Raw genomic sequence first — 52229 nt, 5'->3', positions numbered from 1 at the left:
GTCAGCTGTGCTGGTGAGCCGGCTAGGGGTATTACCCAAACAAATTTCCTGGTCAGCGGCGATAGCGCCCGCTTTCAGTGCCGGAAGAACGTTAATAAAGACGGGCTCTGTGGGGGTATCCGGACCACAGAAACCTGACGTTACCAAACGCCTGAAGTAGGTTGGGGTAAACAGCGGCCCCGGCGCAAAATCCAAGGTGCCGCTGCCCGGGATGTTGGTCCAGGTGGAGGAGGGGGTATTATCCGGCGACGATTGCCATTGGTAGGTATATTGCCCAGTGCCAGCCCCAGCCGAAGCCGTGCTGGTGATCGGCGCCGGCGCGGAGCCGGCGCAAATCGTCTGATTAGCGGCAATGCTGCCCGGCGTAGGCGCACCAGGTACTGGAACCAGAAGTTGGACTTCACGGCAAAAGCAAAAATTGGTGATGCGTAGCGTAACTACGTAGTTACCGGGCGACGTGAAAACGTGCTTAGGAATGGAGTCCGATGAGGTGTTGTTAGTGGAGGTAGGGTCACCAAAGTTCCAAGCGTAAGATTGCGGTTTGCGAACGGGAGAGAAAGCAGTAAACGTTATTTCCTGGCAACCCGTGGACTGCCCTCCAAAGCCAGCTCGCAGCAACGAGCTTTGGTTGAAGTTGGGCAAACCTAGGCCACTGCGGCGGCCACCCAGTGCTAAGCTGTCGTCGGCGTAGCCTACGCTGGCGCCCAACGAGTCGGGGTAGGGAATGAAGCCTAGGGCCGGCTGGTTTTCGCGGGCCACGTAAATCTTGCCGTCGGGGGCGGCCTGTAGGGAGCCTAGGTTGACGGGAGTAGTTTGCTTGAGCAGAATAAGCAACTTACTCGGCGTAGCGGCCGTCAAATCATACTGTAGTAGTTGAGGCTGAGGTGCTAGAGGGGGCTGGCTTAGCACGGTAGCATAGAGCCGACTGCGACTAGGCGAAAACTCAACGCCGTAGTACCCACCGTCTCCGCTGTCGATAGTCCGAGCGCCACTAACCACGCCCGTACCGGCATTGAAAGCAAACAGCTCGACGCTGCTGCTGTTGTCGCCCACGGTTTCGCTGAAGCGGGCCACGGCCAACTGCTCACCGTTGGGCGATACTTTCATTTGACCGCGGTAGCCCTGGGCCGCCACGCTCGGCGCGTGCAAAGACCCAACGGCCGAAATCACGGGGTTGGCCACAACGCCGTTTTCCGTCACGTGGTACGCCAGAAAAGCGTCGCCTCGGTTGTCATTGCCCGAGGTCGCAGCACCCCAGCCGTGCACGATAACCCAAATGTCGCAGCCGTTTTTGTCAAACACAGCCGTCATCTTCTCCGTGGTGCCGCGGGCGAGGGGAACATTCTTGGTAATGATCGTGCCGGCCCCCCCACCAGTGGGAATCTCAATGACGGAGTAGCTCAAGCCTTTGGGGCCGCCCTGCGCATCCTGCGTAAAAAGAATGTAGCGAGTCGGTCCGCCAGTAGGCGTTGAAAGCGGCGTCGGCTGCTTAACGGCCAAGGGGCCATCGGTGGCAAGGCGATTACCACCTAGGCCAGTGCCGTTGGCCATGATGGTGTGGTCCCGGTTCCAGATGGTATCGCCGTTGCTGTAGAAGAGCAGGTTACCCGTGCCATCCGACATTATCCCGGAGCCGGCGGGTGCCGACATCCTGCTATCGGGCAGTACCGCGGGCGGAATGGAATCGGTGGCTTGGCTGAAATTTAATCCCGCCTTGTAGCCGAAATACCAGGTGTTGATGAACTTCTCATCCTGGCTACAGTCGGGCGGTGCCGTTTGCGCGAGGACCTGCGTGATGCTGCTGTTCAGCAGCAAGAGGAGCACCAGCAACCAGCCAGTGGCCGGTCGTGCCCATCTAGCTAAATACCAGTTGCTAGGAGGCGGGCTAGGCTTCGCAATAGGTTGGGAGAGAATAGAGGTAATAAATAGGGTAGAATGGGGTAGCGCTGGGGGCATAGTGGAGCGGGTAAGTGGGCAAGCAGTAAACGAATGCTCAGGAGGAAAAGTACTTTCGCTGCCCTTAAAGAAAGGAGTATAATGGCTAGCTTTTGCTGAAAAGCGCTACCAGCCAGTTTTAGTAAATCTACACACTGCCAGCCAGGTTTATGCAAGGCCAAGGCCGAATAGTAGTGAAAGTCGCCGCTCAGCACTCACCTAGCGCTAGGCTGCTCAAACCCGCGGCCTGCGTGATGCTTTGTGCCACGCAGATCTACGCAAGCGCTTTACAGCCATCTGGGGCATCTCCCTAGCTTAGCCAAGGTTTTCAAGGTGGGGCTGATAATCATTCAGTGAACCTTGTTTGCTCAACTATTCCCAAGTAAGAACGGCCCCGAAAACATCGTTCTCGGGGCCGTTCTTACTTGGGAATAGTTGAGCAAATCAAGCGTTGTTATACCGGCTCATTCACATTCAGGCCTAGCACCTCGCTGGTGTTGTTGCGAATCTGCTCGCACAGCTGCGGGTTATCGTTTAGCTTCTGCCCAAATGACGGAATCATCTGCTTGAACTTGGCTTGCCACTCGGGTGAAGTAGCCCGGTCTTTGAAGCAGCGCTGGATCAGGCTAACCATGATACTCACGGCTGTGGAAGCGCCCGGTGAGGCACCTAGCAAGGCTGCAATAGAACCGTCGGAGGCGCTCACCACCTCGGTGCCAAACTCTAGCACACCGCCCTGCACGGGGTCCTTTTTGATTACCTGCACGCGCTGGCCGGCAACTTCCAGCTCCCAGTCTTTTCCGTTGGCATTGGGCATGTACTCACGCAACGCGGCTAGGCGGTCGGCGGGTGACTGCCGTACTTGGTTGATCAGGTAGCGCGTCAGCGGGATGTTCTTGATGCCCGCAATAAGCATGGGCCGCAAGTTGCCCGTTTTGATCGAAGAAGGTAGGTCTAGGAAAGAGCCTTGCTTCAGGAACTTGGTGCTGAAGCCCGCGTAGGGCCCGAACAGCAGCTCGCGCTTGCCGTTGATCATGCGCGTATCCAAGTGGGGCACCGACATGGGCGGCGAGCCTACGCTAGCCTTGCCATACACCTTGGCTTGGTGCCGCTCAATAACGTCGGGGTTAGTACATTTCAGCCACTGCCCGCTCACGGGGAAGCCGCCGAAGCCTTTGCCCTCCGGAATATCCGACTTGATGAGCAAGGGCAGTGAACCGCCCCCGGCCCCGATGAAAACAAACTTGCTGTGCACCCGAACCTTCTCGCCGGTACCTAGGTCTTTGGCTTTCACGTACCAAGCACCATCTGGGTCGCGGCGCAGCTTGGTTACCTCGTGGTTGAAATGGAAGCTTACCCCGGGTTGCTCCTTGAGCATGTTGAACAAGCCACGGGTAAGGGCACCGAAGTTTACGTCGGTACCAATTTCCATACGCGTGGCGGCTACGCTCTCGGCTGGGTTACGGCCTTCCATTACCAGCGGCATCCACTGCTGTAGCAACTGGTGGTCTTCGCTGTACTCCATCCCCTTGAATAGGGGCGACTTCACTAGCGCCTCACGACGCTTCTTGAGGTAGTTCACGTTGGCATCGCCCCACACAAAGCTCATGTGCGGAATGCTGTTGATGAAGTTCTGCGGGGTTTTGAAGTCGATCTTCTGGACCAGGTAAGACCAGAATTGCTTCGATACTTCAAAGGATTCGGCGATGCCGATGGCTTTCGAAATATCGATGGAGCCATCGGCCTTTTCCGGGGTATAGTTCAGCTCGCAAAAAGCTGAGTGACCGGTGCCGGCGTTGTTCCAAGCGTCGGAGCTTTCGGCGGCGGCTACGTCGAGCCGCTCGAAAACGGCGATGGTTAACTCAGGTTGTAACTCCTTGAGCATAACGCCCAAGGTAGCACTCATAATGCCCGCCCCGATCAGGACTACATCAGGACGTGAAGTGGAAGAATTATCGCTGGTGCTCATGCGCTTTAGTGTGACTCCAAATAAGTACGTTGAACATCAAAAAGGAGAATCTTGTTCGGAAAAAACGTACGCAAATACAGGCTTCGTCCTAGGCTGGTCAGAACGGTGGAAGCTAACAGATGGCCTTTCAACCTGCCAAACTACGTTGCAATCTTCAATGTGCATCTATCTAAAAGCAAAGTTTCTTGCATAATTGCTAATTGCCAGGTGGTTATCTTGTGAGATAAGTTGGTTTTACGTGCTTTTATTGAATACAGCTTACTTAAAAGCTGAAAAGGCTGGCTTGCAGATTTTCGGCGTAAAAGGAAACAAACTCGGCGGTTTGGGGTACACGTAAATTGCCTGGGTAGTTTGCGGATGTGTTTGCGCGCAGATTATAACTAACCCGTCTGTTCGCATGCTTCCTGTTTCTAAAAATGACGGTACATCAGATTCTGTATACAAGCTTGGCAACTAGTGCCATGAGCGATGAACAGTTGAAAAGCATCTTGCTACAAGCCCGCGCAACGAACCATGACCTTCGAATAACGGGCATCCTGCTCTACAGCGAGGGGATGATTTTGCAGGTGCTGGAAGGGGAGGAGGGTGCCGTCCGGGATCTATACGAAAAAATCCGGCGGGACCCTAGGCACACGGCCGTTGCCACGCTGGTAGATGGGGCCGTGGAGCGCCGCGTGTTCCCAGACTGGAGCATGGGCTTCGTGCCCGTGAGTATGTCGGAGTTCGTGTACATCGCGGGCTATGTTGACCCTAGCAAGCGAAATTTTCTGCTGCCGCGGGCTCACAATGCATCCGACGAGCTGCGGTCGTTGCTACAGCAGTTTGTGGCCGACCAGGAGGCAAAAGTCCGGACCTAGGCTAGCACGGCGTTGCACCTAGCTTTCATCCGAAGCTAGGTTGGCGAGCGTGAACGGCTGATCGGCGGCGGCCACCAGGGAGCGAGTTTTGGGCAAGCTTTCGGGGTAATGCTGCTGAATAAAGGCTACCAACTTCTCGCGCACGATGCAGCGCAAGTCGAACGTACGACTGGAGTCGGAAGCGCTGACGAGCGCGCGCAGCTCCATGGTCCGTTCCTTCGAGTCCGTTACTTGTAGCACGCACACGCGCCGGTCCCATAACGGTTCTTGCTCCACAAGGCGCTTGAGTTCCGCGCGCACTGCTTCCACCGGCAGCGTGTAGTCAGTGTACAGAAATACCGTGCCCAGCAGCTGCGACGTAGTGCGCGTCCAGTTCTGGAAAGGCTTCTCAATGAAATAGTTGAGTGGTAGCACCAAGCGCCGTTCGTCCCAGATGCGCACGACCACGTAGGTTAGCGTGATTTCTTCTACTCGGCCCCACTCGCCTTCCACAACCAGCACGTCATCTAGCCGGATGGGCTGCGTAAAAGCAATTTGAAAGCCGGCCAGTAAGTTGCTCAAAGAACGCTGGGCTGCAAAACCAATGATAACGCTGGCAATACCCGCCGATGTGAGCAAGCCCGTCCCGATGCGGCGCACCGTCGCGAAGCTCATCAGGATAAGCCCCACCGCCAGAATGGCAATCAGCGTGACAGCTAGCTTCTTCACGAACTGTAACTGCGTGAATAGCTTACGTACCCGCAGGTTGTTGCCTTCGGCCAGTTGATAATGCTGCCGTACTAAGGCCTCAATGACATCGACGGCGCGAATCAGTACCCAAGCAAACGTGGCAATGAGGGTTGTTTCTACGAAACGGCGTAACACTTCGAGGGGCTTTGGCTCCAACGGCACCAGTGGCAGCACAAACGACAGCACCAAAACGGGAAGGAAAAAGGCGCTGGGACGGCTCAAGTGGTGTGCGAAGGAGTGGGTCGCCAGGGGCGCATCGGTGCGCCGGTTATAAGCGCGTAGCGCCGCAAACACTATCCATTTGAGCACCAAACCACCTAGCAAACCACTGACTAAGGTGCCTGATACGTACAGGCCTTGCTCAAGTGGCACTGGTAAGTCCAAAAGGTCGGGAAGCATATGTAGAAAGTAATCTTGGGAGTAGAAAGCCCCGCCCAACCTAGCCTTCAGCGCCAGCACTACTGCCTGTGCTGAGGACGCTTAGCTGGTAGGTTGAGCTTCGGCGGTGAAGGCAAACGTGCGGAGCCATTCCCAGGGGCCACCCCGGTACGCCCATAGTTGCAAGCCCGTACCGACCGCCTCGAAGGGTACAAATTCCGCCGTAAGCTGCTCGTGCAGAGCGCGGGCCGCATCGGGCCGTACTTTGTTTTGCACCGTTACGTGCGGCCGGCGCCGTTGCCGGTCCTGGGGCGTTAGGTCGGGAAGCCACAAGGCTTGCAGCTCCCGGTGCAGGGCTTCTAGCTCAGGGCTTTGCACCGAGTAGGCCACGCCTTGGCCCAGAAACTGCACGCCAGCTACGTGCAGCTGCAAGGGAGACTGTACGTGGCTGCGCGCCGTAAGTTGTTGCGCTAGTTCCTCGAAGCGGGCACCGGGTAAGTGGTGAAATAGCGTCAGGTGGGCATCCAGGTAGTTGCGGTTGGCCGGGAAGTGCTGCCGGCGCAAGTCGTTGAAAAAGGTTGTGGCTTGCTCGTCGAGAGCTAGGGTGAGAATCAGCGGTACCTGTGGGTCGAGCATAATGGCGAGGGGCAAAAAAGAAAGCTAGGCTCCTAGCACTGCGTTGCTTTGCACCACGTGGCCACCTAGGTGGTGCAAGTCTTGCTTGGCCTGCTCGAAACCTTCCGGCGAAATCGGACGACTAGCATCTTCGATCAAAAAGGTATCGAAGCCGGCCTGCACGGCATCTTTGGCGGAAAAGTACACGCAGTAGTCGCCAGCTAGGCCGGCCACATACACCTGCGTCACACCTTTGCCGCGCAAGTAGTCTATTAAGCCGGTAGATTTTTGGTGGCCGTTGTCGTAGAAGCCGCTGTAGCTGTCGATTTCGGGGTTGGTACCTTTGCGGAAGATGGCCTCGACGCGGCTGGTATCTAGGGCAGGGTGCAGCTCGGCGCCGGACGTGCCTTGCACGCAATGGTTGGGCCACAGCACCTGCTCCAGACCGTGCAGCTCAATCTTATTGAATACTTGCTGGCCCTCGTGATTGGAAGCAAAGCTTTTGTGCGCTTGTGGGTGCCAGTCCTGGGTTGCTACCACCAAGTCGAAGCTAGGTTGTAGCTGGTTAAGCAGCGGAATGATTTGATCGCCTTCGGGCACGGCTAGGGCGCCACCGGGCACGAAATCATTCTGAACGTCGATGAGAAGGAGAGCTTTCATGAAAAGAAGAACGGTAGAGTACACACGAGGCTAGGTACCCCGCTCAGCCGTAAGCGTAAGGCGGTTGTGAAAACAGCTCTACGCGAAAAGCAAGCTGCACGGGTGTCCGCAAGATAATTGCGTGGCGTGGAGTACCGCCCAGAAGCGGAAGTAAATAGGTAAAAGCTACTCCTAAATAGGTGTGTTATGTAGCTGCTCAAGCTAGCCTTTTAACGCATAAATCAAAACAGCTACCTAGGTCTTATGCACGAATATGCAAGAGCGTAAGTGATTGATAATGAACAAGAATAAATGGTATAAAATACCGCAAAAGTCGCTCGCAAAGGACCTATTCGTGCACCCGCTGTGTTACCTATACACAGCCGAAAAACGCCTTCCGATGCTCCAAACATCCCTTTTTGAAGAGTTACCTGTTCTGACTCCTAGCCCCGCCGTGGCCCCCGCGCCGCAGCCGCTAACTCACTCCGCACGGGTGTGGTTGCCGAAGCGTGTGCTGTTCACCCCCGACGCGCTGACCGAGGAGTTTGGCCAGCAGATGTACGAGCGGATCACGGCTCAGGGCTTGCCAGTAGAGGTGCTGAAGAGCAACCGTATTACCGGTTTGCGTGGCGCCGATGAGCGCGAAACTTACCGTAACGCCAAGAACACACTTGCGGTGGTAAAAGCGCCGCCGAGCAACTTCCGCCTGCAGCCCACACCGCCCTCCGCCGACTGGCAGATGAACCTAGCTGAGGGCTGCCCTGCGCACTGCCAATACTGTTACCTAGCGGGTAGCCTGCAAGGGCCGCCGGTAGTGCGGGCTTATGCTAACCTGCCCGAGCTGCTGCGCAATACAGCCCAGTATGAGCAGCCCGGCCGCGTGACGAGCTTCGAGGTGAGCTGCTACACCGACGTGCTCGGCATTGAGCACCTGACGGGTAGCTTAGAGGAGTGTATTCGCTACTACGGCACGCGCGAAGGTGCTCAGCTGCGCTTTGTGAGCAAGTATAACCAAGTAGATTCGCTGCTCGACCTGCCGCACCATGGCCGCACCCGCGCCCGTATCAGCCTGAACGCCGAGCAGATTGCCCGGCGCATGGAAGGCGGCACGGCATCGGTAGAAGCACGGTTGCAGGCGTTGCGCAAGTTGGCGCTGCCGCATGAGCTAGGGGGTGGCGGCTACCCCGTAGGTATCATCCTGGCTCCCATCATGCAGATTCCGAACTGGCGCGAGCATTACCTAGCGCTGCTCGACCGCATTGCCGAGGTCATCGACTTCCCGTGCGACCTGACGGTGGAGTTCATCACGCACCGCTTCACGCCGGGCTCCAAAGATGTGCTGATGGAGTGGTACCCCAATACCAGCCTCGACTTCGACGAGGCCAAGCGCGCGGTGAAGCGCAATAAGTTTGGTGGCACCAAGTTCGTGTACCAACCCGAAGACATGCGCTCCATGAAGCAGTTCTTCTACGAGGAGTGGCAGCGGCGCTTCCCCCAGGCACCTATTCAGTACTGGACCTAGGTTTTCTTAACCAAGAGCCGCTTCCCCGAAGCGGCTCTTGGTTTTTACAGGGCTTTGATAGCTGCCACTGCTGTTGCTTCACTCACGGCTGAGATATTTGGATTAAAAACCTGATTAGCGCCGATTGAAGCAGTTTGCTGACCTAGGTAGTACGTTCCGTTTACGTTGCGGAGCACGACGGCAGTGGCTTGTAATCCTTCCGGAACGTTGGGGGCTGCAAAGGTATTATCGCCCAGGGCGTAGGCGCGCACTACTGAATTTAGGGTTTTAAAGACCAGGAATACCATTGTGTTCGTGTCTTGCACCTCTTCACCCGTCACGGCTATTTTCACCGTTGTTTGAGGCGTGCGAGTAATCACGCGTCCGCAATTTACCCACCCTAGGCTGTCATTATTCAGGCGAATGTGGTAGGAGCGCGGCCGGCCAGGTACACTGTCTTGGCTTACCGTTGAAGCGAAATCGGCGTTGGACTGGGGCAACCAGTTAAACAGCGTTTTGATGGTAGTGCCGTAGAATAGTCGCAGCGTAGAGCCGCCCGAAAGCCGTGGATTTTGGAAAGACAAGCGAAGTTGGGCGGCCGGATTGAGATGCAGCACGGTGGTGCCTTGTTTGGCCTTCAAGTAAAATTCGCCGGCCGATTCTAGCAGCTGTTCGCCCGCCGTAGTAGGCAGCGCGCTTAGCACCATATCCGATTTGCTGGTAATTTCTCGGTACTCAATGCTGATGGGAGTCGTGCTGGGGCGCATGCCGCTGGGAAGCACAAAGGCATTGGCCGGCAAGGCCAGCGTATTGCCTTGCACCGTTTTGAACTGAAAGCTATCGGCCGCAGCAGTGAGCGTGAAGAGCTGCTTCGGCGCCCCGTGCACCGCCACGAATGTAGCTAGGGTATTTTGGTCTGTTAGCCTAGAACCAACGACGAGTAGGTCCGAATCCTTTTTGCAAGCTGCGAGCAGCAGCAATCCGCCTACCATGCGAGAGGGCCAATGCAAGTACTGCTTCATGGGGAGAGAAAAAGGCAAGGCGAATAGGGTGGGAATAAGTTTACCGCAGATCAAACGATACTCCGGTGCGCATACCTGCCGAGAGCAAGTGGCGCGCCGAACGGGTTTGATCCTGGGCAAGTGGGGTGAGTAAGTAGTTGAAGGTCGGTTGCAAATTCAGGCGCCAGCGTTCGGCCAAACGATAGCTGATCGTGGTGCCCGCTGTAAGCCCTACGCTGACCAAGCGGAAAGGGCTGCCGCTAGAGTGCCAGTTGTCTTGCTCGCAGCCACAGCCGCTTGCTTGGGTGGTGCGCCCACCTAGGTACAGATTGGCCGACGCCCCAAGTAGCAGGCCGTAACCAAAGCGCCCCGCCGTGCCCAGCTGATATTGTACCTGCACCGGCACAGATACGAAGCGGTAAACGTCGCGGTGACGTACGTGCTGCTCCGCTTCAGTGTCACCACTAGCAACCGAATCAGGCACATAGAGCGTGTTGAAGCTGCCATTGGTATACTGAAACACAGGCCGTTGGAAGCTAGCGTATACTACCACCGGTTGCTTCACGGTAAGATCGAGGCGCGTGGCATATTCCGTGTACCCTAGGCCAGTGAGCAAGGTGAGGCGTGGCGTAAGGGTATACGTCACCCCTAGCTCCGCCGAATAGCTTTCAGCCGGCCGCTCCAGCTTTTCTACTGCGTTGGTAAGTGTATCGCTGCCCGGCCGACCTAGGTACCGGTACGATAGCGCCGGCCCGGCCAGCAACTGCACGGCCAAACGGGAACCTACGGGCGCAGGTGGTGGGGGCAAAGTGGGCGGGCTCGGCACCGGCATCACGAGGGGCGTTTGTACCGCCGGCAACGCCAACGACACGGCCAGCGACTGAAGCAGTGCAAGTTCTGACTCCGAAGCACCCACTTGGGCATTTGCTGTTCGGTCGGGAAGCAAAGGGGCTGACGACGTTGTGCGGGCAGCTTCGCCCGAACGCTCAAGCGCCGGCGTCTGGCTGGCATCAGCCACTGAACTACGCAGCTGCGCGGCTGTTTCTGAAGAACTTGTTTGTTTGCCAGAAGCAGCTCTAGCTGCCTGCTTTTGCTTTGATTTTGCCAGCGCTACGCCCGGCGCAGTTGCATCGAGTGCCCGCCTTGTTGGCTGCGCAGTACCTAGGTCTTGGCTGGCTCGAAGATCACTGTGGGGTTCTGGGTTGGTCTGTGAGCTATTCTGGAGCGCCGCCGAGCTAGCTTCGCGCTGAGGTGAGCCATTCCTTTGCACGTTCAAGGCAATGGCTCGATCGGCAGGCGGTGTAGTGGCTACCGGAGCTGCGCCGCCCGGCAGTGCCGCCGACGGCCGTGGTACTTTCGAACCACGTGTAGTTGTCGCCATTGGGCCCTGTGCAGTAGGGGATAGGTCCTGAGTAAACCACTTGACCTGGTAATAATAGCGGGCTACCAACACCCCACTGAGTAGCAGAAAAAGCAAGCTGGCTGCTACCGTCCTCCGTCGCACCCGGCGCCGTACCTGCAGCGCCGGCGTGGGTGCTGCGGGCACCCGTTGCCGAATGGCCGCCCACACCTCTTCCGAGGGCTGGCTGCCGTAGTCGGCTAGCTTGCGCCGCAGCTCTTCGTAGAGTTCGTCGGAGTTGGGGTCCATCATTTCAGTTCAAACTTGTCGTTAGCCAAGAGTCGTTCTTCCAGCAAACGCCGGGCCCGCGACAACTGCGATTTGGAAGTGCCTTCCGAAATGCCAAGCAACTCCCCAATTTCGGCGTGGGTGTAGCCTTCGATGGCGTAAAGGTTGAGCACGGTGCGGTAGCCAAGGGGTAAGGAATGCAGCAGGCGCAACACATCGTCAGCGGCGAGTTGGTCCAAGGATGAGCCTTCCGTGTCGGGCACTTCCAAGGCTTCGTCGCACTCTACTTGCAGGCCACGCTGCCGGGATTGGTGGTAGGTAGTCAGGGCGGTATTGACGGCGACGCGCCGGGCCCAGGCCTCAAACGGGCCTTGGCCTCGGTATTGGTCGAGGTGGGTAAAAAGCTTCACGAAAGTATTTTGCAACGCATCTTCCGCTTCTACCCGCGAGGGACAGTAGCGCAAACACACCCCCATGAGCCGGTAAGCCAGCGCGTCGTATAGGGCGCGTTGGGCCGCCGGCTCACCCCGTCGGCAACCTTCCAGAATAGCGTCGAGTGCTGGCGGCATCAGGCAACGGAAGCGACGGAAGTAGGAGTTAGGAGCAAAAGCCTTCCGCACCCATGACCAAGCTACGCTGGAAGGGGTTGCGCCGGGCCGCAAATAATTATTTCGCTTCGCGACGAATATAAGCAGAATGCCTTTTGTAATGCCGTCCGTACTTTCGGCCAGGCGCCCGGCCGATGCTCCTATCCCCTAGGTATGTGCCAACCGGTGCTGTATCGTCACGTTTTCCACCCTACTAATCTTAGTTTATGTTTCTTCCACTCTATCAAGTAGATGCCTTCACCGACCGGGTTTTTGCCGGTAATCCGGCGGCGGTGTGCCCCCTCACCGAGTGGCTGCCCGCCGAAACGATGCAGGCCATTGCCGCCGAAAACAACCTTGCCGAAACAGCCTTTTTCGTGCCCCGCGGGGGCAACGAGTACGACTTGCGGTGGTTTACGCCCGCCGTTGAGGTCGAGCTGTGCGGACATGCCACACTGGCATCGGCGCACGTGCTGTTGCGGCACCTCAATTTTAAGGGCGAAGAGATTGTATTTCACTCGAAAAGTGGCCCCTTGCGTGTGCGGCAGGCCGATGGCCGCCTGACGTTGAACTTCCCAAGCCGCCCCCCGAAGCCGCTCACGGAGCATCCCGAAGGCTTGCTCGATGGCCTAGGTGCTATCCCCGTTTCCCTATTGGCTGGGCCCGATTTGGTAGCCGTGTTTAACACCGAAGAAGAAGTGCGCGCTATCCAACCCAACCAGCTGCACTTGGTGAAGGTAGAATACCGAGCCGTGATTGTGACGGCGCCCGGCAGCAACGGGGTAGATTTTGTATCGCGCTTTTTCGGGCCGCGCGTAGGTGTGCCCGAAGACCCAGTGACGGGTTCTGCGCATACTACCCTCATTCCGTATTGGGCCGAGCGGCTCGGCAAAACAGAACTCTTCGCCCGGCAGGTGTCGTCCCGTGGCGGCGACCTGTGGTGCGAGCTGCGCGGCGACCGGGTACTGATCAGTGGCCACGCCGTGACGTACTTGAAAGGAGAAATCGAGTTAAATGATTAGCAAATAAAAAGCTAGCCTCTCCCACGGGAGAGGCTAGCTTTTCTGCGACCAAGGTTAGCGCAAGGCGACCCCAACCTTCACGCCACCTGGAAAATACCAGCCCCGGTGAGCATAATCGGAGCGGCCGGTGCGGTACTGGCTATCCGTCTTGGAGTCGTGGCTATTGCTCTGGCGTAGCCCCACCCCCGCGTAGAAATCCAGGGAGACACGCCCCGGTACTAAAGGGGCTTGATAGCCCACTTGCACGCTTGCCCCGTAGCGGCTGATAGTCGCGCTGTGCTTTTTTAATACGTATTCTTGGTACGTGAGGCCGTTAGGCTTCTGTACTTCGTGCCACTCCCGCTTGTCATAAACGATTTGAAAAATCTGAAGGTGAGGCCCATAACTCACGTACAGACCCGAGGGGTAAGACGCTTTCTGAGAAGGGTTTAGGTAAAAACGGTGCTGACCTTGCAAGCCAAATCCGCGTACTTTTTCGTTTTCCCGCGGCGCTTCTATTGAGGGCCAATAGGTAACAGCATAGTAGCGCGGCCTATCGGGGTGGCCAAGAGGCCCTAGGTACAGCTGAGGCGTGAGCGTGAAGCTTTGCCGTGGATGCTGGTTGCGGCGTTGCTCAACTTCCACCCAGTAGCCGCTCATCACTAGATGTTGCGGCACTACTTTGATAACCAGAGAGTTGCTAGGAACTAGGCTTTGGCTTTTGGCCAGCCAGCTTACGCCTAGCAATAAAGGCAACAGCCGCGCGCCCCGGCGTGCCGAAGCCTTTCGTTGGCTGCTACTCATTAGTCGGCGCGTGAGATAGATAGCTTGCTCAGTTGCTTAAGCTCGGTGCCGGTATAGCTGTATTGGTACAAGCCATCGGCGCCAATCGCCATCAGAACCCCTTGGTTTGGAATTACATCCACGACGTTGACTGAAAACTGCTGCTTCTGAGTGAGCATGGGAGACTGGCTAGTATCAAAGATTTTCAACCCGTCGGAGTCGCATACAAATAGCAGGTTGTTGTCGACGCCGAGACCTTGCGGGCCCGTCATGGGGTAGGTGCGGGCGATACGCGGTTGGCTTAGGTTGGCAAGATCAATTACTTGCAGCTCGTTGATGGTGGCCCCGCCGCAGGCCCGCCCGCTTCGTAGCGTCACGTAAGCGTAGCGGTCGTCGACTACTACCGGGTCACAGCTCATGAAGTGCTGAATGTATGAGAGTTGCTTGGGCGCCTGGGGCGTGGCAACATCGAAGATGTACATGCCACGCTGGCTACCTAGGAACAGATAGTGATCTTTGGGGTAGATCGTTTCAACGCCAAACGACAACGGGATTTTTACTCCGGCAGCCGGGTGAGCGGGGTCGGTCAAGTCAAACAGGCGCAGGCTGTTGTTGTCGACGGTATAGAGACTCTGGCCTAGCACCGCAAAACGCGCCATCGAACCGCCTTTACCTGTTGGGTTGGGCGCCGAATTATAAGCTGCGCCAGAGGCTGAATTTAAGGTGAAGATGTTTCTGGAATCGAATAACCAGATTGGGCCAGAACTCGCCGTTGAGGCGTTGTTTTTGATTTTCTGCCAGCCTACAACAATCGTATTCGCCGGGCGGTTGTACTCTGCGCAAGCTGAATTGAGGTAATAGTCCGCGGGCATGGGCAGCTCCGGAAATGCATTGCGCACGCGGCTTGCCAGGCGCACGTCCTGCGGGTTGCTAATGTCGATGGTAACTAAGTCAGGCCCGTTGTCGGCGTAGAGCAAATTGCCCTTGACCGCCATATCGATGTTACCGGGAATACGCAAGAAGCTAATAGCTCTTGGGTGTTTGGGGTCCTGATTATCAATAACGTGAATCCCCTCGTAGCGCTCATTGATAAATAAATAGTTGCCCAGCAGATAGATCTTACCCGTGTTGTGCATCGCACGGGCTGGTATCGAAGCAACTGATTGTTCTAATGTCGTGCGCGATACCAGCGATGGGCAGTAGCTATACTCCCCGTAGTAAGAGCTCCGGACAAAGCTGGGGCTAGGGTTGGGCTCGGATTCGTCCGACTCGGCACAGGCCGTCATGCCCAGCAGCAAAGCCCAACCAAACAGATACGTAACGACTCTTTTCATAGGACAACTAGCATAAGGTGGAGGGAGATAAAGACGCGCTGCGTAGGGTGCTACACACAACGCGTCTCTACCTCAGAGCCCGCTAATCGGCAGAAAGTTGCAAGTCGATAGAGGAATTTTTGAAGTGCAGTAATACTCCCTGCATTACCGCACTTGCTCGCGTTCGTAGTTGTTCTTTTCCAGTACTTGCTCCACGAAAAGCGCCTTGCCAGGCAGCGCTACTAACGCTTGGTACACGGGCTCCGCAACGCCCACATAGCGGATCAGGCGGCCGTTGCGGTATTCGATTTCTAGTAATTGGGCCGTGGCATCGTAGCCAACAGCTTTGAGGGAGGTAGAACGGACGAGTTGGCGTTTCATAAAAAGCTAGGTTCGACTTACAAAAACTGTAAGTCGGTGAAACGGCTACCACGCAATAGTCCAACCAGTTTTGCACTTTGCGTGCTCAAGTGGTCAATGCAATGGCTGGGAGAACCTAGCTTTTAGATTATTTTGCCTTTGTCGGCTTTTTGGCAGTGGTGGCGCTGGCCAGGCGTTCGGGGTTGTCGGCCAGAAACTTGCCCCAACTCTTACCGCCGGCCTTGAGGTTGTTGCCTTTCTGATAGTGGTGACACAGGGCAACGGCTAGGGCATCGGTAGCATCCAGAAACTTGGGTGCTTCTTCGAGCGGCGGCAGCTTCAGCGTCTGGCGTAGCATGTGTGCAACCTGCTCTTTACTAGCAGACCCCGAGCCTGTTACGGATTGCTTTACTTTGGTGGGGGCGTATTCTACGTACGGAATCTGGCGGGAAAGGCAAGCCGCAATGGCCACCCCCTGCGCCCGACCTAGCTTGAGCATACTCTGCACGTTAGTACCGTAGAAAGGCGCTTCGATGGCGAGCTCATCGGGCAGAAACTCCTCGATTAGCTCAATCATCCGATCGAAGATCTTCTTTAGCTTTACGGCGTGATTTGTGCCCAGCGCCTTCATGTTAATCACGTCGTAGCGCAGCACTTCGACCTTGGAGCCGGTGACCTCGATAATGGCGTAGCCCATTATTTGAGTGCCGGGGTCGACACCCATAATGAGTTTTGGAAGGTCAAGCGGAGACGCGGGATAAACAGCCATTTACTACAAATCTACACACGAAACTTGGAACTGACCTCGCGCCGGCGGCTGCTTGTGGTGGCGGGCAAGCTGCTCGTGACGGGGCTCACGCTCGGGCTGCTCTACCACTCCGTGTTTGCCGCCCCCGATACGGCCGCCGCTTGGCGGGCGCTGTTGGCCTCTGCCCTGAGCGGCGCGGGTCGTGGCCCCGTGCTGCTGGCCTTGGCGCTGGTGCCCGTCAACTGGGGCCTGGAGGCGTGGAAGTGGTGGCGTCTGGCGCGGCACCTAGAGCCGGTTTCGTTTCAGCGGAGCTTTCGGGCCGTGCTCGTTGGGCTAACCCTTGGGTTTATAACCCCCAACCGCGTGGGTGATTATGCCGGGCGTATTATCGAGCTGAAAAGTCGTCGGCTTGATGCCCTAGGTGCCGTTTTCTTGGGGCGCTACTGCCAACTGGTCGTAACGGTACTGGCGGGCTCTTGGGGGTTGCTGTACTTCTTGCTGACCTTTTACTTGCGGGGTTACCCGGCTTCGGGGCTAGGTGTGACGGTGGCCGCGCTGGCGCTCAACGCGGCCGTGTTGTTGCCGCTCTACCGGAGCCAGCTGCTGCTCGCCGTTCTGACGTTGGTGCGGCCTCTGCGCCGTTTCCGGTCTTACCTAGCCGTGATGCCGACGTATTCGGCGCGGGCGCTGCACGCGGTGCTGCTGTTGTCGGCGTTGCGCTACGCGGTATTCGGGGGGCAGTTTGGGCTGTTGCTGCTCGCTTATGGAGCACAGGCACCGGTTGGACCGGGCGCCGCGGCTATTGCTGGCACCTTTTTGCTGAAATCGTTGGTGCCCTCACTCAATGCTTTGGCCGACGTAGGTGTGCGAGAACTGTCGGCTACGCACTTATTTGGCTTACTTGGACAATCGGCGCTGCCTGTGTTGAGTGCTAGCTTAAGCTTGTGGGTGCTGAATATTGCGCTGCCAAGTGCAGCGGGGTTGCTGTTTGTTTTGCGTTTAAAAATATTTCGCAAGAAAAAAGCGGCGAAGCCACGCATGGTAGCATGAGCGTGGCACTTGCACTTTTGGGTGCCGCAGTGCTAGGGCCGGCGGCGGTGTATGCAGCTGCCATGGTGCGGTTCTGCCGGGCCTGGCAACAGCTCCCGGCGCTACAGCCAGCCCCGGCAAGGCAGGTGCATAAGTCGGATGGCTTTGCGCTGACCGTGATTGTTGCCGCCCGCAACGAGGCCGCCAACCTGCCGTGCCTGCTCGCCGACCTAAGTCAGCAAACCTACCTAATGGATGGAGGCAGCGCGGAGGTGATCATTGTAGACGACCATTCTACGGACGCTACGCCAGCTATCGTACAACAAGCTGCGTTGGCTAGCCCTTTTGCTCTTCGCTTGGTGCAGCTAGCTAGTTTGCCGCAACAACCAACCGGCAAAAAAGCGGCCGTACAAGCCGCCGTGGCGGCTGCCCGGGCGCCCTGGGTAGTCCTCACCGACGCCGATTGCCGGGTTGCGCCGGGGTGGCTGGAAGCGCATGCCGCCGTAGCAGCCGACCATACGGCGCAGTTTGCCAGCGGGCCGGTGCTGCTCACTGGGCAGGGGATGCTGGCGGCACTACAAGGCGTCGAGCTGGCGGCGCTGGTCGGGGTTGGGGCAGCTGGTATCGGGCTAGGTCGGCCCACCATGTGCAACGGCGCCAACCTGAGCTACCGCCGAGCGGCCTTCTACACCGTGCACGGCTTTGCTGGCAATGCCCACGTGCCCAGCGGCGATGATGAGTTTCTGCTGCACAAGCTGCACGCGGCGTATCCGACCGGGATTCACTTCTTGAAAGAAGCTGCGGCCATTGTGCGCACGAGTGCCCAGCCTACGCTCCGGGCGTTGCTTAGGCAGCGGGTGCGCTGGGCCAGCAAGTGGCAACACTACGAGCAAGCTGCGCCGCGCCGCTTAGCTGTGCTGGTACTACTGGCTAATGTCGGGCTGTTTGCGGGGCTGGTTAGCTTGTTTTGGTTACCGCACGGTTGGCCGCTTGTCCTAGCGGCGTGGGGTGTGAAGCTAGGTGCCGACGTATGGTTTCTGCTGCCCGTACTAGGATTCTTCCGGCGACAGCCGTGGCTGCGCTGGCTGCCCGTGTTGCAGCTAGCCTACGCGCCATACGCGTTGGCGACTGGGCTATTAGGGTTGCGTGGGGGCTACGAGTGGAAGGGAAGAAGGGTAAAATAAATTCGTGCAGATCGTTGAGCTTGTGATGGGCGGTTGGTACTTTTCTGGTATCAGCCCACACACCCAAACCTCCTACTGCTATGTCAAAATTTGCCCTCGGAATGCTGTCCTTTTTGCTTGTATTACTGGTCTGTTTAGTAGGGGTGGTGGTGCTGGCGGGTACGGGGTTGCTCGACACGCAGGAAACCCCGTTTAGTGAGGCGGTAGTACTCGATACCACGGCAATGGCAAACGACTCGCTGTCTCAGCAAGCTCACGTGGTTGCGGTGTCGGATACCTTATCGCAAGAAGACCTAGCTGCGGTAACGGCCGGAAACGCACTATTCAAAGGCAACTGCGCCCAATGCCACGCGGTAAACGACGTAGTAGTAGGGCCTGCTCTGCACGATATCACCAAGCGTCGTCCCGTCGCCTGGCTTGTTCCGTGGGTAAAGAACTCCAGCAAAGTGGTAGCCAGCGGTGATGAATACGCCGTAAAGCTGTTCAATCAATACCAACAGCAACAAATGCCTAGCTTTCAGCTTTCAGATGCAGAAATCAAAAACATCCTGAAGTATCTGGAAGTGGAAAGCCGCACGTCTGTCTCCGTTGCTACGACTGGCGTTATCGCTTACTAACGGTTGCCTGCGACGCTCCTGTTCGTAAATCCCGCCGCCCCGCGCTACATTTGTCTAGTTCCGCCGACTACCTACCACCGTGACCGACCCCGAATTCGATATTCTTGATGAATTATACTTTGTCACTCCGTTTCGTGACCTAGTTCAGCGTACCAAGCTCTCACCAACCGCTTTAGAACAGCATCTGCGCGAGCTGCTAGAGCAAGGCTATGTGAAGTGCTTCTACCCCGATCCGGATACCGAGCAAGCGTACGAATCGACCTCTTTCGGTGCCATCGTCCGCGACTGCTACTTTTTGGCAACGAAGGCCGGCTTGCTAGAGCACAACTCTCGCTAGCTATGAGCACCGTCGTTTCTGCTCCTAGGCCGGCGGCCGCGCCCGTGCTGCCGCCGGCCCGGCCGCCGAGCTATTACATCCGGCAACGGCTACTGCAGAACCGGCCCGCGATGGCCGGGCTGGCGTTTATTGTATTGTGTACGCTAGTCGCGCTAGCCGGCTACTGGATTCTGCCCGATAACTCGCCGGAAGCCAACAACGGCATAGTGCAGCTGCAAAAGCAGGCGCCGGGCTTTACGGCTACAATCCTGCGGCTGCCGCTGGCCGACTCCACGCGCACAGCCACCGCCGACAACCCGTTCGTTATCTGGTGGCGCGGCCGCGAGTCGCGCTTCCAAGAGCTGCCCATTAGCAGCTACCAGTTTCGCGGCGATTCGGTGGAGGTGGCGCCTTATCGAAATCATAGCGCATTGGCTGATCAGCCCCGAAAGTATGCGTTGGCGCAGCTCGTCGGCCATGCCGGACCGCGGGCCGCGCTGATGCGCACCATTGCGGAGGAGCGCATCAGCAAGCGCACCTACTGGCTCGGTACCGACAAAGCGGGCCGCGATGAGCTGAGCCGTTTGCTGTTAGGAACTCGAATTTCCTTGGGAATTGGCCTAGTGGCGGTGCTGATTTCCGTGGTGCTAGGCATGGCCGTGGGGGCACTGGCGGGCTACGTGGGTGGGTGGGTCGATAGCTTGCTGCTTGGGGTGATGACGGTGGTGTGGAGCATTCCGGGCATCATGCTGGTTATTGCCATTTCGCTGGCGCTGGACAGCAAAGGCGTCTGGACTTCTTTCGTGGCCGTGGGCCTCACCATGTGGGTCGATGTGGCGCGTGTGGTACGGGGGCAGATGTTGAGTTTGCGTGCGGCGACCTTTGTTGAAGCTGGACGTGTGCTTGGCTTATCGCAAACGCGGCTTATTGTTCGGCACTTATTGCCCAACATGACGGGCCCGCTCATCGTAATTGCAACCAGCAACTTTGCGGCGGCCATTTTGTTAGAAGCAGGCTTGAGCTTCCTAGGCCTCGGCGTGCAGCCACCCGCGCCCTCTTGGGGACTGATGGTCAACGAAGGGTTTCAGCTGCTCGGGACGGAAGCCGGCTTGTGGCTTACGCTGCTGCCAGGGCTTGCTATCAGCCTGCTGGTGTTGAGCTTCAATCTGCTCGGCAATGGATTGCGGGATGCGTATGATCCGAAAACCCTGCTCAGCGAGTAAACGCCGCCTGCCCGCAAGCGTTAACTAGCTTGCTAACTTGCCGCACGTAGGCACGCATCACCCAGCAGGATTGTTCTTTATCGTTTAAAAAGTTGGTTATTGGATAGCAGATCTAGCTATTCCCTAACGCTACGGCCGATTCTCCCTATGTCTACTCCGCACGCTGTGTCACCCGAAAAGAGGCTGTTCTTAAAAGAAAGAGAGTTGAATGCTTTGTTGGAAATCACCCAAGCCATCAACCTCGATCCGACCGAGGATTCGCTGTATAAAATCTTTCAATTCACCTTGCTAGGGCAGCTCAATATTCGCCGGTTGGTGCTGTACGTGAAAGAGGAAAACAACTGGCATTGCGTGGTTTCGTTTGGGGCTGGGCTGCCGGATTTTCGGCGCATCCCGTTACCAGAAGTAGTAGAGCAAAGCTGTACCGGCAGTCCGTGCGCGGTAGCTAGCCTGAAGTTGAGCCGGGAATGGGAGAAGCTGGAAATGGTGATTCCGGTGGTAACCAATGGGGAAGTGCTTGCCTACGTACTCATTGGCAATGTGCACGAGGACTACGTGAACGAGGAAGCAACCAAGTTCCTGGAAACGCTCAGCAACATCCTGATCGGGGCCATTGAGAACCGGCGCTTGGCCCGGCAACGGGTAGAAGCAGCGGCCATTCGGAAGGAAATTGAAATTGCGCAGGAAGTGCAGACCATGCTCTTCCCTCGCAACTTGCCCAATGACAGCCACGTGGCCGTGCATGCCAGCTACGTGCCGCACACCGCCATCGGGGGCGACTACTACGACGTGGTTCCTATTGATGCCCAACGGTTTCTGTTTTGCGTCGCCGACGTATCTGGCAAGGGCGTTCCAGCTTCTTTGCTGATGTCGAACTTCCAGGCCGGACTGCGCACCTTGCTGCGGCAGCAAGCTGAGCTAGGTACGGTGGTGAGTGAGCTGAACAACCTGATTTACCGCAACGCCGTGTCGGAGAAGTTTATCACCGCTTTCTTCGGGGTGTACAACCGCGCCACGCGCGAGCTAGAGTATGTGAATGCAGGCCACAATTCTGCCATCCTGCTCTCCGACGATAATGAGCACCAGCTGCTGTCGGAAGGCACCACTATGCTCGGTATTTTTGAAGAGTTGCCCTTCCTGCACACGCACCGGGTGCAGGTGCCCCTGCGCTCATTACTGCTTACCTACACCGATGGCCTAACAGAAGTATTCGATGAAGCGGAAGGCGAGTTTGGCGAAGAAGGTGTGCTAGCTTTTCTGCGGCAGAACAAGTACTTGCCGTTGCCCGTCCTGCACCGCGAGCTGCTAAACGCAATCAAAGAGTTTAACACGAAAGGCGCCAGTTTCTCCGACGACATTACGATCCTGAGCTGCCGGTTTAAATAGGAGCGTAGCGCCTAGGTCATGGGTGAGTTATCCGATGCGCACCGAATCGTTAGGAGCTAATGACTCAGCCTCATGTTCAATCCATTCTTCGGCGCGCATCAGGATGGCGAGGCCGATGAAGAAGAACGAGCCGATCTTGTCCACTTCAATAACCTCGTTCAGCAGCAGGTGAAAGATGATGATAAACAGCGACAGACCTGCTGCTAGCACCACGCGCCGGTTTTCGAGCGAGTGACTGCGGTGATACAGGCGTTGTACCATCAGCAAGGCGGTGCACATCAGCGTGGCAAAGAGCAGAAAACCCGGTAGCCCTTGCTCTGCTAGCTGCAGCAAGAAGTAATTGTGCGTCGTGGAGTGCTCTGGGTTGTCGCTGACGTAAGTACGGAAGCTCTTTACCGTATAGCGTTTATACTCAGGGTAGAAGGTAGCCGGGCCACTGCCGGTAATGGGCTTTTCACTGATCATACGCGCGGCCGCCACCCAGCGGTAGAGGCGCTCCATGCCGGAAAGGTCTTCGAGCTTATAAGTAGCCTCTAAGTGCTTCTCAAAGTCTTTCCCGTAGAAGACCGTCTTCTCATAGTCGGGCGCGTACAGCATGTAGTTGTTTTGGTGCACGAAGTAGAGCGCGCCACTGATCGCCGCCACCGCCGCCCCGATCAGCACGAACGCCGTCAGCCGCCACCGAATAGCTAGGTAGAAAAAGCCCGCCAGCGGCACGGCCATAATAGAGGCGCGCGTGTAGGAGAGCAGCACCCCAAACAACAACAGCCACTGCGCTGCTTTCCAAACGGTGCGTTTTAGAGCGGATGGCGTGGAGCGAGCCGCATAGAACGTGTACGGAAGCAGCAGCGCCAGCACCGCCGCGTAGATTACGTGGTTGAGGTAGAAGGGTTGAATAGAAGGGTTGATGGCATCGAAGGCAAAACCGTGGCCAGCATGGCGGATGGCGGTGTATACTACTGTAAAGCAGGCACCAACCACGTAAAAGGCCACTAAGCGCCACACGTCAGCCGGGCGGCGCACGATGTTCAAGGTAACAAACACGAACGGGCCGATGTACCACGTCTTAGCCAGCAGGTATTTGATGGATTTGGTAGAATCGACCGACGAAAATGCCGACACGCTGGCCCACAGCAGCATCAAGCCCAGGATGATGACCAGCGGATGCGCCCAATAGCGAGCCGCAATGCCGCTGCGTCCTAGCAGAACATTCACGCCGAAGCAGCCAAGTAGAATAAGCATGAGCGGCTCGGACGGCACGTCCATGCTCAAGCCGCCGGGTAGCGAAATCTCGCGCGTGAAAGCTAGGGTCAGCAGGAGTAGATAATACACCCAGCGCCAGTCGGCTAGCAGCACAATAATGCCGAGCAGGACCGCGGGCACACCTAGCCACGCCAGGGAGTTGGTAAGGATGACTCCAGCGCCACTCACCATTAACACCCCAATAAACACCATGAACAAGCGCTGGGCGTTGTTGCGGGGGTGCAGACTAGCTAAAAACGTTGCTGCTCTATTTGGCGTGATTTCCATTACACGTTGCTGCCTTTTACCGCACGACTGGCCACAAAAAAGGTGGCAGCCGCTGCGCTTCTACCTCACCTGTCTACTCCACTCGGCGCAGGCTGCTCAAACCTAGGTTGCCGCGATATAGCTCTAGCAGCGTGATAAAGATGATGGACAATACCAGCGTAATCAATACCGAAGAAATGACAATCAGCGAGCGAACGGGCTTCGCCTTTTTCGTAGCCGGGAAGGCTTTCTGAACAACGTAGATCGATGAAATACGGCTGCTAATGGTTAAGCGGGCCGTCTCGTAGGCGCCGCGGGCCTCTTGCAGGCGCGTTTGTACGTCGTTGAAACGGCTGTATAAGCCAGTGATAAGGTCGAGCCCTTTGGTATAGCTTTCCAGGTTGTAAACGTTGCCGCCATCCGCTTGCGTGAGTCCTTTCAAAGCGCGCCGCAGCCCAGCGGCTTTGCCGCTGTTGCCTTCGCCTTCAGCCCGGCGCAAGGCAGATTCGGTCTCGATGATTTCCTTGGCGATGTAGCGCGATTCGCGGTCCATGCCGTAGACGCCGTACCGGCGCCGCGCTGCCAGCAAGCTGTCGTGGGCCTGCACGAATTCTTTCTCCAGGAAAGAGGCTCGATCCCGGTACAACTCGATAATGCTACGGCGGTTTTCGAAGGTAAGCTGCTGGTTGATAGAGTCGATGACCTGTACCAAGGTGTTGGCCATACGGGCAGCTAGTACCTTGTCATTATCCTCAACGGTTAGCTCAATAGCATCACGGTCGTTGTGAACGATGTTGAGTTTTTTGTCGAAGGCTTCGAGGGCATCTTGTTCGGCTTTCTCGTCGCCGGGCGAGCCAACGTTATAATGCTTGTAGAGGTCGAAGCGCTTGATCATCAGCTCGGCTACCGGCTGCGATTCGCCGATGGTGATGACGCGGTCTAGGTCTTCGGCCCGGCCTCCTAGCTGTAACTTACCGCCCTCGCTCACGATACGGTCGGGGTCAGTAGTTTCAGGGTTGGTAGGGTAAAATACCGCGGTAGACTGGTATATATTAGGTAGCAGAAAGGCGACGAGCAAGCTCAGGAGAAAGGCTAATCCAACCGCCGCGAGCACTAAGTTTTTCCACCGATTAATAATGGGCAGAAGCCCCATGAGAGAATAGGTTCGCGATGACATGCAGGAAAAAATAACCAACTTCCGCAGACGCAGCCGAACCCCGGCGGTCTGCATATCGGGCAAAGCTAGTTGATTTTCGCCGTATTACGACGGTTGAGCTTATGCTCAGCACGATCAGGGGCTGCGTGGTTCTCGCGCTAGCTTTTATCTTGCTCCCATGAATTCAACCCTACGCTTCCGCTACTTGCTGTTGCCTCTGCTCGCATGCCAGATGAGCTGCCAATCAACTTCTTCCGACTCGGCTGATGTGGTGGTGTACAATGCCACCGTTTACACCGTCGATTCTACTTTCACGCAGGCCCAAGCTTTTGCTATCAAAGATGGCAAGTTTGTGGCGGTGGGCAGCACAGACGATATCCGCCGCCGCTACAAAGGCACGCAGGAGATAGATGGGCAGGGAAAGTTTATTTACCCGGGCTTCTACGATGCGCACTGCCACTTCTATCGGTACGCCCTAGGGTTGCGTGATGCCAACTTGGTAGGTACTGCCTCGTGGCCCGAAGTAGTAGCTAAGCTCACGGCGCAGCGCCAGCAGTACCCGCAAGCCGCGTGGGTTACGGGCCGCGGCTGGGATCAGAACGACTGGCCCACCAAGCAGTTTCCAACCAAAGACACCTTAGATAAGCTCTTCCCCGACGTACCCGTGCTGATAGCCCGCGTGGATGGCCACGCTGCTTTGGCAAATCAGAAAGCCCTGGACCTAGCTGGCGTGACAGCCGCTACGCCCATCAACGGCGGCACCATCACCCGCAATGCGCAAGGCAAGCTTACGGGGCTCTTGGTCGATAATGCGGTGAGGCTGGTTTCCAGTAAAATTCCAGAGCCCACACCTGCCGAAGCAGAGGCTGCACTCCTGCAAGGGCAGCAAAACTGTGTGGCCGTGGGTCTTACCAGCCTCGCCGACGCCGGCCTAAACAAAGCCGATGTCGACCAAATGGAGCGTTTGCAAAAGCAAGGCAAGCTGAAGCTGCGTCTCTATACGATGCTCAATCCGACGAAGGAAAACAAAGCCTACTACCTGCCGAAAGGTCCCGTGTTCAACGACCGACTCACGGTGGCTTCCTTTAAGGTATACGCCGATGGGGCCCTAGGCTCGCGCGGCGCGTGCCTAGTAGAGCCGTACGCCGATCGGCCGAAGGAAACGGGGTTCTTGCTTTCAACCGAGAAAGAATACCGCGCTTTGGCCAAGGAGCTAGCGGCTAGTAAGTTCCAGATGAATACGCACGCCATTGGTGACTCAGCCAACCGGATTATCCTGAACATCTACGGCGAAGCGCTGAAAGGGCAGAAGGACCGGCGCTGGCGCATTGAGCACGCGCAGGTTATCACGCCGGCCGACATGCCCAAGTTCGGGCAGTTCGGCGTTGTGCCCTCGGTGCAGCCCACGCACGCCACCTCCGATATGTACTGGGCTGGCGAGCGGCTAGGAGCGAAGCGTCTCAAAACGGCGTATGCGTACGAGGAACTGCGCAAGCAGTACGGCCAAGTAGCCCTAGGGAGCGACTTTCCCGTGGAAGATATCAACCCGCTCTATGGTTTCCATAGCGCCGTGGCTCGCCAAGATGCCAAAAATTACCCCGCAGGCGGCTTCCAACCCGAAAATGCCCTTTCGCGCCCCGACGCGCTTCGGGGCATGACTACCTGGGCCGCACACGCGGCTTTCGAGGAAAAGCAGAAAGGCCGCATTCAGCCCGGTATGGCCGCCGACTTTGTGCTGCTCGACAAAGACCTACTGAAAGCACCCGCTCCCGAGCTGCGCGGCGCGAAAGTGCTGCAAACCTGGATTGCGGGGGAGAAAGTGTATCCTAGCAAGTAGAACAGCGCCAGTAGATAAACACCTGTCATCCTGACGAAAGAAGGACCTTACTCCGTTAGAACGAATCATTGTTCTGGTGGAATAAGGTCCTTCTTTCGTCAGGATGACAGGTGTTTGTTTGTCTTAAAAGACGCTCAATCAGCCTTTCTCGTCGGCGCTAGGGCCGTAAAGGCCGGGAATTGGGATGTCGAGGAGGCGCAAGTAAACCGTGAGCTGGCCGCGGTGATGAATGCTGTGGTTGAGGCCCATGATGCGGATGGCCGTGCCTTTGGGGCGTTCGAAAATGACCTGCTCGCCGCGGTGAAGCTTGAAATTGTGGGTCAACTGTTCGTCGTCCGAGGCCTGAAGCGCTTGCTTAAGAGTGGCGCTGTATTGGTCGAAGCGGGCGAGCAGCCCCTCCTTACTGGTGGGCTTGGGGCCGGGCTTAGGCGCGTTCGGGTCGAGAAAGTCGCGGGCGTCCGCCTGCAGGAAGAGTGTTTTGAAAGCCAGCAAGTCTACTACGTGCGTTGCTAATTGCCACAGGGTCATGCTTTTGGGGTGCGGCTTGTAGTCGGCCTGCTCGAAGGGCGCTCGTTCGAGCACCCTGCGCGTATTGGCTAGCTCGACGTGGAGTTCGGCCAGGAAGTTCTGCTGAAGCGAGGAAGTGTACATAGCGTAAGGGGAAACTTAGGGTAGAAACGCGCGCAAAGTAAGCCTTTGGCGCGCACCAGCCGCTTACCGAAGCTGCGGGCGACCTAGCTCAGCGGGGGCGGAGGCCGGCGGCGGGGGTAAGAAAGTATCGTCCCTGGAGTCTTCGCGTAGCTTCTTGCCGCGCAAGGTTAGCAGAAAAATCAGACCTAGGATAAAGAATACAATGAGGGCTAGGATGCTGTAGCGCATCGAGCCAAACTGCTGACTGATAATGCCCCACGTGGCGGTGCCAATGACAATGCTGAGCTTCTCCGTCACGTCGAAAAAGCTGAAATAGGCGGCCGTGTTGGGGGTGTTCTCCGGAATAATTTTGGAATAGGTGCTGCGCGAAAGGCTCTGGATGCCGCCCATGGTGAGGCCGATGACGGAGGCTAGGGCGTAGAACGACCAGCCTGCCTGCACATAGTAGCCCGCAATACAGATCAGCGCCCAGATAACTACCGACCAGCTTAGCGCCCGCGTATTGCCAATAGCTTCCGACAAGCGCGCAAACAAGTAAGCCCCTAGGATAGCTACAATTTGCAGTAGTAAGATAGTGATAATGAGCGCTGAGTCTTCCAGGTGCAGCTCGTCGGTGCCGAATATGGTGGCCACGTACATCACCGTTTGCACGCCCATGTTGTAGGTGAAGTAGGCAAGCAAAAACCGCTTCAAATTGGGCTGGTACGCTAGCTCGCGCCACACCTTGCCTAGCTCCCGAAAGCCGTTGAGGAGCCAGCCACTGTTGTCGGCGCCGGCGCTGGCAGCACGACCTGGATCTTTGGGCAACCTAGCAAAGGGGATTTGCGCAAAACCTGCCCACCAAAAGCCGGTGAGCAAGAAGGATAGTTGTGCCGCCTTGGTGCCCGATATACCAACTTGCTCGTGAAACTGGTTGATAACGAGGCAAATGATTAGCAGAATAACGGAACCCACGTAGCCCATCGAGAAGCCGCGGGCCGAGAGCCGGTCGTATTGGTCTTCGGTGGAAATATCGGGCAGGTAAGAATTGTAGAACACAATAGAGCCCGAGAAACCTACCGTAGCGGCAATAAAGACGAACGTCGAGGCCGTAAACGTGTTAGCGTCAAAGAAATACAACCCCGCGCAACTCGCGGCGCCTAAGTAGCAGAAGAACTGCAAAAAGGCCTTTTTACGCCCCGAGAAATCAGCCAGTGAGGTAAGAAAGGGGCTGATGATGGCAATGATGAGGAAGGCCGCAGAAATGGCGTACGTGAGCAGCGACGAGCCTGGCACCTGAAAACCTAGGAAGTCAACGGGGCTCTTGCCGCTATCGGTACCGGTGGCCGTTTTGACGACGCTGCTCCAGTAAATGGGGAAAATGCTGGAGGTAATCACGAGCGGGTACACCGAGTTGGCCCAGTCGTACATGGCCCAGCCGTTGGTGATGCGCTTATCGTTTTTGGGAGTGGTGGCCACGGCAGGCGCAGCGGCAGCAGGGTTGGTCATAGAACCGAAAAGTCAGCAGTGAGGCCAGGCAAGATAGTGAGTTTTTACCCACGCAAGAGTAGCCCAATGACGCTGCTGCCACCTAGCAAGAAGTGCCTCCGCTAAAACCCATCTTCGGCGCCACCCATGCGCAGCAGCGCTTCGTACTGCTCGCGCGTATCCACGTCGACGGCGCCATCGGGGAAGCTAACGAGCTCCACCTGTTGGTCTTGCGCCTCGATAACCTGGCGCGCACCGGTAGCACCGGCTAGCTCGCGCAAAGCCGGGAAAACGGCCGCGGCAAACAGCGCCGGCACGCCGTGAGCATCCTTGTACTCCGCCGCAACAATAGGGGCCTGCGTGGCTTGGTAGCGGTGAATCAGCTCGGTCAGCAACTCGGGCGTTACCAGCGGCTGGTCGCTGAGCGTGACAATAACAGCTTGTAGCGGCTGGCTTATACTTTCCATAAAGTTCAGGCCAACCTGGATGGACGAGCCCATGCCCGTCGCCCACGCCGTGTTGCGCACAATCTGTACGGGCAAGCCCGCAACTTCCGCGGCTAGCTCCTCGTGCAAGGCGCCGGTCACGACAATAATAGGACGGCAACCAGTTGCCACGGCGGTTTCAGCCGCATGACGCAGCAGCGTCCGGCCTAGGTAAGGAAGAAGCTGCTTAGGCTGACCAAGGCGCGTAGAGGCGCCGGCGGCCAGCACGATTAAGCCAATTGTTGTATCTGAGTTAGGCATTGCTGATGGCACAAACAGCATCACCCACGATGGTGCCGAAGGAAGGAGTGGAAGCACCCAGGGCCGGCCGGTTGTGAATGGAGCCCGAGGTATCACGAAGAAAGCCAGCGGAGCGTTTCGCCTGCACCGCTTGAATCTCGGCAACAATTGATAAAGCTATTTCCTCGGCGGTTTCGGCACCTAGGTTCAGCCCGACCGGACTGTATAGTCGTCCGCTTAAGGTGTCGTCGAAGGTGAAACCTTCTGCGCGCAACTCTTCCAGCAGCTTATCGGCTTTCTTGCGCGGACCCAACAACCCAATGTAAGCAGTGGACTCTGGGAGTAGCCGCCGGAGTGCCGCAAGGTCGTAAAAGTAGTTGTGCGTCATGAGCAGCACATAATCGGGGGGCGTGGGCTCATGTGTTACATCGGCTAGGGGCACCACGTGCACACTTTGCGCTTCTGGGAAACGCGCCGCGGCGGCTTGGGCCGGACGCCCATCTACCACGCGTACCCGCCACCCTAGGCTAGCCGCCAGCCGCACAAGCGGCTGCACATCGTTGCCGGCCCCGTAGATAGTGAGGCGCAAGGCAGGCTTCAGCACTTCCAGAAAGACCCGGATGGAGCCTAGGTTGTCCTGGTAGTCTAAGGTTTTGCTTTCGCCCGTGCGCAACGCTTCGTGCGCATCAGCTTGAATGGCTGCTGCTAACTCTGGCGCGACAGGCAAGGCACCTTGCGCGTCGCCTTGGCTCGTAAACAACAGGCGGGCACCTAGCTTGGCTTGGTCGGTGGTAGGGAGGCTGAACACCGTGGCCAGCACGCTGGGCTGGTGCTGATCGGCGCAAGTACGCAGGAGCTCCAGCGGGTTGGCTAGGTCCCTGAAGTCCAGCGGTTCGAGCAAGATATGGATGATGCCTTGGCAGCCTTGCCCCATGCCGTGGCGTAGGTCATCTTCGTCGGTCGTATCATAAATAACCACCGTGGGGCGGCGGCGCTGAATGGCTTGGTATGCCCGGCGGCGCGCATCGCCTTCCAGGCAGCCGCCACTGATGGCGCCCGTTAGCTGACCATCCTCGGTCACAAGCATGCGGGCACCGGGGCTGCGGTACGCGGAGCCCTCCACGTGCACCACCGTCGCCAGCGCGCAAGCATGACCGGCGGCGCGGTGGGCATCGTAAGCCGCAAGCAAGTGCTGAAGTTCTGTCATTGGGTTCTGTAATACGGATACCTAGCTTTTACCGCAAAACGGAAGGCTAGGTTAAGAGAGTTTCAAGATTGCGTAAGGCGCTAGGCTGTAGGGCGGGCTTTGTAGTTGATGCTTTCTCCATAGTCGTAAGCATCAACTACAAAGCCCGCCCTACGTTGTATCTAGGAGGCGATGCCCGCGTTCAATACCTTCTCCGGCGTGATGGGCAGGCTGCGGATGCGCTTGCCTGTGGCGTGGAAAACGGCATTTGCCACGGCTGCTGCTACGCCTACCATCGATATTTCACCGATACCTTTCACGCCCATCGCATTGATGTATGGGTCGTGCTCGTCGATGAATTCCACGGTCATTTCCGGAATATCGGCGTTGACGGGAATGTGGTAGTCGGCCAGCGAGGCGTTGGTGTAGCGAGCAAAGTGGTCGTCGCGGACCGTCTGCTCCATCAGCGCCGAACCGATGCCAAAGATGCTGCCGCCAATGATTTGGCTGCGCGCCGTTTTGGCATTCAGGATGCGACCTGCCGCGTGCACGCTCACCCAGCGCGATACCCGCACGGTACCTAGCTCCGGATCGACGCGCACCTCGCAGAAGTGGGTGCCGAACGAGTGCATGGAGTGCTGCCCAGCATCGTCCTTGTGGCCTGAGTCGGCGGCACTAGCGGCCATACCCGATTCGTAGCCGGCGCCGTACTTGCCGTTGCCAGTGCCTTCGATGTCGGTCAGCTCTAGGCGTTTCATCAGCGCGGCAAAGTCTTCGCCCTTGCTCTTGTCGTTTTTCAAGATGAGGCGCCCTTTCTCATTCGTTACCTCCTCGGGCTTAGCGCGGTAGAGAGGCGAACGTTTGTCTTGCACAGCAAGCTTGGTGAGCTTCTGCCACACATCTTGCGCAGCCATGTAGATAGACGACGACACTGTGCCCGCCGCCACCGAACCACCCGAGTTGGGTGCCGTAGGCAGGCGCGTATCACCTAGCTCGAAGCGCACTTTGTCCACCGTCAGGCCCAGCGAATCGGCCGCTACCTGCGTCATGACGGTGTAGGTGCCGGTACCTAGGTCGGTGGCGCCGCTCTGCACCACGGCGTGGCCGTCGGCGTAGAGACGCACCCGCGCCGTGCCCTGGGAGTTATGCACAGGGTAGGAGGCCGTGGCCATCCCCATACCCACCAGATACTTGCCGTCGCGGGTGGCGCCGGCTTTGGGGTTGCGCTTGCTCCAGCCAAACAGCTCTGCACCACGCGCGTAGCATTGTTTTAAGCTCTTGCTGCTCCAGGGCTTGCCGGTACTAGGGTCTTTCTCAGCGTAATTAAGCAGCCGCAGCTGGATGGGGTCCATGCCGAGTTGGGCGGCTAGGTCGTCCATACTGCACTCAATGGCAAAAGAGCCCGGCGCCTCACCCGGCGCGCGCATAAACGTGGAGGTCATCACATTAGCGCGAGCAAGCTGATACGTGGCCTCAAAGTTGGGGCACTCGTAGAGCAAATCAATAATCTTGCTGTTGGACTCGGCGTAGTTATCCCAGGGCGACGTGGTCGACGTCTTTTCGTGAATAAGCGCCGTGAGCTTGCCTTCTTTCGTGGCACCTAGGGTCAGCGTTTGGGTTTGATCTTCGCGGTGGCCCATGCTGGTGAACATCTGCGGGCGCGTGAGCACCAGCTTCACTGGCCGCCCGATGGCCTTAGCCGCCAGCACCGTGAGGGGGGTGTGCGGCCAGCAAGAGCCTTTGCAGCCGAAGCCGCCACCGATATACTTGGTAATCACGCGCACCTGGTCGCGGGGCAAGCCTAGCATTTCTGATAAAGCTTGTTGCGTGCGGGTCACCCCCTGCGTCGATTCGTACACCGTAACGCGGTCGGCCGCTTCCCAATGAGCCGTCGTGGAGCCCGGCTCCATGGGGTTATGGTTGTTGATGGCGTGGGTATAAGTGGCCTTCAACTGGATGGGCGACGCCGCCAGCGCCGACTTGGGGTTGCCGCGCCGGGTGTGGCCGTCCGTTTTGCCATCCTGCACCTTTTGCGGGTCAAAGATTTCGGCTTTGGGGTCAAGGAAAGAGGCAATAGGTTGCGCCTGCTCGTAGCTTACCTTGACCAGCGACGCCGCGTGGGTGGCGCGCTCAAACGTATCGGCCACGACCACTGCTACCGGCTGATTGGCGTAGTGAATCTCGTTGCCGGTGAGCGGCAGAAAGCCCATAGGCGCCCCAATGGCCTTTTTGCCCTCAGGCGTGTTAGGCGTCTTGGCGAGCTTAGGCAGGTTCTCGTGGGTGAAAATGGCAATAACGCCCGGCTCCTTAACGGCAGCCGCCGTGTCGATGCGCGTGATCTTGCCTTTGGCAATCTCGCTGGTGCGCAACACCCCATAGACGAGCCCCGGCAAGGGAAACTCGGCCGCATAGCGGGCTTTGCCAGTCACCTTGTCGCGACCATCTACGCGGTCGAGGGGCTGGCCCACAATGCCACCGGCGCCCGGCGAATCAAAGAAAGTAGGTTCGATATCCATTTTTAGTGCTTCGTGCTTGGTGCCTAGTTATTGGTATTGGCTTCTAGCGCTTTAGCAATGAGCTTCACTCTTCTGGTTTTGCCCAAAGCGCAGCGCTTACCTACCAACTACTAAGCACTCGTTAAATTGGTAAGGGCGCGCACCAGCGTGTTCTGCGCTAGCTCTACCTTGTAGCGGTTGTGCTCGCGCGGCTGAGCACCGCGCAAAGCCGCGGCCGCAGCGGCCCGGAAAGTAGCTTCCGTCGCTGGCGCGCCGGTCAGCACTTTTTCGGCTTCGGGAGAGCGCCAGGGCTGGGCGCCCACGCTGCCGAGTGCCACGCGCGCCGAACGGATCGTGCCGCCCTGCACATCAAGGCCTACCGCAGCCGAAGCCAGGGCATACGCGTAGCTGGTTCGTTCGCGCACTTTTAGGTAGGTGGAACGACGGGCGTGCGCGGCCGCAGGTACCGTCACGGCCACAATCAGCTCGCCGGGCTCCAGCACATTTTCCTTGTGCGGCGTTTTGCCAGGCAATAGATAGAAACTGTTCAGGGGCACGCGGCGCTGTTTGCCCTTGGCATTCTCTAAGGTCAGAACCGCATCGAGCGCAATCAGGGCTACGGCTAGGTCGCCGGGGTTGCTGTTGGCAATGCAGCTGTCACTCACCCCTAGGATAGCTAGGTTGTGGTTGTCGCCGGTCTGGGCGGGGCAGCCCGAGCCGGGCACGCGCTTGTTGCACGGAAATGCGGGGTCGCGGAAGTAGCCGCAGCGCGTGCGCTGCAACAAATTGCCGCCGATGCTGGCCATGTTCCGCAGTTGTGGCGAGGCCGCCAGCAGCAGCGACTCCGAAATAGCCGGGTACTGCTCCACGATCAAGCGGCTTTCGCCCACGTCGCTCATGCGCTCCAAGGCGCCAATGCGTAGGCCGTCGCTGGTTTGCTCGATGCCTTTGAAGGGCAGCAGGTTAATATCCACGAGCTGCGAGTGCTGCTCGATGTTGGATTTCATTAGATCGAGGAGCGTGGTGCCGCCCGCAATGAAAGCCGCTTGCTTGTCGTCGCGCAGGATGGCCGTGGCGTCCTTCGGCTTGTCGACCTGTTGGTAGGCGAAATTGTTCATTTGATTAGCGCTTAGAAGGGAGAACTCAGCTTGCAGAAAAGGCTTAGCACGGTGTTAGTTGGACCGCTATAAGCTCTTGGTTCTCACTGCTCAGCTCTTATTGCCGGCAACTTCACGCACGGCGGCTACGATGTTGGGGTAAGCGCCGCAGCGGCACAAGTTGCCGCTCATCCATTCGCGGCATTGGTCGTCGGAACTGGCATGGCCTTCGTTAATGCAGGCCACGCCGGACATAATTTGCCCGGAGGTACAGTAGCCGCACTGGAAGCCGTCGTGCTTGATGAAGGCCGTTTGCAGCGGGTGCAGTTCGTCATTTTTCGCCAGGCCTTCGATGGTCGTGACTTCTTTGCCCTGCGCCATCACGGCCAGGGTAAGGCAGGAATTAACCCGGCGGCCATCAATCAGCACCGTGCAGGCCCCGCACTGACCTAGGTCGCAGCCTTTCTTGCTACCCGTGAGGTCGAGGTGTTCGCGCAAGGCATCGAGCAGCGTTACGCGGGGCTCGGCGCGGATGGTGCGCACAGTGCCGTTCACCTTTAGCTGCATTTCCGATACGCCTTCCACTTTGCGGGAAAGGGCCGTAAGCCGTTCGGCTTTGCTGATAAAAGGCGGCGCCAAAGCTAGGCCCAGAATGCCACCCGCTTGCTTCATAAAGCTGCGCCGGGTGCCATCCTCGGGCGCGGGGCCGCGCTGGTCGGGTGGGAAATTATCTGACATGAAAGTAACCGCTTGAAAAAGAGAGGACAAAAGGGGAGGAGGGCTGCTAGGCAACTTCTTTAGCTGCTACGCGCACCAACCTTATAAAAACCAACAGCACCAGAAGTCGACTTGTTTAGCGTGACGCTTAACTTAGACTCATTCTTAATTGTCAGATTAGCAGACCTATATAGCAATTGACTGCGCCTAGGCTCGACAGTTAAGAACGTACGATTCTTACTGGGTAAAGTTTGTGTAGAATGCTGGTATAAGTATCATTGTCCGGTGCAGCCGCACTTAACTAGCCGGCCAGCCTAGGTCGAGCGTTATCGCCCTGGTGCCTGGTTCTGACTACCGCTGTTTGAGCGACCAAGGCACTGGGGCCGTGAGCGTCCATTTTGGACTTACCTTTACCCGCATCCTAACCAGCCCTGGGCTACTTGCGTTACCGTCCTGCATGAACTTCAATTCTCTCTTTACCAGTGCCCTGTTGCTAGGGCTGCTGGCTACCGCCTGCACCAGCAACAAAAGTCTCGAACAGGAGCAAGCGCAGCCTAGCGCCGAGAAGATCAATCAGGAAGTCGTGGCGCCGGCTGCGGCACCCGCGGCGCGCAAGCCAACCTACCGCCTGGCGGCGCTCGACACGGCGCATTTCTCCCCTAGCTTCATTCGGGGGTTAAAGGAAAGTATCCAGCGCGAATCGTATGCCGTGCGCGGCAAGTGGCTGATTCTGAGTGATACAGATTCTATTGCCTTTCCCGCTGACTTGCCCGAGCAACAGCCCATTACCTACACTGGCGCGGCTCAGGGCCGCACTTACCAACTGACGGTGACGCGCCAGAACTATTCCACCATCCGCTACACCGCCGAAGTAAAGCAGGCCAGTAAGTCGTTGGCCCGCACCACAGGCACCGCCGACCTGAACCCTAGCTTCTACACCGCCGCCGAAGTGCCCGTCGATACCAAAACGCAAACTGCCTACGGTGCCTACGAATTTCTGCCAACTACCCCCCGTCAGCAGAATTTTGCGGTGCTCATTGGCATAGGTAAAGATGCCGACAAAGCAGAAATCTACGCCTCGGACATAGCCGCGTGGCGTAATGCCCCTACGCTACGGCGCAAGTAACGGGTTGTCAGAAGAATGCCTCTCTATAGCGTTCTTCTGGCAAAGAGGCTATTTAGCAGCCCGCTGGTTGATGAGTTGTAAGTACTGCGTCATCGCCATGTAGGTGCTCGCCGTGGCTTTGCCCGGCAGATGCAGGATGATTGCCACGCAATGACTGGTAGCCGCCTTGCCATCCATTTCGAAGGCAATACCGGCTTTGGCGTTGTCGTAGATGTAGTGTGGGCTAGCTTTTGGGGTAGGAGCGTAGGAGGTTGTTAGGCTAAGTGAGCTATACGCGTGACGAATGCTGGCTAGGGTAGAGCCGTTGTGCAGCCCCGTACTTGTGCGAAACCACGAAGAGGTGGCGCGCACCATCTGAATGGTTTTGCGCATATCAGGACCCGTGGCGGCGGTGTACACATCGAGCTGCGTGGGCGGCAGATGAGAGGCGGTGGGCTTGCCATACCATGTGGCCCACGCTTTTTGCATGGCCGCGTCGCTGGTAGCAGGCTTGCCTAGCTGCTCTAGTGTTTCGGGGCTAGCACCCAAAGCGATATTGCCGAGGCTGTGGCCCGGTACAATGAGCTTGTTTGGCGTAGCGGCCAGGCTAAGAAAAGCAAAAAGAAATAAGTGAAACGAGCGAAGGCGCATAAGGAGAAGATTAGAGCATACGTATACGGAATCTGTAGCGCGAAGCTGGCGCGTACCGTTCAACGACCGGTACCTAGGTTAATGCACGATTAGTGGTGCAACGATACGCGTAGCGCTAGCTTCGCGCTACGGGTTAGCATGACCGAATTTGTAATTTGACCTAGCTCTCCCGGATTTATAATCTGGCTGTAAGGAGCTGAGGATTCGTAATTCCTGCCCGCAAAGCGGGTAGCTACGCTCGAACGGTCATCCAAGTGGCGCTCATAGAAGATTATAAATCCGGTTGAGCGGGGCCCCAACATTTCCGTACACCTTGTCCAAAAGTGGACACTATTTACAAGCGTGTAGTGTGTTTATATGCTTGTAATAATCTGAAATACAAGCAGTTGAAAACATGGCATTGGCCTTGGCTAAGTAGATAGGAATTCACCTTCCTCCTGCTTAGAAATGGACAGAGCTATTTCCCCCGTCATTCAAGCCAAGCGTCGGCAGCGGCGCTGGCTGCTGGTGCTCGCTACGCTTGTTGTGGTAGCTGTTGGGTTGTGGGCGTTTCGCGGCGTGATGAAACCGAGCGTTAAGCGCGAAGACATCCTGATGGCTACCGTCGAAAACGGCGACGTAGAAGCCTCGCTCACCGCAAGCGGGCTGATAATTCCGGCCCACGAAGCCGTCGTAACCAGCCCTATTCAGTCGACCATTCGCCAGGTGTTACTCACGGCCGGGGCGAAGGTAAAACCTGGGCAAACCATCCTAGAGCTAGATAAAGATCTGACTGGTAGCGAGCTAGCGAAGCTGCAAGACGAGCAATTACAAAATCGCAATAAAAGCAATGTACTAGCCCTTTCCTTGGAGCGCAGCCTCAACGACTTACAGTCGCAGGAGAAGGTGCAGCAGGAGAAGGTACGCAGCCTGCAATCTACGTTGCGCGACGAGCAAAACCTGCTCAGCATCGGCTCGGGTACGCCGGAAGATGTGCGCCAGGCGGAGCTCAACCTGAAGATTGCCGACCTGGAGTTGCAACGTGTGCGCCGGCAGATTCAGAACCAGCGCCGGTCCAACCAAGCCGACGAGCTAGGCCTGGTGTACACTCGCCAAATTCAGGACCGCAACATCTCGGAGCTAGCGCAGAAGCTGCGCAATGCTAACATCAGCGCGGGCCAAGCCGGCGTGCTGACGTGGGTGAACGAAGACATTGGCTCCACCGTGAACCAGGGCCAAGTGGTAGCGCGCATCGCCGACCTGAGCTCCTTCCGGGTGCGCGGCACCATTGCCGACACCTACGCCGATTCGCTCCACGTGGGCGACGCTGTGCTGGTGCGCCTCAACGGCACCGATTTGCGCGGCACCATCAGCTCCATTAGTCCGGCCGCCGACAAGGGCGTGATGACCTTCTACGCCCAGCTCGACCAGAACAACCACCCGGCCTTGCGGGCCAATCTGCGGGCCGACGTGTACGTGGTGACGCGCGCCCACCGCAACGCGCTACGGGTGAAAAATGGGCCTTTTTACCAAGGGGGCCACGAGCAAACCGTGTTCGTGGTGCGCGACGGCGTAGCCACGCGCCGTACCGTGCGCTTCGGCGACTCCAACTTCGACTACGTGCAGGTAATCAGTGGTTTGCAAGCCGGCGATGAGTTGCTCATCAGCGACATGAAAAACTACGAGCAAGCCTCCGAGCTGACTATCAAATAGCACTTCACCCGACCGCCTTTCCGAGCTATGAAACGTATACCTTTTGCTGCGATCAAGCGTTCGTCCTTCCTGCTAGATGTGCTAGGCCTCTGGCTAATGATGTTGCTGGGTGTGAGCCTGTTGGTGGTGCTGCTGTTTGCTTCCGTAGCGGTTGCGCAGCCAACAACGCCAGCGCAACCTAGCACCCTGACGCTGCCCCAGGCCATTGACCTAGCCCTCCTGCAATCATCGGTGGCAAAACAAGCCGTGACCGACCGTGAAACTAGCTACTGGCAATACCGCTCGTTTCGGGCCGACTACAAGCCACAGCTCGCCTTGGAAGGAACGTTGCCCAATTACAGCCGCACCATCACGCCCGTCACCCAACCCGACGGCACCACCAATTTTCGGTACGTGCGCATCAACAATTCCTACCTAGCTTCCACCCTCACGCAAGGCATCGGGCTGACGGGCGGCAAAATTTCCATTGGCTCCAACTTGCAGCGCTTCGACAACTTCGAGGGCAACCAGCGCCTCTACAACAGCAACCCCGTCGCCATTGGCATCTCCCAGCCCATCGCTGGCTTCAACTCATTGAGCTGGAATAAACGCATTGAGCCTCTGCGCTATGGCGAATCGCAGCGCCAATACGTGGAGGACCGCGAAGTCATTGCCCGCCGCGTGACGGAGTACTACTTCGACGTGCTGCTGCAACAAGTGAATGCCAAGGTGGCCCGCCAAAACCTGCACGCCAGCGAAGAAATGTTGCGCATGGGCCGGGAGCGGCACCGCCTAGGTCGCCTCTCCGAAAACGACCTGCTGCTGCTAGAACTAAACCTGCTCAATGCCCAGCAGGCCGAGGTGCAAGCCAACATCGACGCCCAAAATGCTGCCGTTGACTTCAAGGGGTACACCGGCCTAACGATTGACCCCAGCACCGCCCTGAACGTGCCGGCCGCTACTCCCAAGCTGGCCGTAACGCCCGAAGCAGCCCTAGCCCAAGCCCGGCAATATCGTCGTGAAGCCCTGATGTACCAGCGCCGCTTGCTCGAAGCCGACCGCAACGTGGCCCAGGCCAAAGGCACCACGGGCTTCCAAGCGAGCCTCACGGCCTCTTTCGGCCTGGCCAGCAGCGGCGACCAATTTCGCACCAGCTACATCAACCCCAATGACCAGCAGCAGCTCCGCCTAGGTTTCGCCATGCCCATTGTGGACTGGGGCAAGACGCGCGCCGTGGTAAAGACGGCTGAAATCAACCGGCAGCAGGTGCAGCGTACTGTGGAGCAGGAACAGATGACCTTCGAGCAAACGGTGCTGAGCCAAGCCGCGCAGCTAGGTTCTCTGGATCAGCAGCTTGCCCTTACCTCCCGCGCCGATTCGTTGTCGCAGCGCCGCTACGATATTGCCCGCGCCACCTACCAAGTGGGCCGCATTTCCCTCACCGACCTCAACATTGCCCAGAGCGAAAAAGACCGCGCCAAGCGCGCCTATATTGCGGCGCTACGAGCAAGCTGGGTGGCCTATTATCAACTGCGCACGCTCACCTTGTACGATTTCGAGCGGCGGCAACCCTTATTGGTAGCGGCGCAATAGATATTTTGCTCAACCGCTTTAAAACGGGAAAGCCCACCCCCGCAAAAAGCCGCTCGACTAGTTCAGCGGACTCCGGCAGTTACTTACTGCTTCGGATTCCATTTGCTGAACTAGTCGAGCGGCTTTTGCGGGGGTGGGCTAGCCTATTTGTCTGGTGTTAGGCAGCTAGGTTACTGCCAGCCGCCGCCCAAAGCCCGGTACACGTTGACAGTGGCATTGAGCTGCTGCATCTTGGTTTCAATCAGGTCGAATTTCGACTCCAGCGCTTCCCGTTGGGTGAAGAGCACTTCCGTGTAGTCGGCCCGGGCTGAGCGGAAGAGGCTGTTTGAAATCGTGCTCGACTGGTTGAGCGCCTGCACGGCCAGGGCTTTCTCGCCATAACTTTTCTCCAGGTTGCTGATGTTGGCGACTTGATTAGCTACCTCAATGTAGGCGTTCAGCACCGTCCGCTCGTAATTGTAAGCGGCTTGGGTTTGTAGGGCGTTGGCGTTGCCATACACGGCTTTGATACCGTTCCGGTTCACCAACGGAGCCACCAAATCACCGGCCAGCGAATACAGCATCGATTCGGGCGTGGTAAACAGCAAGCCGGGTTTGAACGCCTCAAAACCTGCCGAACCGGTAATGCGCAGCGCCGGGTAGAAGTTGGCGCGGGCAATCTGCACGTCTAGCTTTGCCGCTGCTAGGTTCTGCTCCGCCTGCCGGATGTCCGGCCGGTTGAGCATCAGCTGCGAGGGCACACCCGCCTGGATAGTAGTGGGTACTAGGTCGTTGAAGGACGCGTCGTTCCGGGTGATGGGGCGCGGATACCGACCCGTCAGGAAGTTGATGCGGTTCTCGGTTTCGGTGATGCGCTGCTGAATGTTGTACTGCAAGCTGCGGGTGTTGTGCACCTGCGCCTCAAAACGCTGTACTGCTAGCTCCGTCACCCGTGCCGATTCTTTTTGGAGCCGTACGAGTTCTAGCGCGTTGCTTTGAATTTCAATGTTCTGCCGGGTAAGGGCCAGCTGGTTGTCGAGCGCCAGAAGCTCGTAATACGAGTTGGCAATTTCGGCAATCAGGTTCGTCACCGTGAAGTTCCGACCCTCGACAGTAGCTAGGTAGCGCAGGGCCGCCGACTTGCGAGCATTGCGCAGCTTGTGCCAGATGTCCACTTCCCAGCTGGCAAAAGCACCGATTTGGTAGTTCTGTAGCGGCTCGGGGTTGCGGTGCTCGGGCTTGATGTTGATTTCTTCCTCCGTAGCACCCTGGAGCGTGTACCGCCCTGGGCGTGCGGCATCGGCCTTGGCACCTAGGCCCACGAAGGGCAGGTACTCGCCCTTGCGGATCTGCACTTCATTGCGGGCAATCTGGATTTCTTGCTGCGCAATGTTAAGCTCCTGGTTATTTAGGAGCGCAGTGTCGATGAGGGCAGCGAGGTTCGGGTCGGTGAAGAACTGCTTCCACCGAACCCGACCTGCACTGGCTGTATCTTGAGCGGCGGCGTTGTTGTAGCTGGCCGGAACGCGTCGGTTCTCGTTTTTCACCACCAGCTCCGGCATTTTACAAGCCCCAACGGATAGCGACAGACAGGCTGCGCCTAGGTATTGATAAATGCGTCTCTTAAGCATGCGTCTCAACTTCTTCAACTAAAACATGAGGCTCAAACTCGGACAAGGGGTGTACATTTTCGTCCCCAATCAGCTTGCGGCCCGAGGCTAGGGTACCGAAGATGTAGTACAAGCCTGGCACGATGATGACCCCGAAAATGGTACCGAACAGCATGCCGCCGAGGGCCGACGTACCGATGGTGCGGTTGCCGATAGCGCCGGCGCCGTGGGCAATTACCAGCGGAATCAGACCGGCGATGAAGGCGAAAGAGGTCATCAGGATCGGGCGGAAACGCACCTTAGCACCCTCGATAGCCGCCTCGCGGACCGTCATTCCCTCTTCGTGCTTCTGCACGGCGAATTCTACGATCAGTACCGCGTTTTTACCCAGCAGACCCACCAGCATCACCAAGCCGACCTGGGCGTAGATGTTGTTAGCTAGGCCCATCGTCTTAATGAGCAGGAACGAGCCGAACACACCGGCGGGCAGCGAGAGGATTACGGCCAGTGGTAGCAGGAAGCTTTCGTACTGCGCGGCGAGCACCAGGTACACGAAGGCGAGCACCACGAGGAAGATATACACGGCTTCGTTGCCGCGGCCTACTTCGTCTTTCGACAAGCCACCCCAGTCGATGTCGTAGCCGCGGGGCAGAGTCTTGGCTGCTACTTCTTGCACGGCCTTAATAGCCTCACCCGAGCTGAAGCCCTGAGCCGCGTCGCCGCGGATGGAAGCCGTGGGGTACATGTTGTATCGGTTGATTTCGTTGGCGCCTTGGCTCTTCACAATCTTCATGAAGGCCGAGAACGGCACCATTTCGCCCTTGTCGTTCTTCACCCACATATCCAGCACGTCCTTGGGCAAGCGGCGGTACTCCGGCGAAGCCTGCACGAACACCTTGAAGAAGCGTTGGAACTTGATGAAACCTAGCTCGTAGGTCGAGCCAATCATGATGCTCAGCGTGTTCATGGCGTTGCCGATGCTCACACCTTTTTGCATGGCCAGCTGGTTATCGATCTGCAATTCGTACTGCGGATAGTTGGCCGAGAAGAAGGTGAACAGACCTGCTAGTTCTTTGCGCTTCTTCAGTTCTGCCATGAAATCCTCGTTTACCTTTTCCAGCGCTTTGTAGTCGCCGGTAGCGGTTTTGTCGAGCAACTGGAGCTGGAAACCACCTGCCGCGCCGTAGCCCGGTACTGCCGGTGGCTCGAAGAATTCGATGGTCGCGCCGGGAATTTCCTTGGCTTTTTCCTCCAGACTCATGATGATGTCGTGCACCGATTCTTTCCGCTCTGACCACGGCTTGAGGCTGATCAGCAGGGTACCGGCGTTCGAGCCGCGACCTTCCGTGAGTACCTCATAACCTGCCAGCGACGAAATGCTTTCGATACCAGGTACTTTCTCCGACAGCTTGGAGAGCTGTTGCGAGAGGGCGTTGGTGCGTTCCAGCGTCGAGCCGGGAGGCGTCTGGATAATGGCGTAGAGCATGCCCTGGTCTTCGGCGGGGATGAAGCCGGAAGGCAGCGTGGAGGAAATTCCGAAGATGCCTAGGCCGAAGGCTATCAGAATAGCGAAGGTGAGGATGCGACGGTCAACTACCTTTTCCAAGAAGTTAGTGTAGCGACCTGTCAGACGCTCGAAGCCGCGGTTGAACCAGTCGATGAAGCGGTTGATTGGCGTCTTCTTCCGGGCTTGGCCGTGATTATTTTTCAGAATCATGGCGCACAGTACCGGCGTCAGGGTCAAGGCCACAATACCCGAGATGACGATAGACGAAGCCATCGTGATAGAGAACTGGCGGTAGAAGATACCCACCGGACCACTCATGAAGGCTACCGGCACGAATACGGCCGTCATCAGGATGGTGATGGCGATGATAGCGCCGCTGATTTCGCCTACTACCTCACGCACCGCGCCATAGGGAGAGAGGTGCTTTTCCTCCATCTTGGCGTGCACCGCTTCCACCACCACAATGGCATCGTCGACCACAATACCAATGGCGAGTACCAGGGCAAACAGCGTAATCATGTTGATGGTCATCCCGAAGGCCTGCATGGCAATGAAGGCACCCACTAGTGACACCGGCACGGCGATAATCGGAATGAGGGTCGAGCGCCAGTCGCCGAGGAACAGGAACACCACAATGGCCACCAGGATAAAGGCGTCGCGCAGGGTATGAATTACGTTCTCCGTCGAAGCGTCGAGGAAGCTCGATACGTCGTAGCTGATCTTGTAATCCATGCCGGGGGGCATGGTCTTCTTCAGCTCTTCTAGCTTGGCTTTCACGCTCTTGATTACATCACTAGCGTTTGAGCCGTAGGTTTGCTTCAGCATGATAGCCGCCGAAGGGTAACCATCGAGGTTGGAGTAGATGTCGTAGAATTCCGAACCTAGCTCCACGTTGGCCACGTCTTTGAGGCGCAGCGTTTCACCGTTGGCGTTAGCCTTGATGATGACGTTTTTGTACTGCTCCACGTCGCTGAAGCGGCCCTGGTACGTCAATACATATTCCAGCGCCGAGGCTTCTTTGCCATCGGAGCGGCCGATACGACCCGGCGAACCGATAACGCTCTGGTCGTTCAGGGCTTCCATCACGTCATCCACGGAGAGGTTGTAGGCCCGCATGCGATCTGGCTTCAGCCACACGCGCATGGCGTACTGGCGGCTGCCTAGGATGCTGGCGCGGCCAATACCGTCAATCCGCTGAATTTCGGGCAGCATGTTTACCCCAGCGTAGTTGAACAAGTACCGCATGTCGGTATTCTTGTCCTTGCTGTAGAGGTTCACATACATCAGCATGTTCGGCACCACGCGGTTTACCACTACGCCTTCGCGCTGTACCAGCACCGGCAAGCGGTTCAGGATCTGCGCAATACGCGTGTTAACGTTTACTACGGCCTGCTCGGGGTTCGTGCCTAGGTTGAACACGATCTGAATGTTGGCCTCACCAGCAGACACGGCGTCGGAGGTCATGTACTTCATGCCGGGCACACCGTTGATTGCCTGCTCCAGTGGGATGAGCACCGATTCGGTGAGCACCTTAGCGCTGGCGCCCGGATATGCCGTGCTCACCATGACCATGGGCGGCGAAATCTCCGGGAACTGGGAGTTGGGCAGGGTATTGATGGCCAGGATGCCCAGGAACATGATTACCACCGATATCACGATGGCAAACACTGGCCGACGAAGGAATCTACTAAACATATCTGCTCTGTTTTGGCGTACCGACCCTACTCGGAGTACACTTTCAAGTGGGAGATTACCGTCTTCGGATCTTGGTAAGCGAATTCGATCTTATCTCCGTCTTTCACTTTCCGAATCCCTTCTAGCATAATTTTATCGCCGGCACCTAGGCCTTTAACGATGTATAGGTCAGGCATTTCAGCCGAGACGGTCACTTCGCGCTGGTGCACCACGTTGTTCTTGTCCACCACGTACACGAACTTCTTCTCCAGCACCTCGAAGGTGGCTTTCTGCGGCACAATCAGGGCGTTCTTCATGGGCGTGGTCATCAGCACGCTGCCCGTTTCCCCGTTGCGCAACAGCCCTTTGGGGTTGGGGAAGGTGGCGCGGAAGGCGATGTTGCCCGTTTCGTTATTGAAGTCAGCCTCAATGGTTTGTACAATGCCAGGCTGCTGAAATACCTCATTGTTCGCCATCAGCAGCTTCACATGGATGCCGCTGTCGCTTTTGGCGTGTGCTTTATAAGCTAGGTATTCGGCTTCGGGTACGTTGAAGTACACCCACATTTTGCTATTGTCCGACAGTGTCGTCAGCAAGTCCCCTTCGTCGACCAAGCTACCTAGCCGGCCCTGGAAGTGGTCCATGATGCCGTCGAAAGGCGCTTTGATGGTGGTGAATTGCAAGTGCGTTTGGGCCAAGGATACTTCGGCTTTGGCCTTGTCATACTTGGCCTCAGCCAGCGCCAACTCATTCTTAGACACCACGTTGTTGTCGGCCAGCCGCTTCGTGTTCTGGTACTCCAGGTTCACGTAGTTTGCCTCAGCCTGCGACTTTTTCAGTTCTGCCTGATAAATCATGGGCATGATCTGAAACATGAGCTGCCCTTTCTTCACGGACTGACCCTCGTCGACAAAGATCTTTTGCAGGTAACCTTTTTCCAGCGCCCGCAGCTCGATGTGCTGGATAGAGTGGATTTGGGCTACGTATTCTTTAACCAGCGTCGTGTCCTTTTGCAAAGGGCTAGTAACTAGAAACTTCACTTTCTCTTCCTTCGCTTCTGTCTTTTCTGTGCAGCTTGTAAAACAAACCACGCTGTACAAGCCCATGAGCATGAGCGTTCTTTTCATAAAAACCTTAAGTATCATAAACAGGTGATTGACAATCCTAGGAGACGTTGTTGGGGAGAAGCGTGCAAAAGGTGGTGAATGATTTAGGAAGGCGTTGGAGCTTGCAACCAGTAGCAGAGCAAGCTTCTTATTGCAGCTAAAGCATTGGTAATATGATTACTGCGATGATTCAATGCAGGGCTGAGCGACCAGGCAAAAGAGGCTAATGAGTGTTCAGGCAGGCTTTACAAGCAGTTTGCTCACGCCACGGTAGGCCGCAGGGCACTGGCAGAAGAATTGGATGAATTCCAACGTTGTGTGAGCAAAATCAAGGAAAAGTGCAGATGCTGCATGGCTGATATCGTGTGCTTGGTAGTACAAAACACTCACATCGACATGAAGACGATATGAAGGAATTGACTAAACACACCTAAAAAGTACTCCGTAAGCAAGAAGGCGTGTGACCTTTTTTGCGGCCTATACCGCCGATGATAGCCCCTCAAATGTGCCCTGATAAGTCTGCTGAGCAGTTGAGCTTTGCTAAATACGCCGAGTGGGATGAGTATACTGTGAGCACAAGGTTGCTCATCAATGCTGCGCCGGCTACAGTAGCCGGTGCTACATGAATTTATGAGTTGTACTATTTCGACAAGCAGGCTCTTTGTATAGCCTAGTTTGCATGTATGAAATAGTTACATTTCGTCTGCGAATAGGTCTGTGCTTCGGAAACAAAGCTTGCCCACGCATAAAGCCTATCTTCTCGCTATTGAATAGGACCTAGCTCTGCCACGAGGCGAATTGATCAGCTTTCGTGTGCCCCTGCAAAAGCAATTTTACTCACTGCCTCTGATAAGAGAGGTAGCCAGTTGAGAATATATCCAGGGCGTTATAGTTCTGTAGTTGAATTATTTAGCGAAATGTGCCGGCCCGACCATGAGAATAAATCTGCGGGCCATTATAGCTAGGTGAAAGCCCAGCAGGCGTTGGCGAGCCGCCCGACCTAGCTTTTGACAGTCGAAGCTAAGTTGGGCTGCTCGCCAACGCCTGCTGGGCATAAGAAGGGCACTTGTTGTGAGCGATATGCCGGGTTTCCAGCGGCAAACTGCTAACGCTCGTACTTTTTAATGGGCGTGTTGCGGTCTAGGTCTTTCATGTAGAACGCGGCGATGGCGCTGGCTAGGCCCGGTAGCAGTTCGCCGTCATTCGACAGCACAATCACGGTGTATCCTTCCTGGGGGAAACGCCAGACGTCACCTAGGCCTGGGCCGCCGCTATGTCCGGCACTCACGATGCCTTTCTCCGTGCCCAGCGCCCAGCCGGCCCTGGTAAACTCGGCATTGCCTTGGGGCAGACTGTCGCAGCCATACAGGAGCGGAGCCGCAAAAGCTTCCGGAAACAAGACTTCCTTGTCGAGGCCGATAGCCCACTGGACTAGGTCGTGCAAGGAGGCAAAGTAACCGCCCGCGGTGTAAGTGTACGCGGGGTAGAGATACTTATAGGCGCGCAGTTGGCCTTGCCAATCGTAGTAGGTAGTGGCTTTTTGTGAAATTAAATTGGTGCGAAGAAAGGGGCCAACCTGTTGTTCCATGTCGTAGGAGCCGTCTAGCATGTGCAAGGGCTGCGCTACTTCTTCCTGCAAGAGTTGTGGGAAAGGTTTGCCGTAGATTTTTTCCAGAATGTAGCCCAGCAGCATGAAATCGGCCTGGGCGTACTGCTGCTTGCTGCCAGGCGGGTAGGCAAGGGTGGAGTCGCGCAGGGCCCGCACCACGGCCGCGGTAGAAAGATATAAGTTGCCGTGAAAGTCGCGTATGCCGCTTGCGTGAGTCAGTAGATGTTTCACCCGGATGGGCTGCCACTGGGTCGGAATCGAATCTAGGTAGTTGCCGATCGGGTCGTCGAGGCGCAGCTTGCCTGCGTAAACCGTTTTCAACACCAGCGTTGAGGTAAGCAGCTTGGTACAGGAAGCAATCTGAAAGTTGGTGTGAGCAGTGACGGGCGCTTTCCATTCAACATTGGCGAGGCCGTAGGTAGCAACTTTACGTACTTCGCCTTTCTGAACGACGGCCACCGCTAGGCCGGGAATGCCAAGCGCCTTCATCTTCTCGGCAACGAAAGCATCCACTGCCTGACTAGTAGCGCTTGAACTCTGAGCAGAACAAGGCCGGAAACAGAACAACAGAAAAACGACAAAGGCTAGCCGGGCAATGAAGTGGCGCATAGAATAGAAAGGAGTGTGGGGAAGAAGGAAAAGCCCGCAGGCCGAGTGTCATCGCGAAGTGGCAGGAGTACCAGGCGCCGAGCCACTACGTTACACGCTCAAGCGAATAATTTCTGCGAGCAGAAGCTGGCTTTTCCCCGCAGAAAGTAGTGCTAGGATGGCCGGCCGGCTAGTGCCTCCTAGCCACTACACCCGCACAAACTCTTTTTTGTGACGCACAAGCTCCTGCCAGGGGCAAGGCTAGGTGCCTGTTTGTCTATGGTTTGAGGTTGCCAGGAAGCTAGGTGCAGCCCTTTCGAGGTAGCTTTCTATACTTCTGGGCTACTTCGTGCACGAAACCGCTAGTTGGTTTCACAAAAGAACTGTTGCCATCCTAGCTGTTATAGGATTCGTTGTTCTACTTACCCTGTTATGAATAAGAAGTACCTCTTCGGGTTGGCGCTAGCCGCGTTACTAGTTTGGTTTATCGTGGATGCGGTGTCGCAGCCTAGCCCGCAAGATCTGCCCGGTGATTTTGAGGAAGTGGGCATGTTCCGCAACGAGAATAACACGGGCCCCATCGTGCGCATCTACAGCGTGACGGTTGGCGACACGACGCGCTGGCAGGAAATGGAGCAGTACGGCAACCTGATGCCGTATACCAAGTACGGTACCACCAAGGTGTACTTCTTTGCCAAAGGTCAGCAGGCCCCGACTACGCTGCAGGCAACGCCGCCGCACTTCGCCCCAACCTTCAACCGCCACTGTTTGGCGTCTTACGAGAAAGACGTGATGAGTAAGGTGACGTTTCGAAAGCACCCATTTAGATAAGCAAAGCGAGATAGGGCTACATAATGACCAAATGTCGAGCGTCGTTTTACACATCGTCAAGAAATAATAGAACATTATTCTGACGCTTTCCGCGCTATAGAGCTAGCTAAAATACAAGGCAAAGAAATATTACGTGTCTTCTTGGAATAAGCTAGCTTTCTGTAAAGTCTTGTCTGCCGCACCTATATAAGGCTACAGAAGGTATCCGATTGGGTAGTCTGCGCTACAAGAGAGGCTTGTACCAGGGCTTTGCGTGCTTATCTGAGCTTAAGGCAAAGTTTAGTTGAGTAGGTCGTATGCACGGTAAGTTACGGTTGAGCTGTATCGGAATTGCCATACTCGCCAATTTTGTAAGTTACTCAAAAAACACCATAATATGTTAGTGAATAAAGAGCTATATAGCTGATCTATTGAACTAATTTAGTACGTTTGGCGTATTAGCACCTCATTAGTGCAAATAAGAGTACCCTGTTCTTTCACCACTTACACCAAAACCTTATGAAACGTACAAAAGCTGCATCTTGGACGGTTTGGACTATGGCTCTCGCTCTTAGCGCTGGCACGGCTCTCACTTCTTGCACGACCACTAGCACTGAGACGCCAACGGATAGCGGCACGACCAGCGGCTCAACTACGTCGGATGCAACCGGTACTACCTCAAGCGGTAGCACTACAGATGCTTCTACCACAGGTACCACCACTACGGGTACTACGGCTGGCACGACCACCACAGGCACCACCGACGGTACGACCACTACGGGTACCACCACGACCGGTACTACGGCTGGTAGCACCACGACCGGTACAACTGCTGGTTCTACGACCACCGGCACTACGGCTGGTAGCACCACGACCGGTACCACTGCTGGCACTACGACCACCGGCACTACCACCGGCGGTACTACTCGCTAGTAAAAAGAATTAACGGCGCTGCTAAAGCGCAGACCCATAAAAACCAGCTGCTCGGAATCGGGCAGCTGGTTTTTTATTGTCTGGACGCTACTAGAAGAAAGCTAGCTTCTCTCCCCATGTGAGGAGAGAAGCTAGCTTTTTTGCTTTCTGCTGCGCGGCGAACAGAAATCGTGCAGGCGTGCACGTCAAGAACGAACACCTTGTCCGGTTATGGACAATATTTTAGGGCGGCATTCTTGCTTAGGTGTGGTTAAAGTGTTGATTTGTAGATAATTAAAATTGTGGTACGCGACTTGGCTATTCTTACAGGTAAGTGCTTTGGTGTAGCTTAAAAGCGGACAATCCCTAGCTTTTGCTCGCCAACACGAAGGTGCCTTTCCAAACCCTAGCTTCGAAAACAAACCGCACGCCCCATGGAACCAACCCTGACCAAAAGCGCCCTGCTCCCGGATGCTGCCGCTTCTATCTCGCTAAAGAACACGCCCATGATCAAGCTCCTCGACATTGAGAAAGTGTACCAAACCGACACCATTGAAACGGTGGCCCTGAACCGCGTGAACCTGACCATCAACAAGGGCGAGTTTGTGTCGGTGATGGGCCCGTCGGGGTGCGGCAAATCGACGCTGCTGAGTTTGATGGGGCTGCTCGACGAGCCTACCGGCGGCACCATCGAAATCGACGGCCGATCAGTAACGAGCTACTCCGACCGGGAGCTAGCCCGCTTGCGCAACCACAAAATTGGCTTCATCTTCCAGAGCTTTCACCTCATCAACGACCTCTCGGTGCTCGACAATGTGGAGCTGCCCTTGCTCTACCGTGCTGGCCTGAGCGGCAAAGAGCGTCGGCAGCGCGCCCACGCCGCCCTCGATAAAGTAGGCCTGAGCGCCCGCACCCGTCACTTCCCCAGCCAACTCTCCGGTGGCCAACGCCAGCGCGTTGCTATTGCGCGGGCCCTAGCCGGCGCCCCGGAAATCATCTTGGCCGACGAACCTACTGGCAACCTCGACTCGGTGATGGGCGACGAGATTATGGACCTCCTGCTCGGGCTGAACCGGGTAGAGGGCACTACCATTGTGATGGTGACGCACGACGAGAACATGGCTCACAAAACTGAGCGGCTCATTCGCTTCTTCGACGGCAGTCAAGTTAGCTAGGTCCATTAATAGGTAACGAAGGCGTTCTGCTGCGCCAAGCTCAGCAGAACGACCACTAGTAGATAAACTCCCATGCTTCTTAGCTATCTGAAACTCGCCTGGAAGGTGCTCTTGCGGCGCAAGTTCTTCACCTTCATTAGTTTATTTGGTATCAGCTTCACGCTGATGGTGCTGCTGGTAGTGGTGGCCATGTTCGACCACACCTTCGGTGCCCACGCCCCCGAAACGAACCTCGACCGCATGCTGTTCGCGCAGTTTTTGCACGTCAAGTTCAAGAACGACGGCAACATGAATACGCCGCCGAGCTACTACGTTCTCAATAAATATGTGCGTACCCTGCGTACGCCGGAAAGTGTAGCCATTGCCTCCAATTTCCATGCTACCCCTAGCTACGTTGGCAACCGCAAACTCGACCTCGACCTGCGCTACACCGACGCTATGTTTTGGAAGGCGCTCGATTTTACTTTCCTACAGGGCAAGGCGTTCAGCGATGGGGAGGTGAAAGGGGCTGCTCGCGTGGCGGTTATCAACCAGACTACCGCCCGGCAATACTTTGGCACCGACCAGGGTGTGATAGGGCGCACCATTGAGATAAACCAAATCGGCTACCGAGTGCAGGGGGTGGTGGAAGACGTGCCCGCCATGCGCTTCATTTCCTACGCCGACGTCTGGGTGCCCATCACAACCGGCCCCGACGACTTGCAGCACGTAGGCCTCAACGGCGACTACCTCGCTATCATCACGGCCAAAAGTGCGGCTGATCTGCCCAATGTGCAAGCTGAGTTTCAGCGCGCTGTGCGTACCATTCCGTTGCCCGACCCGAAGAACATGAAGCGCCTGAACTTCTACGCCGACCCGTTGCTGGCTGCCGTTGTCACGCGGCAACTGTTTCGGCAGCTTACAGCCGGCGACACCCAGACCGATGGGCTCGGCATGTTCTACTCCATCCTGGGAGGCGTGGCCCTGCTGTTCATGCTGTTGCCGGCCTTGAACTTGGTGAATATTAATGTGAGCCGCATCATGGAACGCTCCTCCGAAATAGGGGTGCGCAAGGCTTTCGGCGCCACCGGCGGTACGCTGGTAGGGCAGTTCTTGGTCGAGAACATCTTCCTCACTACCCTTGGAGGACTGGTAGGCTTAGGGCTTGCCTATGTGGTCCTGCAACTCATCAGCGGCTCCGACATCCTAGCCTATGCGCATTTCGAGCTGAACTGGCGCATTTTCGGGTGGGCCTTGCTCGTGACGCTGATTTTCGGTGTGGTATCGGGCGTGTACCCAGCCTTCAAGATGTCGCGCCTACAGCCAGTGCAAGCCCTCAAAGGCAGCGGAAAGTAATATCGAGTGACGGTGTGCTAGGGTAGTTGAGTGAAGGTTAAAACGACACTACTCGACTATTCAGTTACCCTAGCACTCCGTCACTCAGCCACTCAATCACTCGATTTACTCTCATGATACGCCATCTGTTTACTTTGATCTGGAATCGCAAGCGGTCCAACTTCTTGCTGATGAGTGAGATTCTTCTGTCGTTTTTCGTGCTCTTCGCGGTGAGCGTGCTGCTGGTGAGCAACTACTACAACTACCAGCAACCCCTAGGCTTTGAG

At 56.7% G+C, this 52229-nt stretch carries 44 protein-coding genes (1 of these 44 only partly in view); 18 read left to right on the top strand and 26 right to left on the bottom strand.

The genetic code is table 11. The features are described from left to right. Together BXP70_RS19785 and BXP70_RS19780 are read right to left on the bottom strand one after the other, a co-directional pair. Positions 1-1956 (bottom strand): PKD domain-containing protein (locus BXP70_RS19785; RefSeq protein ID WP_143436589.1); only part of this gene is annotated, 1956 nt, incomplete at its 3' end. Between the two features lie 433 nt (positions 1957-2389). Then, positions 2390-3904, bottom strand: coding sequence for a malate:quinone oxidoreductase (locus BXP70_RS19780; protein WP_086595848.1), 1515 nt, complete (start codon positions 3902-3904; stop codon positions 2390-2392). 416 nt (positions 3905-4320) lie between these two features. Between BXP70_RS19780 and BXP70_RS19775 the strand changes: the two genes are divergently transcribed. Beyond that, positions 4321-4761 carry a BLUF domain-containing protein gene (locus tag BXP70_RS19775; RefSeq protein WP_086595847.1) on the top strand — a complete coding sequence of 147 codons (441 nt, stop codon included), beginning with the start codon at positions 4321-4323 and terminating at the stop codon, positions 4759-4761. Between the two features lie 18 nt (positions 4762-4779). Here BXP70_RS19775 and BXP70_RS19770 read toward each other — a convergent pair whose 3' ends face one another. The 3 genes from BXP70_RS19770 to pncA form a co-directional block, all read right to left on the bottom strand. Next, positions 4780-5889, bottom strand: coding sequence for a mechanosensitive ion channel family protein (locus BXP70_RS19770; protein ID WP_086595860.1), 1110 nt, complete (start codon positions 5887-5889; stop codon positions 4780-4782). An 81-nt stretch (positions 5890-5970) separates the two neighbouring features. Continuing rightward, positions 5971-6519, bottom strand: a complete 549-nt coding sequence (locus BXP70_RS19765; RefSeq protein WP_218779826.1) for a 2'-5' RNA ligase family protein — start codon at positions 6517-6519, stop codon at positions 5971-5973. A 9-nt stretch (positions 6520-6528) separates the two neighbouring features. After that, entirely contained in the window at positions 6529-7143 is a 615-nt protein-coding gene (gene pncA / locus BXP70_RS19760) for a bifunctional nicotinamidase/pyrazinamidase (RefSeq protein WP_086595845.1), read from the bottom strand. A 379-nt stretch (positions 7144-7522) separates the two neighbouring features. On the opposite strand from pncA, the gene BXP70_RS19755 reads away from it, so the two are divergent. Continuing rightward, entirely contained in the window at positions 7523-8644 is a 1122-nt protein-coding gene (locus tag BXP70_RS19755) for an SPL family radical SAM protein (RefSeq protein WP_394334998.1), read from the top strand. Between the two features lie 44 nt (positions 8645-8688). Here the strand turns inward: BXP70_RS19755 and BXP70_RS19750 are convergent, their stop codons facing one another. The 3 genes from BXP70_RS19750 to BXP70_RS19740 are packed head-to-tail and all read right to left on the bottom strand — an operon-like array spanning position 8689 to position 11820. Continuing rightward, positions 8689-9645 (bottom strand): hypothetical protein, encoded by a 957-nt coding sequence (locus BXP70_RS19750; protein WP_086595844.1) that lies wholly within the window; start codon positions 9643-9645, stop codon positions 8689-8691. A 40-nt stretch (positions 9646-9685) separates the two neighbouring features. Continuing rightward, positions 9686-11275 (bottom strand): outer membrane beta-barrel protein, encoded by a 1590-nt coding sequence (locus BXP70_RS19745; protein ID WP_143436588.1) that lies wholly within the window; start codon positions 11273-11275, stop codon positions 9686-9688. Next, positions 11272-11820 carry an RNA polymerase sigma factor gene (locus BXP70_RS19740; protein ID WP_086595842.1) on the bottom strand — a complete coding sequence of 183 codons (549 nt, stop codon included), beginning with the start codon at positions 11818-11820 and terminating at the stop codon, positions 11272-11274. The genes BXP70_RS19745 and BXP70_RS19740 overlap by 4 nt, the downstream gene beginning before the upstream one ends. A gap of 245 nt (positions 11821-12065) precedes the next feature. Here BXP70_RS19740 and BXP70_RS19735 point away from each other — a divergent pair, with 245 nt between their 5' ends. Beyond that, positions 12066-12860, top strand: coding sequence for a PhzF family phenazine biosynthesis protein (locus tag BXP70_RS19735; RefSeq protein WP_086595841.1), 795 nt, complete (start codon positions 12066-12068; stop codon positions 12858-12860). 54 nt (positions 12861-12914) lie between these two features. On the opposite strand, the gene BXP70_RS19730 is transcribed toward BXP70_RS19735, so the two are convergent. The 4 genes from BXP70_RS19730 to ruvC form a co-directional block, all read right to left on the bottom strand. Further along, positions 12915-13517: a DUF3575 domain-containing protein gene (locus BXP70_RS19730; protein WP_218779825.1), complete on the bottom strand. Its 603-nt coding sequence runs from the start codon at positions 13515-13517 to the stop codon at positions 12915-12917. Between the two features lie 125 nt (positions 13518-13642). Beyond that, entirely contained in the window at positions 13643-14956 is a 1314-nt protein-coding gene (locus tag BXP70_RS19725; protein ID WP_086595839.1) for an LVIVD repeat-containing protein, read from the bottom strand. A gap of 144 nt (positions 14957-15100) precedes the next feature. Beyond that, the gene (locus BXP70_RS19720; RefSeq protein ID WP_086595838.1) at positions 15101-15316 is read right to left on the bottom strand and encodes a KTSC domain-containing protein; all 216 of its coding nucleotides are present in this window, start codon (positions 15314-15316) and stop codon (positions 15101-15103) included. A 127-nt stretch (positions 15317-15443) separates the two neighbouring features. Next, complete coding sequence (gene ruvC / locus BXP70_RS19715) at positions 15444-16019, bottom strand: crossover junction endodeoxyribonuclease RuvC (protein WP_245849693.1); 576 nt, start codon at positions 16017-16019, stop codon at positions 15444-15446. A gap of 69 nt (positions 16020-16088) precedes the next feature. On the opposite strand from ruvC, the gene BXP70_RS19710 reads away from it, so the two are divergent. The 6 genes from BXP70_RS19710 (at position 16089) to BXP70_RS19685 (ending at position 21798) form a co-directional block, all read left to right on the top strand. After that, positions 16089-17093: a lysylphosphatidylglycerol synthase domain-containing protein gene (locus tag BXP70_RS19710; RefSeq protein WP_086595836.1), complete on the top strand. Its 1005-nt coding sequence runs from the start codon at positions 16089-16091 to the stop codon at positions 17091-17093. Next, complete coding sequence (locus tag BXP70_RS19705; protein WP_086595835.1) at positions 17090-18256, top strand: glycosyltransferase; 1167 nt, start codon at positions 17090-17092, stop codon at positions 18254-18256. The genes BXP70_RS19710 and BXP70_RS19705 overlap by 4 nt, the downstream gene beginning before the upstream one ends. A gap of 80 nt (positions 18257-18336) precedes the next feature. After that, positions 18337-18873, top strand: coding sequence for a c-type cytochrome (locus tag BXP70_RS19700; protein WP_245849692.1), 537 nt, complete (start codon positions 18337-18339; stop codon positions 18871-18873). A 79-nt stretch (positions 18874-18952) separates the two neighbouring features. Next, positions 18953-19210, top strand: coding sequence for a helix-turn-helix domain-containing protein (locus BXP70_RS19695; RefSeq protein WP_086595834.1), 258 nt, complete (start codon positions 18953-18955; stop codon positions 19208-19210). Between the two features lie 2 nt (positions 19211-19212). Then, positions 19213-20412, top strand: coding sequence for an ABC transporter permease (locus tag BXP70_RS19690; protein ID WP_086595833.1), 1200 nt, complete (start codon positions 19213-19215; stop codon positions 20410-20412). Between the two features lie 147 nt (positions 20413-20559). Further along, positions 20560-21798, top strand: coding sequence for a PP2C family protein-serine/threonine phosphatase (locus BXP70_RS19685; protein ID WP_086595832.1), 1239 nt, complete (start codon positions 20560-20562; stop codon positions 21796-21798). Positions 21799-21825: 27 nt separating this feature from the next. On the opposite strand, the gene BXP70_RS19680 is transcribed toward BXP70_RS19685, so the two are convergent. Together BXP70_RS19680 and BXP70_RS19675 are read right to left on the bottom strand one after the other, a co-directional pair. Then, positions 21826-23328: an O-antigen ligase family protein gene (locus tag BXP70_RS19680; RefSeq protein WP_086595831.1), complete on the bottom strand. Its 1503-nt coding sequence runs from the start codon at positions 23326-23328 to the stop codon at positions 21826-21828. 73 nt (positions 23329-23401) lie between these two features. Next, positions 23402-24460, bottom strand: a complete 1059-nt coding sequence (locus tag BXP70_RS19675; protein WP_179197754.1) for a GumC domain-containing protein — start codon at positions 24458-24460, stop codon at positions 23402-23404. A gap of 181 nt (positions 24461-24641) precedes the next feature. On the opposite strand from BXP70_RS19675, the gene BXP70_RS19670 reads away from it, so the two are divergent. Continuing rightward, positions 24642-26300: an amidohydrolase gene (locus BXP70_RS19670; RefSeq protein WP_086595829.1), complete on the top strand. Its 1659-nt coding sequence runs from the start codon at positions 24642-24644 to the stop codon at positions 26298-26300. A 138-nt stretch (positions 26301-26438) separates the two neighbouring features. On the opposite strand, the gene BXP70_RS19665 is transcribed toward BXP70_RS19670, so the two are convergent. The 7 genes from BXP70_RS19665 to BXP70_RS19635 all read right to left on the bottom strand — a co-directional run bounded on the left by BXP70_RS19665 (position 26439) and on the right by BXP70_RS19635 (position 34659). Then, positions 26439-26951: a DinB family protein gene (locus tag BXP70_RS19665; protein WP_086595828.1), complete on the bottom strand. Its 513-nt coding sequence runs from the start codon at positions 26949-26951 to the stop codon at positions 26439-26441. 63 nt (positions 26952-27014) lie between these two features. Continuing rightward, positions 27015-28439: an MFS transporter gene (locus BXP70_RS19660; RefSeq protein WP_086595827.1), complete on the bottom strand. Its 1425-nt coding sequence runs from the start codon at positions 28437-28439 to the stop codon at positions 27015-27017. A gap of 101 nt (positions 28440-28540) precedes the next feature. Continuing rightward, positions 28541-29164 carry a nucleotidyltransferase family protein gene (locus BXP70_RS19655; protein WP_179197753.1) on the bottom strand — a complete coding sequence of 208 codons (624 nt, stop codon included), beginning with the start codon at positions 29162-29164 and terminating at the stop codon, positions 28541-28543. Further along, positions 29157-30350, bottom strand: coding sequence for an XdhC family protein (locus BXP70_RS19650; RefSeq protein WP_086595825.1), 1194 nt, complete (start codon positions 30348-30350; stop codon positions 29157-29159). Before BXP70_RS19650 ends, BXP70_RS19655 begins: the two co-directional genes overlap by 8 nt. A 161-nt stretch (positions 30351-30511) precedes the next feature. After that, complete coding sequence (locus BXP70_RS19645) at positions 30512-32845, bottom strand: xanthine dehydrogenase family protein molybdopterin-binding subunit (protein ID WP_086595824.1); 2334 nt, start codon at positions 32843-32845, stop codon at positions 30512-30514. 110 nt (positions 32846-32955) lie between these two features. Continuing rightward, positions 32956-33942: an FAD binding domain-containing protein gene (locus tag BXP70_RS19640; RefSeq protein ID WP_086595823.1), complete on the bottom strand. Its 987-nt coding sequence runs from the start codon at positions 33940-33942 to the stop codon at positions 32956-32958. A 90-nt stretch (positions 33943-34032) separates the two neighbouring features. Further along, entirely contained in the window at positions 34033-34659 is a 627-nt protein-coding gene (locus tag BXP70_RS19635) for a (2Fe-2S)-binding protein (protein WP_086595822.1), read from the bottom strand. A gap of 436 nt (positions 34660-35095) precedes the next feature. Here BXP70_RS19635 and BXP70_RS19630 point away from each other — a divergent pair, with 436 nt between their 5' ends. Continuing rightward, positions 35096-35764: a hypothetical protein gene (locus BXP70_RS19630; protein ID WP_086595821.1), complete on the top strand. Its 669-nt coding sequence runs from the start codon at positions 35096-35098 to the stop codon at positions 35762-35764. 48 nt (positions 35765-35812) lie between these two features. Here the strand turns inward: BXP70_RS19630 and BXP70_RS19625 are convergent, their stop codons facing one another. Then, on the bottom strand, positions 35813-36394 hold the full coding sequence (locus BXP70_RS19625) for a hypothetical protein (protein WP_086595820.1): 582 nt from the start codon (positions 36392-36394) through the stop codon (positions 35813-35815). Between the two features lie 447 nt (positions 36395-36841). On the opposite strand from BXP70_RS19625, the gene BXP70_RS19620 reads away from it, so the two are divergent. Next, positions 36842-38086, top strand: coding sequence for an efflux RND transporter periplasmic adaptor subunit (locus BXP70_RS19620; RefSeq protein WP_086595819.1), 1245 nt, complete (start codon positions 36842-36844; stop codon positions 38084-38086). 27 nt (positions 38087-38113) lie between these two features. Next, positions 38114-39658, top strand: coding sequence for a TolC family protein (locus tag BXP70_RS19615; protein WP_245849691.1), 1545 nt, complete (start codon positions 38114-38116; stop codon positions 39656-39658). Positions 39659-39828: 170 nt separating this feature from the next. Here the strand turns inward: BXP70_RS19615 and BXP70_RS19610 are convergent, their stop codons facing one another. The 4 genes from BXP70_RS19610 to BXP70_RS19595 all read right to left on the bottom strand — a co-directional run bounded on the left by BXP70_RS19610 (position 39829) and on the right by BXP70_RS19595 (position 47752). Further along, entirely contained in the window at positions 39829-41268 is a 1440-nt protein-coding gene (locus BXP70_RS19610; protein WP_086595818.1) for a TolC family protein, read from the bottom strand. Then, complete coding sequence (locus tag BXP70_RS19605; RefSeq protein ID WP_086595817.1) at positions 41261-44449, bottom strand: efflux RND transporter permease subunit; 3189 nt, start codon at positions 44447-44449, stop codon at positions 41261-41263. Before BXP70_RS19605 ends, BXP70_RS19610 begins: the two co-directional genes overlap by 8 nt. A 26-nt stretch (positions 44450-44475) precedes the next feature. Beyond that, positions 44476-45555, bottom strand: a complete 1080-nt coding sequence (locus tag BXP70_RS19600; RefSeq protein WP_086595816.1) for an efflux RND transporter periplasmic adaptor subunit — start codon at positions 45553-45555, stop codon at positions 44476-44478. A gap of 1084 nt (positions 45556-46639) precedes the next feature. Continuing rightward, complete coding sequence (locus BXP70_RS19595; RefSeq protein WP_086595815.1) at positions 46640-47752, bottom strand: serine hydrolase domain-containing protein; 1113 nt, start codon at positions 47750-47752, stop codon at positions 46640-46642. A gap of 411 nt (positions 47753-48163) precedes the next feature. Between BXP70_RS19595 and BXP70_RS19590 the strand changes: the two genes are divergently transcribed. From BXP70_RS19590 to BXP70_RS19570, 5 genes are all read left to right on the top strand, one after another. Further along, the gene (locus tag BXP70_RS19590) at positions 48164-48562 is read left to right on the top strand and encodes a hypothetical protein (protein ID WP_086595814.1); all 399 of its coding nucleotides are present in this window, start codon (positions 48164-48166) and stop codon (positions 48560-48562) included. Between the two features lie 537 nt (positions 48563-49099). Then, entirely contained in the window at positions 49100-49474 is a 375-nt protein-coding gene (locus tag BXP70_RS19585; protein WP_179197752.1) for a hypothetical protein, read from the top strand. A gap of 485 nt (positions 49475-49959) precedes the next feature. After that, complete coding sequence (locus BXP70_RS19580) at positions 49960-50628, top strand: ABC transporter ATP-binding protein (RefSeq protein ID WP_086595856.1); 669 nt, start codon at positions 49960-49962, stop codon at positions 50626-50628. A gap of 72 nt (positions 50629-50700) precedes the next feature. Further along, a complete protein-coding gene (locus tag BXP70_RS19575; RefSeq protein WP_086595813.1) occupies positions 50701-51963 on the top strand; it encodes an ABC transporter permease in 1263 nt (420 codons plus the stop codon). Positions 51964-52076: 113 nt separating this feature from the next. Beyond that, on the top strand, positions 52077-52229 hold the start of the coding sequence (locus BXP70_RS19570) for an ABC transporter permease (protein ID WP_086595812.1). Its footprint extends 1041 nt past the window's final position; 153 of the gene's 1194 nt are visible here — the first part of the coding sequence; it begins with the start codon at positions 52077-52079; its stop codon lies off the right edge, out of view.

The organism is Hymenobacter crusticola (assembly GCF_002154225.1).
Classification (GTDB): domain Bacteria; phylum Bacteroidota; class Bacteroidia; order Cytophagales; family Hymenobacteraceae; genus Hymenobacter; species Hymenobacter crusticola.
The sequence above is the reverse complement of the archived record's forward strand: the minus strand, read 5'-3'. Positions and strand labels throughout refer to the sequence as shown.

Bases quoted from the DNA above. Each gene is read 5' to 3' on its own strand.
- BXP70_RS19780 (WP_086595848.1), bottom strand. From the start codon at position 3,904: ATGAGCACCAGCGATAATTCTTCCACTTCACGTCCTGATGTAGTCCTG.
- BXP70_RS19775 (WP_086595847.1), top strand. From the start codon at position 4,321: ATGACGGTACATCAGATTCTGTATACAAGCTTGGCAACTAGTGCCATG.
- BXP70_RS19770 (WP_086595860.1), bottom strand. From the start codon at position 5,889: ATGCTTCCCGACCTTTTGGACTTACCAGTGCCACTTGAGCAAGGCCTG.
- pncA (WP_086595845.1), bottom strand. From the start codon at position 7,143: ATGAAAGCTCTCCTTCTCATCGACGTTCAGAATGATTTCGTGCCCGGT.
- BXP70_RS19755 (WP_394334998.1), top strand. From the start codon at position 7,523: ATGCTCCAAACATCCCTTTTTGAAGAGTTACCTGTTCTGACTCCTAGC.
- BXP70_RS19750 (WP_086595844.1), bottom strand. From the start codon at position 9,645: ATGAAGCAGTACTTGCATTGGCCCTCTCGCATGGTAGGCGGATTGCTG.
- BXP70_RS19745 (WP_143436588.1), bottom strand. From the start codon at position 11,275: ATGATGGACCCCAACTCCGACGAACTCTACGAAGAGCTGCGGCGCAAG.
- BXP70_RS19740 (WP_086595842.1), bottom strand. From the start codon at position 11,820: ATGCCGCCAGCACTCGACGCTATTCTGGAAGGTTGCCGACGGGGTGAG.
- BXP70_RS19735 (WP_086595841.1), top strand. From the start codon at position 12,066: ATGTTTCTTCCACTCTATCAAGTAGATGCCTTCACCGACCGGGTTTTT.
- BXP70_RS19725 (WP_086595839.1), bottom strand. From the start codon at position 14,956: ATGAAAAGAGTCGTTACGTATCTGTTTGGTTGGGCTTTGCTGCTGGGC.
- BXP70_RS19720 (WP_086595838.1), bottom strand. From the start codon at position 15,316: ATGAAACGCCAACTCGTCCGTTCTACCTCCCTCAAAGCTGTTGGCTAC.
- ruvC (WP_245849693.1), bottom strand. From the start codon at position 16,019: ATGGGTGTCGACCCCGGCACTCAAATAATGGGCTACGCCATTATCGAG.
- BXP70_RS19705 (WP_086595835.1), top strand. From the start codon at position 17,090: ATGAGCGTGGCACTTGCACTTTTGGGTGCCGCAGTGCTAGGGCCGGCG.
- BXP70_RS19700 (WP_245849692.1), top strand. From the start codon at position 18,337: ATGTCAAAATTTGCCCTCGGAATGCTGTCCTTTTTGCTTGTATTACTG.
- BXP70_RS19690 (WP_086595833.1), top strand. From the start codon at position 19,213: ATGAGCACCGTCGTTTCTGCTCCTAGGCCGGCGGCCGCGCCCGTGCTG.
- BXP70_RS19685 (WP_086595832.1), top strand. From the start codon at position 20,560: ATGTCTACTCCGCACGCTGTGTCACCCGAAAAGAGGCTGTTCTTAAAA.
- BXP70_RS19680 (WP_086595831.1), bottom strand. From the start codon at position 23,328: ATGGAAATCACGCCAAATAGAGCAGCAACGTTTTTAGCTAGTCTGCAC.
- BXP70_RS19675 (WP_179197754.1), bottom strand. From the start codon at position 24,460: ATGGGGCTTCTGCCCATTATTAATCGGTGGAAAAACTTAGTGCTCGCG.
- BXP70_RS19670 (WP_086595829.1), top strand. From the start codon at position 24,642: ATGAATTCAACCCTACGCTTCCGCTACTTGCTGTTGCCTCTGCTCGCA.
- BXP70_RS19665 (WP_086595828.1), bottom strand. From the start codon at position 26,951: ATGTACACTTCCTCGCTTCAGCAGAACTTCCTGGCCGAACTCCACGTC.
- BXP70_RS19660 (WP_086595827.1), bottom strand. From the start codon at position 28,439: ATGACCAACCCTGCTGCCGCTGCGCCTGCCGTGGCCACCACTCCCAAA.
- BXP70_RS19655 (WP_179197753.1), bottom strand. From the start codon at position 29,164: ATGCCTAACTCAGATACAACAATTGGCTTAATCGTGCTGGCCGCCGGC.
- BXP70_RS19650 (WP_086595825.1), bottom strand. From the start codon at position 30,350: ATGACAGAACTTCAGCACTTGCTTGCGGCTTACGATGCCCACCGCGCC.
- BXP70_RS19645 (WP_086595824.1), bottom strand. From the start codon at position 32,845: ATGGATATCGAACCTACTTTCTTTGATTCGCCGGGCGCCGGTGGCATT.
- BXP70_RS19640 (WP_086595823.1), bottom strand. From the start codon at position 33,942: ATGAACAATTTCGCCTACCAACAGGTCGACAAGCCGAAGGACGCCACG.
- BXP70_RS19635 (WP_086595822.1), bottom strand. From the start codon at position 34,659: ATGTCAGATAATTTCCCACCCGACCAGCGCGGCCCCGCGCCCGAGGAT.
- BXP70_RS19630 (WP_086595821.1), top strand. From the start codon at position 35,096: ATGAACTTCAATTCTCTCTTTACCAGTGCCCTGTTGCTAGGGCTGCTG.
- BXP70_RS19625 (WP_086595820.1), bottom strand. From the start codon at position 36,394: ATGCGCCTTCGCTCGTTTCACTTATTTCTTTTTGCTTTTCTTAGCCTG.
- BXP70_RS19620 (WP_086595819.1), top strand. From the start codon at position 36,842: ATGGACAGAGCTATTTCCCCCGTCATTCAAGCCAAGCGTCGGCAGCGG.
- BXP70_RS19615 (WP_245849691.1), top strand. From the start codon at position 38,114: ATGAAACGTATACCTTTTGCTGCGATCAAGCGTTCGTCCTTCCTGCTA.
- BXP70_RS19610 (WP_086595818.1), bottom strand. From the start codon at position 41,268: ATGCTTAAGAGACGCATTTATCAATACCTAGGCGCAGCCTGTCTGTCG.
- BXP70_RS19605 (WP_086595817.1), bottom strand. From the start codon at position 44,449: ATGTTTAGTAGATTCCTTCGTCGGCCAGTGTTTGCCATCGTGATATCG.
- BXP70_RS19600 (WP_086595816.1), bottom strand. From the start codon at position 45,555: ATGAAAAGAACGCTCATGCTCATGGGCTTGTACAGCGTGGTTTGTTTT.
- BXP70_RS19595 (WP_086595815.1), bottom strand. From the start codon at position 47,752: ATGCGCCACTTCATTGCCCGGCTAGCCTTTGTCGTTTTTCTGTTGTTC.
- BXP70_RS19590 (WP_086595814.1), top strand. From the start codon at position 48,164: ATGAATAAGAAGTACCTCTTCGGGTTGGCGCTAGCCGCGTTACTAGTT.
- BXP70_RS19585 (WP_179197752.1), top strand. From the start codon at position 49,100: ATGGCTCTCGCTCTTAGCGCTGGCACGGCTCTCACTTCTTGCACGACC.
- BXP70_RS19580 (WP_086595856.1), top strand. From the start codon at position 49,960: ATGATCAAGCTCCTCGACATTGAGAAAGTGTACCAAACCGACACCATT.
- BXP70_RS19575 (WP_086595813.1), top strand. From the start codon at position 50,701: ATGCTTCTTAGCTATCTGAAACTCGCCTGGAAGGTGCTCTTGCGGCGC.